This window comes from Geothrix limicola, assembly GCF_030268085.1.
GTDB lineage: Bacteria > Acidobacteriota > Holophagae > Holophagales > Holophagaceae > Geothrix > Geothrix limicola.
In genome coordinates, this window is the sequence record NZ_BSDE01000007.1 from 1 (window position 1) to 57,671 (window position 57,671).

At 65.4% G+C, this 57,671-nt stretch carries 46 protein-coding genes and 1 rRNA gene (1 of these 47 running past the window's edge); 26 read left to right on the forward strand and 21 right to left on the reverse strand.

All coding sequences use genetic code 11. The features are described 5' to 3' along the window. Positions 1-8 precede the first annotated feature (8 nt). The 6 genes from rrf (at position 9) to QSJ34_RS15455 (ending at position 7,052) form a co-directional block, all read left to right on the forward strand. A 5S ribosomal RNA gene (gene rrf / locus QSJ34_RS15430) occupies positions 9-124 on the forward strand. Positions 125-242: 118 nt separating this feature from the next. Continuing rightward, a complete protein-coding gene (gene ppdK, locus QSJ34_RS15435) occupies positions 243-2,960 on the forward strand; it encodes a pyruvate, phosphate dikinase (RefSeq protein ID WP_285576915.1) in 2,718 nt (905 codons plus the stop codon). 62 nt (positions 2,961-3,022) lie between these two features. Continuing rightward, complete coding sequence (gene ettA / locus QSJ34_RS15440) at positions 3,023-4,708, forward strand: energy-dependent translational throttle protein EttA (protein ID WP_285576917.1); 1,686 nt, start codon at positions 3,023-3,025, stop codon at positions 4,706-4,708. Then, positions 4,705-5,325: a hypothetical protein gene (locus tag QSJ34_RS15445; RefSeq protein ID WP_285576919.1), complete on the forward strand. Its 621-nt coding sequence runs from the start codon at positions 4,705-4,707 to the stop codon at positions 5,323-5,325. Before ettA ends, QSJ34_RS15445 begins: the two co-directional genes overlap by 4 nt. After that, complete coding sequence (locus QSJ34_RS15450) at positions 5,325-6,191, forward strand: DNA cytosine methyltransferase (RefSeq protein ID WP_285576921.1); 867 nt, start codon at positions 5,325-5,327, stop codon at positions 6,189-6,191. Before QSJ34_RS15445 ends, QSJ34_RS15450 begins: the two co-directional genes overlap by 1 nt. A gap of 279 nt (positions 6,192-6,470) precedes the next feature. Next, positions 6,471-7,052 (forward strand): phosphorylase family protein, encoded by a 582-nt coding sequence (locus QSJ34_RS15455; protein WP_285576923.1) that lies wholly within the window; start codon positions 6,471-6,473, stop codon positions 7,050-7,052. Here QSJ34_RS15455 and QSJ34_RS15460 read toward each other — a convergent pair. Then, positions 7,021-9,348, reverse strand: a complete 2,328-nt coding sequence (locus tag QSJ34_RS15460; RefSeq protein WP_285576925.1) for a ComEC/Rec2 family competence protein — start codon at positions 9,346-9,348, stop codon at positions 7,021-7,023. The genes QSJ34_RS15455 and QSJ34_RS15460 overlap by 32 nt on opposite strands. Before the next feature lie 71 nt (positions 9,349-9,419). Here QSJ34_RS15460 and QSJ34_RS15465 point away from each other — a divergent pair, with 71 nt between their 5' ends. The 3 genes from QSJ34_RS15465 (at position 9,420) to QSJ34_RS15475 (ending at position 13,396) form a co-directional block, all read left to right on the forward strand. After that, on the forward strand, positions 9,420-10,832 hold the full coding sequence (locus QSJ34_RS15465) for a sigma-54-dependent transcriptional regulator (RefSeq protein WP_285576927.1): 1,413 nt from the start codon (positions 9,420-9,422) through the stop codon (positions 10,830-10,832). Continuing rightward, entirely contained in the window at positions 10,829-11,500 is a 672-nt protein-coding gene (locus QSJ34_RS15470; protein WP_285576929.1) for a hypothetical protein, read from the forward strand. The genes QSJ34_RS15465 and QSJ34_RS15470 overlap by 4 nt, the downstream gene beginning before the upstream one ends. A gap of 87 nt (positions 11,501-11,587) precedes the next feature. After that, positions 11,588-13,396, forward strand: a complete 1,809-nt coding sequence (locus QSJ34_RS15475) for an energy transducer TonB (RefSeq protein WP_285576931.1) — start codon at positions 11,588-11,590, stop codon at positions 13,394-13,396. A gap of 41 nt (positions 13,397-13,437) precedes the next feature. Here the strand turns inward: QSJ34_RS15475 and rnhA are convergent, their stop codons facing one another. Then, the gene (gene rnhA, locus QSJ34_RS15480; RefSeq protein ID WP_285576933.1) at positions 13,438-13,878 is read right to left on the reverse strand and encodes a ribonuclease HI; all 441 of its coding nucleotides are present in this window, start codon (positions 13,876-13,878) and stop codon (positions 13,438-13,440) included. Further along, a complete protein-coding gene (gene lat / locus QSJ34_RS15485) occupies positions 13,875-15,215 on the reverse strand; it encodes an L-lysine 6-transaminase (RefSeq protein ID WP_285576935.1) in 1,341 nt (446 codons plus the stop codon). The genes rnhA and lat overlap by 4 nt, the downstream gene beginning before the upstream one ends. Between lat and QSJ34_RS15490 the strand changes: the two genes are divergently transcribed. The 3 genes from QSJ34_RS15490 (at position 15,214) to QSJ34_RS15500 (ending at position 19,952) form a co-directional block, all read left to right on the forward strand. Continuing rightward, a complete protein-coding gene (locus QSJ34_RS15490) occupies positions 15,214-15,705 on the forward strand; it encodes a molybdenum cofactor biosynthesis protein MoaE (protein ID WP_285576937.1) in 492 nt (163 codons plus the stop codon). The two genes, lat and QSJ34_RS15490, sit on opposite strands and share 2 nt — an antisense overlap. 143 nt (positions 15,706-15,848) lie before the next feature. Next, positions 15,849-16,970, forward strand: a complete 1,122-nt coding sequence (locus QSJ34_RS15495) for a Y-family DNA polymerase (protein ID WP_338001181.1) — start codon at positions 15,849-15,851, stop codon at positions 16,968-16,970. A 6-nt stretch (positions 16,971-16,976) separates the two neighbouring features. Beyond that, entirely contained in the window at positions 16,977-19,952 is a 2,976-nt protein-coding gene (locus QSJ34_RS15500; protein ID WP_285576941.1) for a helix-hairpin-helix domain-containing protein, read from the forward strand. A gap of 13 nt (positions 19,953-19,965) precedes the next feature. Here QSJ34_RS15500 and QSJ34_RS15505 read toward each other — a convergent pair whose 3' ends face one another. From QSJ34_RS15505 to QSJ34_RS15515, 3 genes are all read right to left on the reverse strand, one after another. Next, complete coding sequence (locus QSJ34_RS15505) at positions 19,966-21,948, reverse strand: TonB-dependent receptor plug domain-containing protein (protein WP_285576943.1); 1,983 nt, start codon at positions 21,946-21,948, stop codon at positions 19,966-19,968. Positions 21,949-22,059: 111 nt separating this feature from the next. Further along, positions 22,060-22,812 carry a hypothetical protein gene (locus tag QSJ34_RS15510; protein ID WP_285576945.1) on the reverse strand — a complete coding sequence of 251 codons (753 nt, stop codon included), beginning with the start codon at positions 22,810-22,812 and terminating at the stop codon, positions 22,060-22,062. Then, positions 22,809-23,429, reverse strand: coding sequence for a hypothetical protein (locus QSJ34_RS15515; protein ID WP_285576947.1), 621 nt, complete (start codon positions 23,427-23,429; stop codon positions 22,809-22,811). Before QSJ34_RS15515 ends, QSJ34_RS15510 begins: the two co-directional genes overlap by 4 nt. A 249-nt stretch (positions 23,430-23,678) precedes the next feature. Between QSJ34_RS15515 and QSJ34_RS15520 the strand changes: the two genes are divergently transcribed. Continuing rightward, entirely contained in the window at positions 23,679-24,710 is a 1,032-nt protein-coding gene (locus tag QSJ34_RS15520) for a DUF2911 domain-containing protein (RefSeq protein WP_285576948.1), read from the forward strand. Between the two features lie 10 nt (positions 24,711-24,720). On the opposite strand, the gene QSJ34_RS15525 is transcribed toward QSJ34_RS15520, so the two are convergent. The 13 genes from QSJ34_RS15525 to QSJ34_RS15585 form a co-directional block, all read right to left on the reverse strand. Then, positions 24,721-25,107 (reverse strand): hypothetical protein, encoded by a 387-nt coding sequence (locus QSJ34_RS15525; RefSeq protein ID WP_285576950.1) that lies wholly within the window; start codon positions 25,105-25,107, stop codon positions 24,721-24,723. 88 nt (positions 25,108-25,195) lie between these two features. Then, on the reverse strand, positions 25,196-25,351 hold the full coding sequence (locus tag QSJ34_RS15530) for a hypothetical protein (protein WP_285576952.1): 156 nt from the start codon (positions 25,349-25,351) through the stop codon (positions 25,196-25,198). 46 nt (positions 25,352-25,397) lie between these two features. Continuing rightward, positions 25,398-25,955, reverse strand: coding sequence for a nitrogen regulation protein NR(II) (locus QSJ34_RS15535; RefSeq protein WP_285576954.1), 558 nt, complete (start codon positions 25,953-25,955; stop codon positions 25,398-25,400). A 93-nt stretch (positions 25,956-26,048) separates the two neighbouring features. Then, the gene (locus QSJ34_RS15540) at positions 26,049-29,324 is read right to left on the reverse strand and encodes an immunoglobulin domain-containing protein (RefSeq protein WP_285576956.1); all 3,276 of its coding nucleotides are present in this window, start codon (positions 29,322-29,324) and stop codon (positions 26,049-26,051) included. Between the two features lie 259 nt (positions 29,325-29,583). Then, entirely contained in the window at positions 29,584-30,273 is a 690-nt protein-coding gene (locus QSJ34_RS15545) for a hypothetical protein (protein WP_285576958.1), read from the reverse strand. A 9-nt stretch (positions 30,274-30,282) separates the two neighbouring features. Continuing rightward, the gene (locus QSJ34_RS15550) at positions 30,283-32,961 is read right to left on the reverse strand and encodes a M4 family metallopeptidase (RefSeq protein ID WP_285577292.1); all 2,679 of its coding nucleotides are present in this window, start codon (positions 32,959-32,961) and stop codon (positions 30,283-30,285) included. Positions 32,962-33,012: 51 nt separating this feature from the next. Continuing rightward, positions 33,013-33,690 (reverse strand): hypothetical protein, encoded by a 678-nt coding sequence (locus tag QSJ34_RS15555; protein WP_285576961.1) that lies wholly within the window; start codon positions 33,688-33,690, stop codon positions 33,013-33,015. A 9-nt stretch (positions 33,691-33,699) separates the two neighbouring features. Beyond that, positions 33,700-36,441 carry a M4 family metallopeptidase gene (locus QSJ34_RS15560; RefSeq protein ID WP_285576963.1) on the reverse strand — a complete coding sequence of 914 codons (2,742 nt, stop codon included), beginning with the start codon at positions 36,439-36,441 and terminating at the stop codon, positions 33,700-33,702. 30 nt (positions 36,442-36,471) lie between these two features. Beyond that, entirely contained in the window at positions 36,472-37,053 is a 582-nt protein-coding gene (locus tag QSJ34_RS15565; protein ID WP_285576965.1) for a hypothetical protein, read from the reverse strand. Positions 37,054-37,074: 21 nt separating this feature from the next. Further along, positions 37,075-40,224: a TonB-dependent receptor gene (locus QSJ34_RS15570; protein ID WP_285576966.1), complete on the reverse strand. Its 3,150-nt coding sequence runs from the start codon at positions 40,222-40,224 to the stop codon at positions 37,075-37,077. 48 nt (positions 40,225-40,272) lie between these two features. Next, on the reverse strand, positions 40,273-41,007 hold the full coding sequence (locus QSJ34_RS15575; protein WP_285576969.1) for an outer membrane beta-barrel protein: 735 nt from the start codon (positions 41,005-41,007) through the stop codon (positions 40,273-40,275). Positions 41,008-41,101: 94 nt separating this feature from the next. After that, positions 41,102-41,446 (reverse strand): putative quinol monooxygenase, encoded by a 345-nt coding sequence (locus QSJ34_RS15580; RefSeq protein ID WP_285576971.1) that lies wholly within the window; start codon positions 41,444-41,446, stop codon positions 41,102-41,104. A gap of 280 nt (positions 41,447-41,726) precedes the next feature. After that, positions 41,727-44,300: an ABC transporter substrate binding protein gene (locus QSJ34_RS15585; RefSeq protein WP_285576974.1), complete on the reverse strand. Its 2,574-nt coding sequence runs from the start codon at positions 44,298-44,300 to the stop codon at positions 41,727-41,729. A 213-nt stretch (positions 44,301-44,513) separates the two neighbouring features. Here QSJ34_RS15585 and QSJ34_RS15590 point away from each other — a divergent pair, with 213 nt between their 5' ends. The 11 genes from QSJ34_RS15590 (at position 44,514) to QSJ34_RS15640 (ending at position 54,667) form a co-directional block, all read left to right on the forward strand. Further along, positions 44,514-45,185 carry a C40 family peptidase gene (locus QSJ34_RS15590; RefSeq protein WP_285576976.1) on the forward strand — a complete coding sequence of 224 codons (672 nt, stop codon included), beginning with the start codon at positions 44,514-44,516 and terminating at the stop codon, positions 45,183-45,185. 118 nt (positions 45,186-45,303) lie between these two features. Beyond that, entirely contained in the window at positions 45,304-46,230 is a 927-nt protein-coding gene (locus QSJ34_RS15595; protein ID WP_285576977.1) for a diiron oxygenase, read from the forward strand. Positions 46,231-46,413: 183 nt separating this feature from the next. Further along, complete coding sequence (locus QSJ34_RS15600) at positions 46,414-46,617, forward strand: cold-shock protein (protein ID WP_285576980.1); 204 nt, start codon at positions 46,414-46,416, stop codon at positions 46,615-46,617. Between the two features lie 186 nt (positions 46,618-46,803). Beyond that, positions 46,804-47,547, forward strand: a complete 744-nt coding sequence (locus QSJ34_RS15605) for a flagellar hook-basal body protein (RefSeq protein ID WP_285576982.1) — start codon at positions 46,804-46,806, stop codon at positions 47,545-47,547. Between the two features lie 36 nt (positions 47,548-47,583). Continuing rightward, the gene (gene flgG / locus QSJ34_RS15610; RefSeq protein ID WP_285576985.1) at positions 47,584-48,372 is read left to right on the forward strand and encodes a flagellar basal-body rod protein FlgG; all 789 of its coding nucleotides are present in this window, start codon (positions 47,584-47,586) and stop codon (positions 48,370-48,372) included. A gap of 4 nt (positions 48,373-48,376) precedes the next feature. Continuing rightward, the gene (gene flgA / locus QSJ34_RS15615; RefSeq protein WP_285576987.1) at positions 48,377-49,054 is read left to right on the forward strand and encodes a flagellar basal body P-ring formation chaperone FlgA; all 678 of its coding nucleotides are present in this window, start codon (positions 48,377-48,379) and stop codon (positions 49,052-49,054) included. Positions 49,055-49,128: 74 nt separating this feature from the next. Continuing rightward, the gene (locus QSJ34_RS15620; protein WP_285576989.1) at positions 49,129-49,476 is read left to right on the forward strand and encodes a DUF1292 domain-containing protein; all 348 of its coding nucleotides are present in this window, start codon (positions 49,129-49,131) and stop codon (positions 49,474-49,476) included. A gap of 196 nt (positions 49,477-49,672) precedes the next feature. Then, the gene (locus QSJ34_RS15625) at positions 49,673-50,737 is read left to right on the forward strand and encodes an aspartyl protease family protein (RefSeq protein ID WP_285576991.1); all 1,065 of its coding nucleotides are present in this window, start codon (positions 49,673-49,675) and stop codon (positions 50,735-50,737) included. 30 nt (positions 50,738-50,767) lie between these two features. After that, positions 50,768-51,673 carry an energy transducer TonB gene (locus QSJ34_RS15630; RefSeq protein ID WP_285576993.1) on the forward strand — a complete coding sequence of 302 codons (906 nt, stop codon included), beginning with the start codon at positions 50,768-50,770 and terminating at the stop codon, positions 51,671-51,673. A gap of 45 nt (positions 51,674-51,718) precedes the next feature. Then, positions 51,719-53,665 carry an aconitase family protein gene (locus QSJ34_RS15635; RefSeq protein ID WP_285576994.1) on the forward strand — a complete coding sequence of 649 codons (1,947 nt, stop codon included), beginning with the start codon at positions 51,719-51,721 and terminating at the stop codon, positions 53,663-53,665. A gap of 96 nt (positions 53,666-53,761) precedes the next feature. Further along, entirely contained in the window at positions 53,762-54,667 is a 906-nt protein-coding gene (locus QSJ34_RS15640) for a phosphatase PAP2 family protein (RefSeq protein WP_285576995.1), read from the forward strand. Here QSJ34_RS15640 and QSJ34_RS15645 read toward each other — a convergent pair. Both QSJ34_RS15645 and QSJ34_RS15650 read right to left on the reverse strand, forming a co-directional pair. Continuing rightward, the gene (locus tag QSJ34_RS15645) at positions 54,645-55,016 is read right to left on the reverse strand and encodes a diacylglycerol kinase (RefSeq protein ID WP_285576997.1); all 372 of its coding nucleotides are present in this window, start codon (positions 55,014-55,016) and stop codon (positions 54,645-54,647) included. The two genes, QSJ34_RS15640 and QSJ34_RS15645, sit on opposite strands and share 23 nt — an antisense overlap. 53 nt (positions 55,017-55,069) lie before the next feature. Continuing rightward, the gene (locus tag QSJ34_RS15650) at positions 55,070-55,561 is read right to left on the reverse strand and encodes a GAF domain-containing protein (RefSeq protein WP_285576999.1); all 492 of its coding nucleotides are present in this window, start codon (positions 55,559-55,561) and stop codon (positions 55,070-55,072) included. Positions 55,562-55,673: 112 nt separating this feature from the next. On the opposite strand from QSJ34_RS15650, the gene QSJ34_RS15655 reads away from it, so the two are divergent. Beyond that, positions 55,674-57,608, forward strand: a complete 1,935-nt coding sequence (locus tag QSJ34_RS15655; protein WP_285577001.1) for a L,D-transpeptidase family protein — start codon at positions 55,674-55,676, stop codon at positions 57,606-57,608. 31 nt (positions 57,609-57,639) lie between these two features. Further along, on the forward strand, positions 57,640-57,671 hold the start of the coding sequence (mazG, locus tag QSJ34_RS15660) for a nucleoside triphosphate pyrophosphohydrolase (protein ID WP_285577003.1). The gene runs 760 nt beyond the window's last position; only the first 32 of its 792 coding nucleotides appear in the window; it begins with the start codon at positions 57,640-57,642; its stop codon lies beyond the right edge, outside the window.

Here is a 57,671-nt window from a genome sequence, read left to right on the forward strand (position 1 = left end):
TAAGCCTTCGTCGTGGCTTTTCCCCAAGTGTCACACCCGTTCCCATCCCGAACACGGCAGTTAAGACTTGGAGGGCCGATGATACTGCGCATCACATGCGTGGAAAAGTAGGTCGCTGCGACGTTAAATCAAACGGGTCACCCCAGACAGGTGGCCCGTTTTTTTACGTACCAAAACCTGTATCAATGCGGGTTTTTACGCTTCGCGCCGGATACACTGATTGTTCCGCGTGGAGGATAGCAATGGGTAAAGGTGTTTACACCTTTGGTGGCAACCGCAATGAAGGTAGCGCATCGATGCGCAACCTGCTCGGAGGAAAGGGCTGCAACCTGGCCGAAATGGCAGGTCTCGGCATCCCAGTGCCACCGGGATTCACGCTCACGACCGAGCAATGCGGCGCGTACTACACGAATGGCCGCCAGCTCGCCGAGGAGCTGAAAGCGGAGGTTCTCGCCGCGCTGAAGTGGCTCGAAGGCGTGCGGGGCTGCGGCTTTGGCGCTACTGAAAACCCGCTGTTGCTCTCCGTGCGTTCGGGCGCGCGCGTTTCCATGCCCGGCATGATGGATACGGTTCTCAATCTCGGTTTGAACGATCAGACCGTCCAGGCGCTTGAGCGCGCCAGCGGAAACCCGCGATTCGCGTGGGATTCCTACCGCCGCTTCATCACGATGTACAGCAACGTCGTGCTCAACGTCGAGCATGCGTTGTTCGAAGCCGAACTCGAACGCGCCAAGGAGCGCCTCGGCAAGCATCAGGACACCGACCTCAGCGCCGAGGATTGGAAGAAGCTCGTGTCCGCCTTCAAAGAGATCGTGCTGGAAGAAACCGGGAAGGCATTTCCCCAGGAACCCATGGAGCAGCTCTGGGGCGCCATCCGCGCCGTATTTGAAAGCTGGAACACCGCACGGGCGATCACGTACCGGCGATTGAATCGCATTCCCGATGACTGGGGCACCGGCGTCAACGTGCAGAGCATGGTCTTCGGCAACATGGGCGATGACTGCGGCACGGGCGTGGCCTTCACGCGCGATCCGGCCACGGGCGAGCGGCTCTTCTACGGCGAGTACCTCATCAACGCCCAGGGCGAAGACGTGGTCGCGGGCATCCGCACGCCCCAGCCCATCACGCGCTCGCAGGCGGAAGGCACGGGCCTGAAGAGCCTGGAGGAGGCGATGCCTGATTCCTTCAAGGAGCTGGATGCGACTTGCCAGCGGCTGGAACAGCACTTCAAGGACATGCAGGACATCGAATTCACCATCGAGCGCGGGAAGCTGTTCCTGCTGCAGACCCGCAACGGCAAGCGCACGGCGATGGCCGGCATTCGCATCGCCATCGATCTGGTGGATGAGGGCCTCATCGACAGCAAGACCGCCCTCAAGCGCATCGACGCCGACAGCCTCTCCCAGCTGCTGGCGCCCGTCTTCGATCCCAAGGAGAAGGACCGCCTCCGCAAGGAAGGCCACCTGCTGACGAAGGGCCTGAACGCCGGGCCTGGCGCCGCGACGGGTCGCATCGCCCTGACCGCCGAGCAGGCCGAGAAGATGGCCCCGGAAGGTCCCGTGGTGCTGGTGCGCGTCGAGACGAGCCCCGAAGACATCTCGGGCATGGTGGCCTCCCAGGGCATCCTCACGGCCCGCGGTGGCATGACCAGTCACGCGGCCGTGGTGGCCCGCGGCATGGGCAAGCCCTGCGTGTGCGGCGCCTCCGCCATCCAGATCGATCTGACCCGCGGCATCGTGAAAGTGGGCGACCATGAGCTGAAGGGCGGCCAGGACTGGATCTCCATCGACGGGTCCACAGGCGAAGTGTTCGCCGGCAAGCTCAGCGCCCATCCCTCCGAGGTCAACCAGGTGCTGGTGGACGGCCGCCTGAAGGTCGAAGACAGCGAGCTCTACCAGCGCTTCGCCAAGATCATGCGCTGGAGCCACGAAGCCAAGCGCATGAAGGTCCGCACCAATGCGGACACGCCGCATGATGCGGCCGTCGCCCGCGCCTTCGGCGCCGAAGGCATCGGCCTCTGCCGCACCGAGCACATGTTCTTCGAAGGGGATCGGATCATCGCCGTGCGCGAGATGATCCTCGCCAGCGACACCGAGGGTCGGAAGAAGGCCCTGGCCAAGCTCCTGCCCATGCAGCGCGAGGATTTCGAAGGCATCTTCACTGCCATGAATGGGCTGCCCGTCAACATCCGCCTGCTGGATCCGCCCCTTCACGAGTTCCTGCCCCAGGACGAGGCGGGCCAGAAGGAGATGGCCGAAGTCATAGGTGTCGATCTCGGCACCGTCGAGCGCCGCGTGGCGCAGCTGCACGAGTTCAACCCGATGATGGGCCACCGCGGCTGCCGCCTCGGCATCACCTTCCCCGAGATCATCCGCATGCAGGTGCGCGCCATCGCGGAAGCCGCGCTGAACGTGGCCGCCAAGGGCATCAAGGCGGTACCGGAGATCATGGTGCCCCTCATCGGCACCGTGCGCGAGCTGGCCTACACGAAGACCGAAATGCTCGACGAGATCGCACAGGTGAACAAAGAGCGCGGCACCCAGTTCGCCTGCCCCATGGGCACCATGATCGAGATCCCCCGCGCGGCGATCACCTCGGACAAGATCGCGGCCGAGGCCGAATTCTTCAGCTTCGGCACCAATGACCTCACCCAGATGGGCTTCGGCTTCAGCCGGGACGACGCGGGCACCTTCCTGCCGGAATACGTCGGGAAGAAGATCCTGGAGGACGATCCCTTCCAGAGCCTCGACCAGGAGGGCATCGGCGAGCTGGTGCGCATCTCCTGTGAAAAGGGACGGTCGGCGCGCCCCGGCATCAAGCTGGGCGTGTGTGGCGAGCACGGCGGCGACCCCCGCAGCGTCGTGTTCTTCCACAAGGTGGGCTTGGATTACGTGAGCTGCAGCCCCTACCGCGTGCCCATCGCCACCCTGGCGGCGGCCCAGGCGGCGCTGGAGCAGTAGTCGTCCAGATCAGGTATCCTGGAAAGGCCGCGCCCAGCGCGGCCTTTTTGTCGGATACCCCCATGGCCAAGACTGTTAGCGACCAACCCGAGATCATCTATTCGATGATGCGGGTCAGTAAGATCTACAACAACAAGCCCGTCATCAAGGACATTTCGCTCAGCTACTTCTACGGCGCGAAGATCGGCGTGCTAGGGCTCAACGGATCCGGCAAGAGCACGGTGCTGCGCATCATGGCGGGCGTCGACCACGACTTCAACGGCGAGGCCGTGCTCAGCAAGGGTTACACCACGGGCATCCTGGATCAGGAACCCCAGCTGGATCCCAACAAGACCGTGCGTGAGATCGTCGAAGAAGGCGCCGCCGAGCAGGTGGGCTGGCTGAAGGATTACAACGCCATCAGCGATCAGTTCGCCGATCCGGACGTGGACATGGACGTGCTGCTGGCCAAGCAGGGCGAACTGCAGGAGAAGATCGACGCTCACGACTGCTGGGACCTCGATTCCCGGCTCGAGCAGGCCATGGACGCCCTGCGTTGCCCCGATCCCGACACCAAGATCAGCGTGCTGTCCGGTGGTGAGCGGCGCCGCGTGGCCCTGTGCCGCCTGCTGCTCCAGAAGCCCGACATCCTCCTGCTGGACGAGCCCACCAACCACCTCGATGCCGAGACTGTGGCCTGGCTGGAAAAGCACCTGCAGGACTACCAGGGCACGGTCATCGCGGTTACCCACGACCGCTACTTCCTCGATCACGTGGCGGAATGGATCCTCGAGCTGGATCGCGGCGAAGGCATCCCCTGGAAGGGCAACTACTCCAGCTGGCTCGAGCAGAAGCAGGCCCGCCTGGCGAAGGAGGAGAAGTCCGACCAGAAGCGCCAGAAGACGCTTGAGCGCGAACTGGAGTGGATCCGCATGTCGCCCAAGGGCCAGCACACCAAGAGCAAGGCCCGCATCGCCAACTTCGAAAGGCTGGCGGGCGAAGAAGGCCGCCAGAAGGAGCAGGAGCTGGAGATCTACATCCCCAGCGGCCCGCGCCTGGGCGACTTGGTGGCCGAACTGGATGGCGTCACGAAGGCCTACGGTGATCGCGTGCTCTTCGAGAACCTGACCTTCGCCATTCCGCGCGGAGGCATCCTCGGCGTCATCGGCCCCAACGGCGCCGGCAAGTCGACCCTGCTGCGCCTGCTGACGGGCCAGGAGACGCCGGATGCGGGCGGCATCCGCATCGGTGAGACCGTCCGCATGGCCTACGTGGATCAGCTCCGCGCCTCGCTGAATCCCGAAAAGACGGTCTTCGAGGCGGTGTCGGGCGGATACGAGCAGATCGAACTGGGCGGCAAGCTCATCAACGCCCGGGCCTGGCTGAGCCGCTTCGGGTTCTCCGGCGATTCCCAGCAGAAGAAGGTCTCCGAACTGAGCGGCGGCCAGCAGAACCGGCTGAACCTGGCGCTGACGCTGAAGAGCGAATCCAACCTGCTCTTCTTCGACGAACCCACCAACGATCTCGACGTGAACACCATGCGGGCGCTGGAAGAGGCCATCGAGTCCTTCGCGGGCAGCGCCGTGGTCGTGAGTCACGACCGCTGGTTCCTGGATCGCCTGGCCACCCACATCCTGGCCTTCGAAGGTGATTCCCAGGTGCAGTTCTTCGACGGGAACTACACCGAGTACGAGCAGTACCGGAAGGACGTGCTGGGCCTCAAGCCCTTCGATCCGCACCGCATCAAGTACCGAAAGCTGACGCGATGAACGCGGCCTTCCCCCGCGCAAAGCAGCTGGCCCTGGCCACGGCGTTGTTCGGCCTGTTGGTTGGAAGCTCGGCCCTGTGGATGGGGCTGAGCGAAGGGGCCCTTGCATTCTGGGGCTTTGGTGCGGCCTGTCTCCTGCAGGTGCCGCCATCCCTGGTGTTGCACGGCCGCATCCGCGAGGGCCTGGGCAACAGTGGGTTGGAACGCGAGCGCCTCACGTTGCGGACCGTGAGCTTCCTGCTGCGCCTCCTGGCCCTGGGGCTCGCCATGGCGGCGGTCTCGGCGCTGCTGGGAGAGCGGGCGCCCCATCTGGAATTCACGGCGCAAGGCTTGGCAGTCGCGGCGTTAGGGCTGCTCGCGGTGCTCTGGTACGGCAAGCAGGGCGTGAAGGGCGCCCATCCCACGTTGGAGCTGGACGCGTCGCGCAGCCTCATTCTGCTGGAACTGGCTGTGCTGCTCCTGGCGGGCAGCCTGCTGAGCCGCTGGTTTGCCTGGGCGGACGCCGTCTCGGGCCTGGCCATGGCCCTCTGGCTGTTCGTGGCGGGGAACAGCCTGGCCAAGGCCAGTTCCCTGCCACCGGCCCGCGGCGGTTGCGGGGGCAGCTGCAGCTGCGGTTGATGCGCGTCCTGGAGCTGTTCTCGGGCCTGGGGGGCTGGCGCATGGCCCTCGAGGATCGGGGCCGTGTCGTCGCCGCCTACGATGTGAACGAGGCCGCCAACGCCACCTACGCGCTCAACCATGGTGACCTTCCCAAGGCGCGGGAACTGGCCACTCTGCCACTCTCAGAATTGGAGGCTCACGCAGCCGAGACGTGGCTGATGAGTCCGCCCTGCCAGCCCTTCTGCCGAATGGGGAACCACCAGGGGCTGGAGGATCGGCGCTCCCGCGCCTTCCTGCACCTCATGGACCTGTTTCGACAGTCGCCGCCGGAGCATCTGGTGCTGGAGAACGTGGTCGGGTTCCTGGGCTCGGATGCCCACGCCCTCTTGGCAGAGCGGCTTCGAGCTCACGGCATGCATCAGGTGGACCTTCAGGCCTGTCCCAGCGGATTTGGCCTGCCCAACCAGCGACCCCGCGTGTTCATCGTGGCCTCCCGCCGCCCCGCGATCTCGCGCCCGCTGCCTGAGCTTCCGCCGCGTCCGCTGGCGGGTTTTCTGGATGAGACCGAAGACGAGAGCCTGTATCTGCGTCCCGAGGTGCTCGCGCGCCACCACTTCGGCCTCGACCTAGTGATGGCCGAGGATCGTCGCAGCACCTGCTTCATCGGCGGCTACGGGCGACGCCTCGTGGGCAGTGGCTCCTTTCTGAAGACCGGGCGCGGCATCCGCCGCTTCTCGCCCGGCGAGGTGGCCCGGCTTCACGGGCTGCCCGAAGGATTCCGCTTTCCTGAAGCGCTTTCCCTCGAAGCGCGGTACAAGCTGCTGGGCAACGGCCTGTCCATTCCCGTCGCGGCCTGGGCGCTGGATCACCTCTTCGACCGCTAGAATCTAGGAGCGTATCCAAGTAATCGATAGGGGCTGCATTGATGGCAAAGGGTGTTCAGGCAAGGAAGCGGGCGCAGGGCGGTGCGGGTTCACCGTTCAAGCCCGGTGACGCGGCATGGACGCCCTTTGCCATCAACCCTCCGGGCTGGTGCGGCAGCCGTCGGGATGCCGCGTCAGGCTCCTCGACCTTGGACTTGCCAGGGCCTTCGTCGCCTTCCTTGCCTCCCTCGGCTGGCACACCAGTGCAGCCCCCACCCATGACTTGGATACGCTCCTAGCATGCGTCTCCTGCTTTCCGCCTTCGCGCCCGAACTCGGCCCCCTCGCCGGGGCCCCGCCCGCGGGCTGGGAGACGGCCACGGTGGGCGTCGGTGCCGTCACCGCCGCGGCGGCCACGGCTCGCCTGCTGGCGGAACACAGGCCCGAGGCCGTGCTGTTCCTCGGCACCTGCGGGCGCTACGACGAGCGCCTCGCGCTGTTCGAGTGCCTGTGGGCCTCTGAAGCCATCGCCACCTCACTGGAGGAGGTTCGCGGAGGCGCCTACCGGCCTGGCATCGAAAAGGTCGGCTGGGCCTCGACGCTGGCGGGACCTCTGCCAGCACAGGCCGTGGCCGTGCCGCCCGCCATCACCTGCACGGTGGAGGGCGCCTCCCTGCTGGCTTCGGTGGCCCCGGTGGAGCACCTGGAACTGACGGGCGTGTTCGCGGCCTGCCACCAGGCGGGCGTGCCCTGCGGCGGCGCGCTGGTGGTGGTCAACGACGTGGGGCCCGACGCGCAGGCCCAGTGGAAGGCCAACCACGCCGAGGGCAGCCGCCGGCTGGTGGAATCACTCAGGGCCGCGGGCTGTTTCGAAGGGGCGTGAAGGCCGCGCCTCCGTCCCCGGTTTCGATCCGCCACCCTCCCTCCACAGAAGAGACGCGCACGCCGCCGGAGGACCCCGTGATCCAGGGCCTCACACCCTGGCGCAGGAAGGTCTCCTGTGTTTCAGGGTGGGGATGGTCGAAGCGGTTCCGGAAACCCGCTGGGATGATCACGACTTCGGGGTCGAGGGCCGCGACCCAGCCGGGATCCGACGCATTCCGGCTGCCGTGATGGCCCGCCTTCAGCAGCCGGTGCTGGAAGGGCCCCGGATCGCCGAGGGCCATCAGATCCCGCTCCTGGATGCCCAGGGCATCACCCATGAGCCACAGCTCCCGATCGCGCCAGGCCACGCGAAGCACCAGCGAAACCATGTTGGCATCGGGCAGGGCGAAGGGGTTGGGAGGCCAGCGCACGCTGAAGGCGGCGCCACCACGAGCCCAGGCGTCGCCCCGCAGCAGGCCGTTGGGATCCACCTCCGCAGGGCGGTAGAGGGCCCAGGGATCTTCCTCGTCGGCGGTGGTGGGCACGGCGGTGCTGGCGAGCGGCCAGAGCCGGGAAAGCGTGGCCCAGCCGCCGGCGTGATCGCCGTGGGGGTGCGTGAGGATGAGGTGGACGGGCTCACGCACGCCACGCCGGCTCAGCACCCGCGCGAGGCGGCGGCCCGTCCAGGGGCTCGGCCCCGTGTCGATCAGAGTGGCGTCGCCGCCGGGCACGCGCAGCAGAAGGGCGTCGCCCTGGCCGACGTCCACGGCTTCGAGCGAAAGCGTCGTCGGCGCGCGGCCCGTGCCGTGGAAGACGAGGAGACCCAGCGACAGGGCGACCATTCCCACCACCAGCGCGCGGGTCCGCTTCTGTCTTCCCTGCCGGTGGGCCAGGGCCAGCCATCCGAGGGTCAACAGCAGCCAGGGCCAGAGCAGGCCGGTGGCCAGGGGCGCCATGCCCGTCAGGGCCGGCACGAGGCGGTCGCCCATCCAGGTCAGCACCAGGCCCGCGCCCTGGGTGAGACCCGGAAGGGGCAGCAGGATCAGGGCCAGGCAAAGCGGGGTGAGGAAGGCCACGAGGGGCAGCACGAGCAGGTTGGCGAGGATGCCCCACCAAGGCGCGCCACCGTGGAGCAGCGCGAGCAGGGGCAGGGTCGAGAGCCAGGGCGCGGCCAGGCGCGCGAAGGGAAGGGCCAGGCGGCCCAGCAGGGGCGACAGGAGGCCCGCGAGCGGCTCGGCGCCCCAGAGCAGGCCCAGCAGGGCCCACCAGGCCAGCAGGAAGCCCGGTTCCACGCCCGCGGCCGGGTGTCCCAGCCACCAGAGCAGCAGGGCTCCGTGGAGGCCCGCCACCGGCGGCAGCTTCCAGCCCGTGGCGCGCCCCAGCGCCCAGGCGATACCCATGAAGAGGCCCCGCCACACGGGTGCGGAAAAGCCCACGAGGGCCGAGTAGAGCAGGCCCGCAGTGATCGACCCGGCAGCGGTGCCGCGCAGCCGCAGGCGGCGCAGCAGGGCCTCCACGGCCGCCATGATCAGGGTGACCTGCAGACCGGAGACCACGAGGATGTGGATGGTGCCGCTTTCGGCGAAGACGCTGAAGTGGGCTTCATCCACCGGCGGGATGCCCAGGGCGAGGGCGCCCCACAGATCCTTGGCGGTGGGGCCGAGGGGCAGGGCCTCGAAGCGGCGCCGGGCGAAGGTCTGCAGGCGAAGCAGCCAGGAAGGCCGGGCGGGGCCCAGGACCTCCAGCAATTGGGAGGAGGCCACCTGGATGCGCCGCGGTGATTCGTTGCTGCGGGCCCGCCAGAGGGGGCGCTCCACGAGGAAGATGGGCGCGGGTTGGATGGGCCGCAATTCGGCGCGCAGGCGGACCGGCGTGCCGGGCGCGGGTGGTGCCTGTTCGCCCTCGGCGGGCAGGCTCAGGGGCAGGCTGAGGCCCTTCATGGATTCGGGGGAGACCAGGTCGATCTGGCTGCATAGCCTTTCACCCTGAAGGGTCCAGGGCGCGGCGATCCGGCCTTCCACGGTCTGGAAGCCCATGGGCAGAGCGCTCTCCCACCGGGCTCTGCGAGCCAGGCCCAGGGCGGTCAAGGCCGCCATGCCGAGCGCCAGGGGCACGAGGAACCAGCGGCGGAACCGCAGCAGGGGCAGGGAGGCCAGGAAGAGAGGTCCGCCGATGAGCAGCCAGCGGGCGGGGATCTGGCCCTCCCACCGCTCGGGCAGAAGCCAGGGCACGGCGCAGGCGGCGGCCAAGCCCCAGGCCAGGGGCCAGAGCGAAGCCCCGGACAGACGTTGCCACAGGCTGGATCTGGAAAGCATCCGAAGAGTCTAGCGGATCCACACCCTGTCCAAACCTTGACAGGGGCCCCCGGGCTGGGGACCCTTGGGGTATGAACCCAGCAAGGGCCCTCCTGGTGGACGACGACCCCACCATCCTCGAGGTGGTTGGTTCGCTGCTGTCACGCCACGGGCACGAGGTGGTGGGGACGGGCTCGGGCCTGCGCGGGGCCCAGTGCCTCCGGGGCGAGCATTTCGACCTGGCCGTGGTGGACCTCATGCTGCCGGATCTGAGCGGCCTCGAACTGGCTCGCCAGGCCGTGGCCAAGCCCGATACGGTGGTGGTGGTGCTGTCGGGGTCGACCTCGGTGGAGACGGCCCTCCAGGCCATGAAGATGGGCATCTACGACTACGTGCCCAAGCCCTTCCGCGCCGAGGAGCTGGAACACACGCTGCTGCGCGCCATCGAGAAGTCCCAACTGAACCAGGAGAACAAGCGCCTGCGGGAACAGATCCAGGGCCAGACGCCGGGGCCCCAGATGGTGGGCCGTTCGGAGATCTGGCAGAACCTCCAGGCCCTTCTTCGCCGGGTGGCGCCTTCGCCGTCCACGGTGCTCATCACGGGGCCTTCGGGCACGGGCAAGGAACTGGCCGCCAAGGCCATCCACCAGTGGAGTCCGCGAGCCCAGGGGCCCTTCGTGCCCATCCACTGCGGCGCCATTCCGGAAAACCTGCTGGAGGACGAGTTGTTCGGCCACGTGCGCGGGGCCTACACGGATGCCCGCACGGACCGCCCCGGCCGTTTCCAGCAGGCCGAAGGTGGCACGCTCTTCCTCGACGAAATCGGCACCATGCCCCTGAACCTCCAAGTGAAGCTGCTGCGCGTCATCCAGGAGCGGGAATTCACGCCCCTCGGGTCCTCCCGCACGCTGAAGGCCGATTTCCGGCTGCTGGCGGCCACGAATGAAGATCTTGAAAGCCTCGTGGAGCAGAAGCGCTTCCGCGAGGACCTGTTCTACCGCCTGAACGTGATCCCCATCCAGTTGCATCCCCTGCGGGATCACCCACAGGACATCCCCGTCCTGGTCGCCCACTTCGCGCGGAAATTCTCGCGGGAGCTGGGGCTTCCCCTCAAGCAGGTCGAACCGGCCGCCCTGCAGGCGTTGGAAGCCTATGGGTGGCCCGGCAACGTGCGAGAGCTGGAAAACGCCGTGGAAAGGGCCATGGCGCTGGGATCGGATCCCGAACGGTTGCTGCTCCAGGACCTGCCCGCGACCATCGCCGGCGTGCTGCCTTCCGTGGTCTTCCCGAGGTTGCCACAGCATCAGGATCTGGGCCGCTTCCTGGAAGACCTGGAACGCCATCTGATTCTGGAAGCGCTGCAGGCGACGGGCTGGAACAAGAGCGAATCGGCGCGCCGCCTCGGCATGCGCCGGACCACGCTGCTGCACCGGCTCCGGGCCCTGGACATTCCCATGGACCCCATGGGTGAAGCCGAATCCGCCCTGGCCCGGGAGGCTCCTTGAATCTGGTTTCCACGCGTTCGATGTTGATGCTCCTGCTGGCCTGCGGCTCGGCCCAGGCCTGGTCGCCCAAGGTCCACGAGGCCCAGACGGCCAAGGCCATCCGGTTGTTGCCGCGCCGCATGGCGGCCCTTCTGCGGGCCCATCCCCAGGAGCTTCTGGAAGGCGCCCGCGGCGTGGCCAATGATCAGCCCCCCACGGTGGAGCAGGTGGAGGCGCAGTTCCGCACCGTCCTGCGCCTCAGCGATGAACGCCGTCGCCCCGAAGAGATCGTCCGCGACCTCGGCGTGCTGGCCCACCAGGTTCAGATGCTGACGGATCCATCGGCCATGGAGGGGGTGAGCCCCCTGCGGGAGAGCTTCGAGGCCTACGCCGATGATCACCTGCCCCACCTGCTGGTGACCCAGGAACCCTACTGGGCCATCAAGGGCAGCTTGGATCCGGGACCGCCCCTGCGGGGGTTCATGGCGGCCAAGCAGGAGCGCAACCGGCGCTTGAGGGAGTGTTTCGACGAGGGGACCGGACGGCGGATCGGCCCCTGGGATGACCTCTCGATTCCCTTCGCCCAGATGCAACTGGCCTTTTCCAGCGGCGTCCACGCCACGGCCAACGTATGGATCCTGATCTGGCGGGCCGCTGGCGATCAGTGGGAACTTCCGGCTGGGCCCTGATCAAGCTTTCATCTGGTGGTTTGAGCGGCTACTAGGCGAAACACGACTTTCAAGCTATCTTTCCAAGCATTCCCTTTGGAGATGGACATGGGCACCTATACCCGCCTCGGGTCCTACCTGCTGGCTTCTGAGCTGGCCAGCGACCCCTTTGGGTCTGTGCATCGCGCGGTCATCATCGCCGGCAACGGCTTTGATCGCCATGTGCTGGTCCGGACCTTTTCGGAAGAGTGCTTCCAGGCCGGCATGAATACCCGCCTGGCCGAGGCCGGTCGAGTGGTTCCCCTGCTCGGGGGCGCGCGGATCTTCGGCGTGGGCTACCGCATTGAAAGCGGCAAGACCCCCCACGTCGCATGGGATTACGTGCCGGGCCGCAGCCTCGCCCAGCTCATCGAGAAGGCCAAGCAGGAACAGATCCCCTTCGGTGTGGATCATGCCCTCACGGTGATCCAGGGCGTGGCCCAGGGCATCGTGCAGATGCAGGCGAAGGGTGTGAGCCATGGCGTGCTCAGCCCGCACAGCGTGTGGGTCAGTTTCGAAGGCGCCACCCAGATCGTGGATGCGCCCTACGCCGCGCTTCTCAAGAGCCTGCTCTCGAAGGCGCCCGCCGCGAACCAGAAGCTGACGCCCTACCTCCAGAGCCCCGAAGGCAATGCGCTCCAGCAGGATCTCTTCGCCCTGGGCGCCATGCTTTACGAACTGCTCACCTTCGAACGCCTGCCTGCGGGTGGGGACCTCCAGTCCGTGCTGGAGCAGGCCACCCTCAAGGCCGCTCAGGAGGAAGCGCCGCTGCCGGCGGAAATCCGCGCCTTCCTCGGCCGCCTGCTGCTGGGACGTCAACCCTTCGCCACGGTGGAGGCCTTCAGCACCGAGCTCGAGCGCGTGCTTTACGACGGGGAATACAGCCCCACGACCTTCAACATGGCCTTCTTCATGCACACGCTGTTCCGGGAAGAGAACGACCGGGACGCCACCGCGATGAAGGCCGAACAGGCCGACAACTACATGGCCTACACCGCCGCAGGCGAAACGCTGCGCAGCGGCGCCACGCGGGTCGAGCATATCGATGGCCACGCCGAGGCGCAGGTCAGCCAGAAGAATTCCACCCTGCTCATCGGCGGCGGACTCGCGGCCGTCGTGGTCCTGGGGCTCGGCTACATGTTCTTCGGCCGATCCAAGGTCGATCCCGCCATGCAGAAGCAGCTTGCGGAACTGCAGCTGCTGAAGGTGCAGATCGAGCAGCAGAAATCGGACCTGGATGCCCGCGCCAAGGCCGAAGCCGACAAGACGGCCCAACTCCAGAAGCAGCTCTCCGAGACCAAGTCCGCCGAAGAGAAGGCGAGGATCCAGAAGCAGCTGGAAGAAGCGCAGCAGCGCAAGCTGGAGCTGGAGAAGCAGCAGAAGGCGACCGAGCAGAGGCTGGCCGAACAGAAACAGAACGAACAGAAACTGGCCGAGCAGAAGAAGGCTGCAGAAACCAAGGTCGCCGCCGCGCTGCCTCCGCCGCCGGCTCCCGAGATCCCCAAGCCCCAGCCCATGCAGGAAGCGCCCAAGCCCGTCGTTCCGACGCCCAGTGCGCCGCAGGCGGCCACGAGCTCGGTGGCGCTGCCCAACGAGCCCGCCCGGATCGTGACCCAGAGCCCCCTGACTTATCCCATCCGCGCCATCCAGATGGGCCGGGCCAAGACGGATCAGGTCGTGAAGCTGAAGGTCTTCGTGGGCGAGCAGGGACAGCCTCTGAAGGTCTCCGTGGTCGAAGGCGTGCCCGGCCCTTTCGGGTTCGACGAGGCCGCCATCGAGGCCGCGAACAAGTCCACCTACAGCCCCGCCATTCGGGATGGCAAGCCGGTGCGGGGATGGACCGCCGAGATCTCGTACAAGTTCCAAAAGCGGCACTGAGTCCCACCGCTTCAGGGGCCCCTACGGGGGCCCTTTTCGTTTCAGGCCCGCTGCGCCGCCTCGTTGGCGAGGCGGTCCACGCGCTCGTTTTCCGGATGTCCCGCGTGCCCCTTCACCCAGCGGGCCTCCACATGGTGGCGCGCGAGCTGGGCGTCCAGCGCCTGCCACAGCTCAGCGTTCAGTACGGGCTTGCCGTCGGCCTTCTTCCAGCCGCGCCGCTTCCAGTCCTTCAGCCAGGAGGTGATCCCCTTCACCACGTACTGGCTGTCGCTCTGGAGCAGCACCTGGCAGGGCTTCGTGAGGGCCTCCAGCCCGCGGATGGCGGCCATGAGCTCCATGCGGTTGTTGGTGGTGTCGGCTTCCGGTCCCGAGCCTTCCTTTTCCTGGATGCCCGTAGCCAGGTGCACCCGGAGCAGGTACCCCCAGCCACCCGGGCCGGGGTTCCCTAGACACGCGCCATCGCAGTAGAGTTCGATCTTCATTCCACCAGGGTAGGCGAAGTGGCCGCGACTTCGGCCATGGCCTTGCGGAGCAGCTCCACGCCCAGGTCCAGATCCTCCGTGCGGAGGTTCATGGCGGGGCGGAAGCGCAGGCCGTTCACGCCCGAAGAAAGGATCATCATGCCCAGCTCGTGGCCCTTGGCGACCACGGCGTTGCGCAGCTCCGGCGTGGCGAGGTCCATGGCGCAGAAGAGGCCGCGGCCGCGGGGGTTCGCGGTGAACTCGGGGAAGTCGCGATGGATCTCCTGCAGGCCCTTGAGCAGGCGCTCGCCCTGTTTTACGCCGTGATCCAGCAGGTTCTCCTCGCGGATGACGTCGATGATGCGCGTGCCGCGCACCATGTCGACGAGGTTGCCGCCCCAGGTGCTGTTGATGCGGCTAGGCACCTTGAAGACGCCCTCCACCTCGTCCAGGCGCCGGCCCGCGGCGATGCCGCAGGTCTGGCTCTTCTTGCCAAAGGCGATGATGTCGGGCTGCACATCGAACCACTGATGACCCCACCACTTGCCCGTGGCGCCAAAGCCCGTCTGCACCTCGTCGAAGATGAGCAGGAATTCGTGACGATCCGCCAGTTCCCGCAGCTTGCGCAGGAACTCGCCGCGGAAGTGGTTGTCGCCGCCCTCGCCCTGGATGGGTTCGATGATGAGGCAGGCGATGTCATCGGGATTCTGGGCCACAGCGGCTTCGATGGCGGCGATGGATTCGGCTTCCGCCGCCTCGATCTTGGCGAGGTCCACGGGGAAGCTGAGCTTGGGGTTCGGCACGCGGGGCCAGGGGAACTTGGGGAAGTACTGATGCTTGCGGGGATCCGCGGTGTTCGTGAGGCTCAGGGTGTAGCCGCTGCGGCCGTGGAAGGCTTCGCGGAAGTGGATCACCTGAGTTCCCTTCTCGCCCTTGCCCGCCGCCAGGTTCTTGCGCACCTTCCAGTCGAAGGCCGCTTTCAGGGCGTTTTCCACCGCCAGGGTGCCGCCGTCGATCCAGAAAAGGTGGGGCAGGTAGTCCGGTGCCGCGTGGGTGCCGAAGGCCTCCACCCACTCCGCGAAGGCCGTGGTGTAGATGTCCGAGTTGGCGGGCTTGTTGACGGCGATCTCGCCGAGCTGGCGCACGAAATCGGGTTCCCGCAGACGGGGATGATTGTGCCCCAGGGGCGCGGTGGCGAAGAAGGTGTAGAAATCGAGGTATTTCCGGCCGTCCCGGGCATCCACGATCCAGGATCCGTGGGACTTCTCCAGATCCATGACCAGGTGGAACCCGTCTACCAGCATGTGGCGGCCGAGGGTGTCGAAAACGGCGTTCGGATCGATGTGCGGAGTAGCCATGTTGGACCTCTGGATTGCCGATCAGTGTATGGTTGGGGCTGATGTGGAGACAGGCATGATTCCCTGGATAGCCGTTCAGGAAGCGCCTCTGGATGCGATGGCTTTACGAACTGTCATGGAAGACCCCCATGCTGGAGCCCTCGTCCTGTTTGAAGGTCGAGCCCGGGATCATCACGAAGGCCGGCCAGTGCTGCAATTGGCCTACGAAGCTTACGTCCCCATGGCGGAGAAGGAATTGGGCCTTTTGCGGGAAAAAGCCATCGAGCGCTACGGCCTGACCCGTTGTGCGGTCCATCACCGCATTGGCGTGGTGCCCCTCACCGAAGCCGCCGTCATTGTCGCCACCAGCAGCGCCCACCGCGCCGAAAGCTTCCAGGCCGCCGCCTGGATCATGGACGAGATCAAGCAGCGGGTGCCCATCTGGAAGCGCGAGAAGTACCGAGATGGCTCCGAGAGCTGGGTGGAGTGCACGCACCGGTTCCAGATGTAGGTAATTCCTAACGCGAATCGCTTTCACGATTCGCGTTAACGCGCGAGCGGAGCTCGCGCGCCCCGGGAGTTGGAACCTCGAAGGTTGATTTTCGCTAAAATTTCGTTACATTGGGATCCCCTCTGGAGGTTCTGGTGCTGGCGATGTGGGTTCCCGAACTGCCCTTCCAGCTGGCCTGCGGCCGGGACGGGGCGCTGCGGGACCGGCCTCTGGCCTTCCTTAATCCCGAAAGTCCGCGGTCGCCCAGCCTCTGGTTCGTGAATCGCCTGGGCCGGGCCGAGGGGCTGGTGCCGGGGCTGCCCATGGACCAGGCCCTGCGGATGGCACCGGGCCTGCGGGTGCTGGATCCGGCCCCCCAGATCTGGTGGGAGGCCCAGGGCAGCCTGGGGGACTTCCTGCAGCACTGGACGCCCCAGGGGCAGCTGCTGCGCCTGGGCGAGGCCCTGGTGGAGCTGCAGGGCACCCAGCGGATCTTCGGGCCCCTGGTGGACACTGCCGAGCGTATGCGCCGGGAACTGGCCGTCCGGCATGGCTGGGCCAGCCACGGGGGGCTCTCCCAGAGCGCCACCGCCGCCCAGATCGCCGCCCACGTCGAGCACTGCCTGGAAACGGTGGAAGAGGGCGCCGAGGCCACCTTCCTGGCCCCTCAACCCCTGCGGCGGCTGCCGGACCTGGCGCCGCGTCTGCGCGAGCGCTTCCACCGCCTGGGACTGCGCGCCTTCGGCGATCTCCAGCCCGTGCCCCTGCCCATGCTGGTGGAGCTCACCAACCCCAAGCTGGCGCCGGATCTGCGGGCCCGGGTGCGGGGCGAGGACCGGCCGAAACTGCCCCTGCTGGCCGAGCGCCCCGGCCACGCGCGCCACGGCTGGCGCCTCCAGCCGCCCCGCTTGCCGGAAGAGGTGGCCCTGGCGGCCCGCTGCCTGGACTGGCTCTGGTCCGATCCCCGCCATCCGCGTCGACTGGCGCTGCACTGGTGGGATGTGGATGGCGAGCCCCACGGCTGGCGGGCCACGCCGGAGGATCTGACGGCCCCGCCCCTGGTCCTGGCGCGGCGCATCCAACAGGCCTTCCTGGCGGGTGCCACGCGCCGCCTCCTCGTGCGCGAAGTGGAGCTGCGCCTGGCCTGGGGCCTGGGCCGTGAACGGGCCCTCTTCGAGGATCCCCGCAACCAGAAGCTGGAGCGCCTCGAACCCACCCTGGCCCGGCTGCGTCGCCGTTTCCCCGATCGCTCCGTCCTGCCGGGGTGGATGGGGCAGGGGGCGTGAACCCCCATGTTCGCCCTCGGCATTTCCGATTTCTCAGTGGGTGAAGGCGTCTACCCGGCGGCCCAGCTGCTGCGGGTGGCCCGGGGCCTCGGCTACCGCGATCTGGTCTGCTGGGACCGGGGCGTGGCGGGCTATCCGAAGCTGCGCGACACCCTGGAATGGATCCACAAGGCGCGGGAACTGGAAGGCCTGCCGCCGGATCCGCAATGGACGGATTTCCGCATCCACCTGGGCTGCCGCTTCAGCTGGCGGGGTCACGGCTATGGTGCGCTGCCCTTCAGCGACGCGGGGTATGCCGCCCTGAACCGCCTGCTCTCGGCCCAGGCCCATGATGCGGCGCCGGGTCCCGACATTCCGGGCCTGGGGGCACCCGAGCCGCCACAGAACTGCGTGCTGCTGGCCGAGGATCTCTCCGGCCTGGATGTCCTGCTGCGTGAGGGTTTCTACGCCGCGCTGCTGGCCCATCCCAGGCGTGTGCAGGAGGCCCGGAAGGCGCTGGCGGCGGGGCTTCCCGTGGTGGCGCCCCAGGTGCTGCGCTTCCGCACGGCCGAGGGGCTGGAGATGCACCGGCTCAAGCGGGCCATCGCACAACAGTCCACGCTGATCCGCACGGAGGCCCTGTGGGATGTGGCCGAAGCTTCCGTGCCCCGCGCCGAATGGGAGGTGCGCTTCCCCTTCGCCGAACCCGCCGTCCAGAAGGCCACAGCCGCCGTGTTGGAGCGCATCGGTGACTGGCGGATCCACTGGGGCGGGTGGGTGCTGCCCAGGCCCCTGGGCCAGGAAGAGGCCGATCTCGACGCCCTCCTGCGAGAGCGGGTGCGGGCGGGCGTGGCGGCGAAGTTCGAGCACCCGGAGGGCGAGGTGCTGGCGCGCATGGAGCGGGAGCTGGAACTCATCTCGCAGATGAACTTCGCCCGCTACTTTCTGCTGGTGCAGGACATCGTTCAGGCACTGACGCACAAGGGGCTGCCGAATCGCATCTGCGGTCGGGGCAGCGGCGCGGCGTCCCTCGTGAGCTATGCGCTGGATCTCAGCAACGTCGATCCCGTGGACACGAACCTGATGTTCGAGCGTTTTCTCACGAAGGAACGCAAGGATCCGCCGGACATGGATATCGATTTCGCGTGGGACGAACGCGATGCGGTCATCCAGGCCGTCTTCGAACGCTACGGCCGACATCGCGTGGCCATGGTGGCCAACCACGCCTTCTTCAAGCCCAAGGGCGCCCTGCGGGCCGTGGCCCAGGCCCACGGGCGGCCCGACAGCGAGCTGAAGCAGCTGGCCCGCTACGTGCGCGGCTGGGAAGGGGGTCTGGCGCGTGCCTCGGAGAACCCCGCCTGGGACGTGATCCTGCGCCAGGCGGCAGCCCTGGAGGGCCACTTCCACCAGTTCTCCGTGCATCCCGGAGGCACCATCGTCACGCCCGGGCCCATGTGGGAGCACGCCGCCTTCCAGCCCGCGCCCGCCAAAGAAAAGGTGTCCACCACCACCTGGGACAAGGACGGCGTGGAGAACTATGGGCTCGTGAAGATCGACCTGCTCGGCAACCGCAGCCTCGCCGTCATCCGCGACGCCTACGCCGTGCTGGGGGACCGTGTGGCGACCGATCCAGGCACCCACTCGCGCAAGGACCCCGACACCCAGGCTCTGCTGGCGCGGGGCGACAGCATCGGCGTCTTCTACGTGGAAAGCCCCGCCACACGCCAGCTTCAGCAGCGGGTGAAGAAGGGCGACTTCGAAACCCTGGTGATCCATAGCAGCCTCATCCGCCCCGCCGCCTACCGCTGGGTGGACCGCTATGTGAAGCGCAGCCGTGGCGAGGAGGTCTGGGAGCCCAGTGATCCGGTGTTCAACGAACTGCTGTCCGAGAGCTACGGCGTGCTCGTCTACCAGGAGGATGTCATCAAGGTCTGCGTGGCGCTGGCGGGCTGGAGCCACTACGAGGCCGACCTGCTCCGCAAACTGCTGGGCAAGCCCGATTGCGAAAAGAAGCTGCCCTACTTCGAGGCGCGCTTCCGGCGCGGCTGCGCGGCCCGCGGCGTGCGCCAGGCCACGGTGGATGAATCCTGGGACATGATCCGCACCTTCCAGGGCTACTCCTTCTGCAAGCCGCATTCGGCGAGCTACGCCCAGGTGAGCTTCGAAAGCGCCTGGATCAAGGCGCATCACCCGGCCGTCTTCTTCGCATCGGTCATTACCAACCAGGGCGGCTACTACCCCGCCATCGCCTACCTGGGCGACGCGCGGCGCCACCGCCTGGTGGTGCGCGGCCCCGATGCCAACGCCTCCGCCTGGGCCTTCACGGCCGAGGGCGAACAGGCTCTGCGCGTGGGCCTCATGCAGGTGCAGGGTGCGATTCAAAAGGAGATCCACGAGCTTCTGGAGGAGCGGGAGCGCCATGGACCCTTCGACACGCTGGACGAGCTGCTGGGCCGGGCGAAGCTGTCCGTCACGACGGCGGAGGCCCTTTGCGCGGCGGGCGCCTTCGACCGCTGGGCGCCGGACGGCGATCGCACGCGCCTGATGTGGGCTCGCCTGGGCGGCGTGCCTCCGGGCGTGCGCCCGCGCCCCACGGACCCCTTCGACCGCGCCGATCTGGAGATGGAGACGATGGATCTCACGCTGGAGATGCACCCTGCCGCCCTCGCCCGCGTGCGCAAGGGCGGCGGCCCCGATCGCGTGGCGGATGCGGGGTACAGCACAAACCTCGACGCAGCTCCGCGCAGCGAAGCGAAGCGCGGAACCTCCGGACGAAACCATCTGCGCTTCTGGGCCCTCGTGGTGGCCGACAAGGAGGTGGCCACCGAAAAGGGCGAGCGCATGCAGTTCGTCACCTTCGAAGATGAGACCGGCCTATGCGAGGCCGTGGCCTTCCCCGACGCCATCCGGCGGCGTCAGCGGCCCTTCCGCGTGGGCGAGATCGTGTCCATCAGCGGCAAGACCACCCTTCAGGATGGCCTCGCCGTGTTCGAAGTTGCTTGAAAGGAGGGACCGTTCAGAACCGGTAGCGCGCGTTGACGAACCAGGTGCGGCCCGGCATGGGGAATCCGGTCTGCAGCGCGTAGTTGCGATCCAGCACGTTGTTGAAGCCCCCGTCGAAGGAGAGATGAGGGTTCATCTGCCAGCCGGCTGTGAGACTGGTGGTCGTGAACCCGGGCACGCGCATGGAATTGGTGTCCCACAGCGTGTCCTGGTTCGAGACGCTGGCGATGAGGTAATAGCTCGTTCCCGGCTGAACCCGCAGGTAGCCGAAGAGGCGGTTGCGGGGTGTGCCCGTGAGCTTGATGGTCGGGTCGCTGAGGTTGGTGCGGTCCAGGTACATGTAGGTCAGGCCTCCCTGGACGGGGCCCGCAGGCTTGAAGGTGGCGGCCATTTCGAAGCCCGAGTTGCGGACCCGGCCCACGTTCTGGTTCTGGCTCTGGGCCTTGTTCCCCGTTCCGAGGGTCACCTGCTGGATGAGGTCGCGGACCTCGCTCTGGAACACGGCCGATTCGAGATCCAGCCAGGAGGTGAGGCTGGCCTTGGCGCCGACTTCGTTGTTGAGTGCGCGCTCGGGCTTCAGGTTCGGATTCTGGATGAAGTTCTGGCCCAGCGAGTAGCGGTCCTTCAGGGAGGCGAAACGGTCCTTCTGGGCGATGCTGGCGTACAGCTGGACCGTGGGCGCCACGCGCCAGAACACGCCCACCTGGCCATTCGTGAAATGCTTCGACTCGGGCAGCTTGAAGACATCCGACGTCTTGGGATTCAGCCGGTCGTAGCCCACACCCAGCGCCATGGACCAGCGTTCGCCCAACGTGATGCTGTCTTCCACGCCGATGGACTGCAGGTCGTCCTCGAAGGACTTCCAGTAGTTGCTGCCGTCATCTTCGCGGTGCACGTCGGTGCGGGTCTGGATCGAGGCCCGCAGGCTGTTCAAGGGCAGGGCCAGCGTACCGAACTCCAGGATGCCGCCCTGGGCGAAGTCGTCGTAGTACCGCCTTCCCGTGGCGCTCAGGTTCTTCGGCGTGGTGTCCAGCTTGATGAAGGTGGTGTCCGTGTAGGCCAGGGTCGCGCTGGTGTAGCCCGTGTGGTAGGCGCGGAAACGCACGTAGCTCTTGGCTCCCAGCATCGTGTTCGAGGTGAAGTAGAGGCTCTTCTTGTCGGTCTCGGGCCATTTCCAATAGCGCGCGGGCAGGCTGAGATCCGTGGCGATGGGCTGCCCCTTCTCGATGGACTGATCGAGGAAGCCCAGCGCGTATTCGTCCTGGGCGTTGGGGGTGAAGCCCACCTTCACGCCGCCGACCTTGTTCGTGAAATCCGAGTAGTCGCGCGCGCCGCCATTTTCACGCGAGGTGGGAACGAAGTCGGAGGACATCCTGAAATCGCCGGCATGCACGTAGCTGGCATCGGCCTGCACGTAGCCGTGGGCCCAGCGGGCCCCCGCGTCGGCCGTGGCCTTGCGGCCCTGGCCGTCCCAGGCGCCGAGGGAGGCGTCGCCATCGAAGGCGTTCTCGGGCCTGCGCGAGACGAGGTTGACGGCGCCGCCCAGCGTGTTGGCCCCGTAGGCCACAGAGCTGAAGCCCTTGGCCACCTGCACCTCCGCGAGGTTGAAGGTGGTGAGCCGGCCGAAGTCGCCCTGGCCTTCGAAGGGCAGGGAGAAGGGGATGCCATCCAGGAAGAGCGGCACGCTGCGCGCGTCCTGGCCGCGCACGAACATGATCTGTTCGTTGCGCTGGTTGGTGGAGAGGTTGACGCCGGGCAGCAGGTCCAGGCTGCCGCCGAGGGTGTCCCGGTTGAAGGTCAGCATCTGCAGCTTGTCGATGCGCGTGGAAGCGAGATCCATCGCATCCTTGTGATCGGTGACGGGCACGGTCACTTCGCCGAGCTTGAAGGTGTCCTGAGTGGGCCTGGCCTGGTCGGGCTTGGCCTCCTGGGCGCCCAGGGCGCCGCTGGCGAGGATCAGGGCGAGCAGCGTGACTTCAATGGGCGCATGGCGCATGGGTGCATCCTCCTGGCGCCGGGGGTCCGCCGACACGCTCGATGGTTTCAAGCGTATACAGCGATTGCCAGTCTGCGAAGAATTTTGGCCCTTGAGGTCGCTAATTGTTACTTAGGTCACTTTCAGGGCCCGCCACAGCGGCGAGGGCGTGGCGTCTGACTCAGCGGCCTCGACGAAGAGCACCACGCGGCCCTGTACCATGTTGGGCCTCAGCTTCTTCCGAAGCTCCACCCAGCCCGTGGTTACGGCGAGTCCCGTGGCCCGCTCGCGCACTTCATCCACGCCCTCGGCCAGGATCTGCGGCAGCGCCACGAGGCCTCTGAGGGGATCTTCGAGCTTCCAGCCATCGAGGTGGATGACGCGCCCGTCATTGCCCCCGGAGGCATGCCCCACGGCTGCCAGAGCCCCGATGACGCCGTCTTCCGTGCCGCCCAGGCCTTCGAGGAAGAGCCCTTCGCGAGCGGCGAGTTCCCGCGCCTCCGTTTGTTTGATCACTTCGTGCTGGCAACGGAGGGCGTAGGCGTGGATGGAGTCGGGAACGGGAAGGCTGGTCACGCACAGACCGGGATCGCTGCCGGGCACGAACCAGTCCCGCATCTCCCGGCGGAAGCAGGCGACGATTTGGTCGAAGGCCCTCGCCTGGACATCGGCCTGGTCATCGGCCCAGCCATCGGTTTCGATGCGGAGGGAGGCCGAGCCGTTGTGGCTCGTGTAGGGCACCCGCGGATCGAAGAAGAGCTGGTGGCGGAGGATGGACCGGCAGCGGAAGCCCTCGGGCAGCCGCGAGGCGATGAGCCGTGCGAGGTGGTTGGTGCCGGGCGTGTCCAGCGTATCCGTGTCGTCGATGCCAACGAGAAAGGTCATGACTCGGCTTCTTCGTTCCGTTCGCGCGAGTGGAACCAGATGACGGCGCAGAGCAGGCCCGCCAGCAGGCCGCAGGTGGGATAGGAGAAGGCGGCCTGCTGCCACCACTCGTGCAGCCCCCGCCCGCCGCCCATGCCGCCGAGCCCGAAGAGTTTGCCCAGTGCCCGCGCGGCCATGGCGCCCGCGTTGGCACCCAGGCCTGCCAGCGCGAAACCGAGGTAGAGGTGCCAGGGCCTGCGGGCCTTCAGCAGCGCCAGATCCAGGGCGGGGCCCGTGAGCAGCAGGCCCGTCCAGGCTCCGAGACCCATGGTTCCGAATCCCTGGAAAGCCAGGGCGCCGAGGGCGCCCGCGCCCATCAGGGTGCCGGCCGCCTTCCGTGGGACCAGGCTGAGCCCCACGGCCATGGGGAACATGCTGAAGATGATGTGGTGTCCCGGCAGGCGGAGGGAGAGGTTGACCGAGGCCACGGCCACGGCAGAGACGATCCCCATGAGCAGGAGCAGGCCCACTTCCAGGAGGCGGGGCCGCGAATCGGGTTTGGCCAGGCCGGGCAACCGGCCCGCGCCGGCCAGGGCGGAGTGGACGCTGAAGGGGCGGATCAGAACCGTGGTTGACATGGATCCTCCGGGAACGATCCATGTATTGTCGCGTGCATAACGCCGTTCTGCCGCATCGGATGCAGCGACGTACGACACAAGTGGGCGGGTGGACAGGTGTCATCCAGGTCCCCAGAGCCGTCGAAGCCTCCGAGGCAAACGCCACTTTGCCCGGCGGGAATCGCGGCTTACCCCGGAATTCGCACCGGTCGCCCCCGATTCCTTCAGGTTTCCGGCCGTTCCGGCGCAGGATGCCTGCGGAGGTGTTCCATGCGTTCTGTTGCCATCCTCGGTCTGCTCGCGGCGTCGCCCCTGCTCTTCGCGCAGGCGCCCGCCCTCGTCCTTCCCGACGCCAGCCCCCTGGCCGAAGTCAGCCAGAAGGTGGGGGTGACGGATATTGCGGTGACCTACCACCGCCCGGCGGTGAACGGGCGGAAGGTCTGGGGCGGCCTGGTGCCCTACGACAAGGTCTGGCGCGCCGGGGCCAACGAAAACACCGTCGTCACCTTCTCGACCCCCGTCCAGGTCGGCGGAACCACGCTGCCCGCGGGCCGCTACGGGATCCACATGCTGCCCACGGCCGCGGAATGGACCGTGATCTTCAGCAGCCAGTCGCACGCCTGGGGCAGTTTCAGTTACGACCCCAAGGAGGATGTGGCCCGCGTGAAGACGACGCCCGTGGCCACCGAACCCACCGAGCGGCTCGCCTACACCTTCGATGATCCCAGCGATCATGACGTCGTCCTCTCCCTGCGTTGGGAGAAGCTGCGGGTGCCCATCAAGGTCGAGGTGGACACCAAGCCCCTGGTGGTCGCCAGCCTGCGGGATCAGCTCCGTGGCCTGCCGCGCTTCTTCGCGGAAGGCTGGAGCGGCGCGGCCGGGTGGTGCGTCCGCAACAACGTGAACCTGGACGAGGCCCAGACCTGGGTCGACCGCTCCCTGGGCATGCATGAATCCTATGCGGGCCTGCGCATCAAGGCCGCGCTGATCGAGAAGAAGGGGGATGCCAAGACGGCTGAGGCGCTGCGGGCAAAGGCCCTGACGATCGCCACAGAAGCCGAGATCAACCAGCAGGGCTACATGCTGCTGGGCCAGAACAAGGTGGACGAGGCCATCGCACTCTTCCAGCGGAACGTGAGGGAGCATCCCGATTCCTGGAACGTCTACGACAGCCTTGCCGAGGCCTATGGCATCAAGGGCGACAAGGCCCAGGCCCTCGCGAACTACCGCAAAGCCTTCGACAAGGTGAAGCAGGAGGATCAGCGCGCCCGCATCCAGGGAGAGCTGGACCGGCTCAAGTAGGGCGGACCACTCAGGATGATTCGGAGGCGGACTTACGCTTGAGTGATGGCTTGAGTGATGGATGGGTAGGCCCTTGCCGCTTGTCGGGATCCAGACCTTCGACGATCCAGGCCAGGGCCATCTTTTCAAAATCGGTGGTGGTCGCGCTGAGGTAACGCTCCCATTCATAGATTCCGGTTTCCTTGGCGATGGCCTTGAATTGCAGGGTGAGGAGCATGGAATCCAGGATCACGGCGGAACGCAGCATGCCTGCGGCCTTGTAGTGTCTCTGGCCTTCACTCATGAGGGCCCGGCTCTCGTCGGACAGGAGTTTCAGACCGCGCATGTCCACCAGGACACCGAAGGCTTTGGGAGCCTGGGCGAGGGCCGCTTGAGACGCGCTTACCCAGGCGGCCATTTCCTCCTTCGAGATCAGACCTGACAAGGTGATTCGAAAACCATGGGGCTGCCGCGCGATCTGATACACGGGAACTCCAAGCTCCTGTTCAGCCTTCGGCCAGGCCGGACTCCGTCTGTGGGGAGCGCAGACCCGGCTCGGGTGAGGACTGCGTGAAGGGTGCGGCGACGACGTCTTCGGTGAACACCTGCCACAGGTTATATCCAATGATCAGGCATGTGAGAGGGATGAGGTAGAGGGCCATGGATGCTCGATGAGGAGAGATGAGGCGACACATTCGGAGTCTTCCATCAGGGCCAAGTGGAAGCTCGTCCGTCCATGTGTGGGGAGGATACGATGGTTGTGTGGTGCACGGGATCGATGCGCAGAGCCACCAGGTCACCCACCCTGAGGGAGATGGCCCGATGGGTTGTGACGGGGAGAGCGTGGGGACTTCGCGTCTCCAACCTCGTCATGGACACCGATCCGCTCTTGCCGCTCTGGAGGGTGTGCATCACAAGGCGTTGCAGGCCGCACTTGGAGCAGGGGCGAAGGTCGGGGCTTTCGTCCGGTTCGTGGACGCGCTCACAGTCGATGACGTCGTCGAGGCGGCGACCCAGAAGCCACGCCCACTCGGCATGGAGGAGGTCGCAGGCCAACTGGTTCGCGGCCCTGATCCGCAGATCCTGATCAATGGCCAGCAGCACGTGCGGCAGTTCTTCCACCAGGGCCAGAAGTTCCATTCCCTGGCCGCGCTCGAGATCGCGAAGGCAGGTGAGGCAGATGCCGTGGCTGGTCGAATCCTGCGGGTGCCGCAGGGTGGAAAGCTCACCCAGCTCCGCATTGCACCATGCGCAGATGTGTTTCACAGAAGCCCTTTCTATGTCGAAACCGGGTGTGAAGGACTGGGAAAAGGCACCCTCGAAATGGGCTGAGGGTGCCTTTTCACGCCTTGATTCCTGCTATTGCAGCGTTCCGGTGAAGACGCCGTGGACGGGCGTCGTTCCCGTGGTCCTGGGGGTTTCACCACCGAACATCGTTCCCATGTAGGTCTGGTTGCCGGAAGCGTCTGACCCGTAGGAGAAGATCATGTTGTCCCAGTTGAAGGTGACCGCGAAGACCTTGCCACTCCGGTCTCGCACGATGCTGGACCCACCACTGGTGAACATCATCTGGCTCATGACGGATCGAGGCTCAGCCTGCCAATCGGCATCCGCGAAGTACCCGGTGAGCTTTCCGTAGGTCGAGGCGTTGGCCGGGTTTGTGTCCACGGTCCACGCGCTCCAGAACGTCATCCACAACATCTGGTCATTCGCATAGGTGTTGTAGAGGTGGTCCACGCCAGGCAGGGCCGAGAAGGCCAGGCTGTGGTAGCCATCCACCTGCCCAGGAACCAGATAGGCACCGTAGGCATCGGGCACGGATTCATTGACGCTCTTGTGAGTCAGGTCGCCGGTGGAGGGATCGACGAGGTAGATGTCGATGGCCGCGTTGGTGGAGGTCATCGGGTCTGAACCCGGCCAGTTGAAGTCGGTGCTCCGGGTGAAAAGCATGGTTCCGGCACGGTCGAACACCAGGCTGGTGGGGTTGTAGATCGTCGTGGGGCCGAGGTTGTTGTTGACGCCCGTGGCGTATTTCGGGGAGGCGTCGGTTCCGGCGGCCGTGAGGGCGCCCGTGGTGGCGTCGATTGCATAGGGCTTGATGACGCTGTGTACGGAGTCCGTGGCATAGAGGAACTTGCCGGAGGGATGAATGACGATATCCCCCTGTCCGCGACCGCCCGCGACAACCTGCTGGATCTGGGCCGCCGCAGCCGTGAGAGCCCCGGTGCTGCCGTCGATGTTGAGGACGGCGATGCCTTCGGCGCAGCCCACGTAGAGGCGCGTGCCATCCGGTGTGCTCGCGGAGCAGTAGGGCGCGGTGAAGCCTGCGGGGAGCGCAAAGGGAGAGCCGGTGATGGCAGTCAGGACACCCGTGGTGGCGTTGGCCGTATAGGCGCTGATGGTGCCATCGGTGTTGTTGGCCACGTAGAAGTATTTCTCGTCGAGGGTGGTGGCGATGTGGATGGCGCCATTTCCAGCGGCGATGGGGCTCCCCACCGCTTCGCCGATCAGGGCGTTGGCGGGGGTGGTGCTGCCGTCGTCGTACATGTAGCCCGTCATGGCATTGCCCGAGAGCGGAGACGCGGCATTCACCGGGTACTGGTAGATGTCGTTGCTGCCGTTGTTCACCACGTAGTACCACTTGGGCGTATAGGTCTTGACCGTCACGGGAATGGAGGTAGGCGTGGTCACGCCGCCCACCGTCACGTTGAGGGTGTAGGTGATGTGGCCCGTGGGATAGGTGGTGAGGTCGGGGAAGACGGTCGAGCTGGTCGTACCCAGGACGTTGACGGGCGTGGTGCCATCCGTGATCACGGCCGCAGTGGCGCCGGCGCTGAAGGTGTAGGTGAAGGTGACGCCCTCACCATTGGTGATGGCCGTCCGGCTGGCGTTGAAGGTCGGAACGAGGGGCGTGACCGTCAGAGTTGCAGCGGCGCTGGTGGCATTGGGCTGGGTGCCGTTGCTGACCACGCAGGTGTAGCTGGAGCCGTCATCGGCGAGCGCGACCGCGGGCGTGGTGTAGCTGGCGCTGTTCCCCCCCACGGGAGCGTTGCCCTTGTACCACTGATAGCTCAGGGTTCCGGGTCCCTTGGCCGTGACATTGAAGGTGGCCGTCTGGCCTTCCATGACCGATCGGTTGACCGGCTGAGCCGTGATGCCAGGAGAGAGCTGCACCACGACCGTCGCCACGCTGGTCGTCACGGTCGCGGGGACCGAGGTCAGGGTGTTGGTCACGTCGCAGGTGTAGTCGCCGGCATCGCCGGCGGCGAGGCTCAGGACCGTGTAGGTCTTCAGTGTGGCCCCGGGAATGGCGGTGCCGTTCTTCTTCCACTGGTAGCTTTCGCTGCCCGTGAAGGTCGCGGTGACACCCAGATTCAACTGGTCGCCGGGGAAGAAGGTTCCGCCCACGGGCTGGGCGGTGATGATGGGGAGTCCCACCACGGTGATCTCGGCAGGGTTGCTGGTGGTGGTGGCCGTGGTCCCGTTGAGCGAACTGGTGATGGTGCAGGTGTAGCTGCCGGCATCCGTCGTTGCGAGTGAGGGAAGGGTGAAGGTGGGGGCGTTGGTTCCGACTGCGGTAGCACCCTTGTTCCACTGGTAGCTGAGGGTGCTGCCGGTGGCGTGCGTGGGGGTTCCCACGGAAAGGTTCAGGGGCTGCGTAGCCGCGATGGTGGCGTTCGCCGGCTGTGAAGCAGGCGCGATGGCCACGTAGTTCACGTGGAGGGTGGCCACGCTGCTGGAGGTGGTGCCGCCCACATTGGTCACATCCACATGGATGGCCGTTCCGTCATTGGAGGCGATGGTCGGATCGGTGGTGTAGGTGGCGCTGGTGGCAGAGGCCTCCTGGGCGGGCGTGTTCCCCTTGAACCACTGGTACGAGGCCGCATTGCTGGCGACGACGCTGAAGGTGGCCGCATTTCCTGCGACGACGGTTCGATCGGCAGGTTGCGTGGTGATGGCTGGAGCCGGGGTGATCACGGTCAGCGTTTTGGGGGTGGTGGTGGCGGAGGTGGTGGTCGTGCCCAGGGTGCTGGTCACCACGCAGGTGTAGCTGCCGCTGTCCGAGGCGCTGGCGCTGGTGAGCGGGAAGGTGGCGTTGGTGGCCCCGTTGATGGCGGAGCCGGCCTTTTGCCACTGGTAGGTCAGGGTGCCGCTGCCGGAGGCGGCCACCGTGAAGGAGGCCGGTTGCCCCACCGTCACGGAGGCGTCCACCGGCTGGGTGGTGATGCTCACGTAATTCACATGCAGCGTGGCATTGGTGCTGGTGACAGCCCCGCCCGCATTGGTCACCGTTACGGCGAACACGGCATTGTTGTCGGTCACCGCGGTGGCGGCGGTGGTGTAGGTGGCGGAAGTGCCATTGGAGGAAATGGCCGTTCCGCCCTTGGTCCACTGGTAGGTGGGCGAGCCCGTGGCAACCACCGAGAAGGTTGCAGGGTTGCCGACGACGACGGTGGCGTCCGCGGGCTGGGAGGTGATGGTCGGAGCCGGGGGGGGCGGGGCGGGCTTGCTTCCGCCGCCACCGCATGCCGCCAGGGCGGCCAGGACCAGGCCTGTTCCCGTACCCGTGAGCAGCCGCGTGGTGAGGGGTCTCCAGCCTATGTCATAGAGCATGGAAGGTGGTTTGGGGGTCATGAGCTCTCCTGTTATGTGAAGACCGGGCAAGGCCCGGAGGGAGGGGGAAGAACAAATTCGACGAAAACGTCAATGTCTAAAAAAATTCATTTAATTTTAAATATTGTTAAAATATAAATAAATATTTTCAAAAATCGACATTTTGATAATGAATTTGAAGTAGTTCTTACCCAGCTCTGCCGGTGACAAAGTGATCGGGTGCTGTTTTTTGCTGGTTACTGAGAAGGGGGAATGGGTTCGAGTCTAAGTGATTGAGCCGCTATTGGGCTTTAAGCGTTCCAACCGAGATCTGGATATCCTCCAGGCGGAATTTGTTGAGAACATCTGTCCAATCCACATTAGGTATGGTGGGGATGACGCCAATGTCCTCGGGAATGATTCGGGCCCGGACCAGGTTCAGGGGAATGGTCGTACCTGAGGGAAGGGCTGCGGTGGCGGCGCCGAAATCAATGCCGATCTGGCATAGGGGCGCGGTGAGGGGCTGGGCAGGCTGGGCCCGGTCCTTCTGGAAGATGCCCACCGTGAGCAGCTTTCCGGCGTTCTTGGTGCCGCCGATCAGGATCACCGGCTCATAGAAATTGGGGTATTTGGTGCTATAGAGGTTGGGGGTCGCCAGCTTGAGCTGAAAGACGCCCGTGTCCTTCAGGTAGGTGCCGTCGGCATATTTGTGGAACTGGACGGATCCGTCGGAAGCCAGGTTGAAACCCACACCCCGGGCCTTGAGGCCGGCCGGGCCCACGAGGTTGAGCACCAGGTGGGTGGGGCTGCTGGAGGCGTCCTTCACCAGGGCCCATCCGGAGGTGGAGGGGTTCGTGTAGGCCAGGCCGATCGCGGCTGCGGCGGTGGCAGCCGGCGCCTCGGGAGGGGGTGTGTAGGCGCCGCCGCAGCCCGTGAAGGATCCGACAAACACCAGAAGCATCAATGGCGTGAGAATGGAATAAATGCGCATGGATGCTCCTTAATTGCCGAAGGCCGACTTGAAGGCCGCGAGGTTCCACTGGAGCTCGCCCTCGCCGATGCCCGGGAAGCCAACCATGAGGTGGGCGTTGACGCTCAGATAGACGTCGAAAGGGACCTCGTAGGCCAGGGCCAACATGCCGTAGTCCAGCGCGTCGTTGCTGCCGTCCCCGTCGAAATCGCAGGAGAACACCAGGACCATGCCCTGGGCCCACTGCTTGGGATCCGCCTTGCTCTTGGCCTGCACGCTGTAGACGTTGAGTGTGGAATCGCGGAGCGGCGACAGGAAGACGCCCTCAGGGGAGATCTGCCCTTGAACGCCACCGCCCAAATCCCAGTAGCCGGAGCCGTTGAAGGGGGCCGGGTTGTTGGTCCAGACGACGCCCGTATCCGAGGTGCCGGAGATGTTCACTTTCAATTGGCTGGGTTCCCCGAGGGGGACGATGGGGTATCGGCTGCCTCGAGGATTGGGCTCGAAGGGACCGTTAATGCCCAGATCGCTGTTGTCCGGGAAGTTCTTCATGTCGAACCAGACCCGCACGGGATCGGGCTTCCCATAGGCGCCGCCAATGTTGGCGGCAGCAAAGGCGTTGGTGGTGGCGATCACTTCCGCGCTGCCGGTTCCGTAGAGATCCGTCGCGGCCTTGATGCAGGCCACGCGCATGCCGAGGCAGCTGATTTCGGCGCTGGTGATGTCTTCCGTGAGGGCCTTGAACAGAACCTTGGCCGTCTTTTCAAGCCCGATGCCCGTCATACCCTGGGGCAGGTACTCGCTGTAGGCGGAACTGCTGGAATCGGAGGACGCGAATTCGGACATGAAGAAGAAGGCGCGATCCATGGGGCCCTCCCCATAATCAGGCCACTCATTGCCCAGAAAGCTGAGGCCGTCATGCCATCCATCGGGGGAGATGCCATCCAGGCTGGGCTGGAACATCGATGTCGCATAGCCACCATTGGCGTAGTTCTGCCCGATGGTGTAGGTGGGCATGATGACCCGCCGCTGGATCCCATGGAGGCTGCCCAGGCTCATGAAGGCCTGGCTCATGAGGTTGGCGAATCCACGCTGGACGATCTTTCCTTCAGAGATGCTGGAACTGCTCTGCCCCTGCAGGGTCCACTCCCAAAGCATGTCGCCCAGGGCCTGACCGATGAGGGTGGGTTCGGCGGCGGAGAGGACGCCATAATCCGGCAGGCCCGAGCCACAGGTGAAGCGGAACGAGGGTAGGGTTATTTGAAGGTGGGTGACTGGGTCGACACGCCATTGATCGAAGGTTTCGTGAATGACTTGGCCAAGGTAGTACCGGTCATTGACGACAGCGGTCATGGCCGTGTCCTGGCCATCCAGTCCCTTGCGGTTGAAGGCGTACTTCATGAACTCATAGGCGTTGGTCATGCCGTTCATGGCTTCGGCCGCCGCGGTCTGGCCGGATACCGAGTAGGCGCCGTGGGCTTTGGTCGCATCCGCGCTGGCCACGAAGTCGGTGCCATCGCCCCAGATGTTGTCCGTGAACGGTACGCCAGTGGTGGCGGGAACACCCGTCACGAGGTTCGCAGCGACGCCGGCGGCCGGGGTTTCGGAGCCGGAGATGGCATCCATGGTGTAGGGTGTGAAGACATCCGCCTGGTCCGTGACCACCAGGTTGCCGGAAGGGCGCTGGGTGTTGAGCTGGTAGTGGCCGAACTGGTCGTAGTACCCCATCCGGTCCTGGACGAAGTAGTTGGCGTGGCTGCCTCGGGTGGTGTCCAGTAGGCCGTAGCCTTTCAAGGCCGGGTCGTAGGTGGTGGGAATGGCCATCTGACCGCTGTACATCGTCCGGCCATACCCGATCGCCGGGATCAGGGTGGTGGATGGCGATCCGGGGACCACGGAAGTCTGTGCGGCTTCTGGCGAGATGACGCTGGCCGAAGCGTGCGTGATCGGCGCGGCTGAACCCGTGATGCCGTGAAAGCCCTTGGCGTAGCTGAAGGGATTCTTGATGCCGGGGCCCGTGGCTTTTCGATCCAGGATGGCGCCCGTATCGGCATCCATCATCACGGTGAGGGTGGTGTTGGGAGCACCGTCGCTGCCCAGCAGATCGCAGACGATGCGGTAGCCCCGCACGTGGGCCGTGAGGGGCTGATAGGCCTCGGCGCTGCGTAGGGGATCCACCGCGAAGAAACCGCTGGCGGGATCCTTGGCCAGGACCATCTCTCCCATGAGTCGCGTGGGGAAGATGATGGGTTCCACGGTGGGTGCATGTCCGAACCCGACGGTGGGAGACAGCTTGGCACCGAGGATGTCCAGGGCCTGGGCGGGGCTCAGCTGGGCTTGGCCGGAAGGGAGGCTGATGCCCTTGGACAACGCGGAGACGGAGATGGACATGGTCCCCTCCGGGCTGACCTTCACCACGACCGAGGATCCCTGGACCCGCGTTCCCTGATGAATCTGGTCGAAGCGCGCCACGCACTCGCCCTGGGTGTTGGTGAGGGAATGCCGCAGGACGAATTCATCGTCGCCGCCGAGCCCCAGGCTGGACGCCTGGCTCTTCAGATAGGCCGCGGCCTGGGCGGCCCGGGCGGTTTCCTGCTGGTTGAGGACTTCGAGCTGGGCCGCCGGCAGTTCGGGGAGGGCCTGGGCGCAAAGCGTCGCCCCGGCCAGCATCATGGCCAACGCAGTGGCTGGATAGCGCATGCGAAACATCACGGAAACTCCTGCAGTGGATCGGAGAAAAGGGAACGGGATTCGGGCGGCCTACTTGGTCGTCAGGGTTCCCACCGAGATCTGGACGGGGACGAGGGATGCGCTGTAGTAGTACGCCACGCTGTTCCAGTCGGCGTTGGGGTCCGTGGGGTCCGCGGGCATGTCGCCGATGAAGGCGGGGATGGCCTTGGCCTTGGTGATGGTCAGCGGAATCACGGTGCCCGGAGGAAGGGCGGCGGTCTTGGCGGGATCGAAATCGATGGCGATCTGGCACACCGCCTGGCCCAGATCCTGGGCCGGCCAGTACCGATCCTTCTGGAAGATGCCCACCGTGAGGAGGGTGCCGTTCTTCTTCACGCCACCTGCCAGAAGCGTGGGTTCCACGGGGTAGTTGGCGAAGGTGCTCTGCAGCTTGAAGACGCCGGTGTCACGGACATAGCCCGCCGCGCTCAGTTTGGCGAAGGCGACGGTGCCATCGGACTGGAGGTTGAATCCAATGCCCCGTCCCTTGGTGCCCACGGGTCCGATCACATCCAGGATGAGATGGGTATCCGAGGAGGCGAGGTTCTTCTGGAGGATCCATCCGGATCCGCTGGGATCCTGGTAGGTGAAGCCGGACGAAGCCGGTGCGGCTTGGGGCCCGGGGGCCGTGGCGGCTCCGCCGCAGGCCAGGAGCAGGACGAGGGACGCCGCCGGAAGGAAGGACTGACAGATCGTTCTCATGCGCATGGAATGTCCTTACTGGGCGAAGGCGTTCTGGAAGGCTTCGTTGAAGGCCTGGAGCGTGTAGTCGTCGAAGGAATACCCGACGTAGTCGCCGGTGTTGTAGTCGGCCCAGAGCAGCCCCACGGGCTCGCCGCCAGGGTTCAGGTAGTACGAGACGTTGCCGGGCAGGCCGTAGCTGAGGGCGAAGGCCCCCATGTCCACGGCATCCTGCTCGCCATCACCATCGGCATCTAGGTGGGCGACGAGGGTGGGGAGGAAACCGAATTCGAGGGGGTCGGCCTTGCTGGTGGCCTGCACCATGCAGAATTTCGGCCCCTGAAGCGGCGCACGGTAGGTTCCATCGGCATCGAAGGATCCATTGGAGGCAGAGGGCCCCACGGGCTCAGAGCTGCCGTAGATGCCATCGTTGGGATAAGGGAAGGCCAGCATGGGCCACCCGGTGGACCAGGTCACGGAGGTGTCCGCCGCATGGCTCACGTTCACGCGAAGCTTGGTGCGCTCGCCCATGGGAACGATGGGCACGTAGTAGTAGGTGGGATCGAATCCATAGGGAGAGCCGCTGTACGAGCCCGTCGGCAGGCCGATGTTTCCCAGAGGAGAGGAAGGGTCCACGAGGTCCCTGGGGAACGTCACGAGAGGGCGCCCCTGACCGTTTGCGGCGGCCCCCACGTTGACGGCGGCCAGCGCGTTCTGCACGGCCGCGAGCTGGGGCGAGGTGGCGCCGTAGAGATCGGTGGCGGCGGCGATCAGCGGATCGCGCATGGTGAGGATCCCCGTGGAGGGAGTCATGTATTCGGACACAGCCTTGTACCAGATGCGGGCGGCGGCATCGATGCCGATGCCACTCATGCCCTGCGGCAGGTAGGGGCTGTAGTCGTTCTTGGTGCTGTCTGCGCCGGCGCCCATGCTCAGGAAGTAGAAGCAGCGGTTGGGCACGCCCATGCTGTAGTGGCCGTCCAGCTGGTTGATGCCGGAATACCAGGAATTGGGGCTGTAGCCATCCAGCGAAGGCTTGACCATGGAGCGCAGACCCTGGCCTGAAGCCGAGATTTCAGGGGCGATCACCCAGTCCGCCTTGCCCTCGGGAATCTTGTCCAGGGGGTCGGTGGCCGCGCGCTTGGAGTAGGCTTCCACGCACATGCCCATGATGTCGGAGTTGGCTTCGTTGAGCCCCATGCCTTCGCCGTAGTAGTGGACCGCGGCGGTGAAGTGCATCTCGCCGTGGCTCATCTCGTGGCCGCCGATGGTGATGGAGGTGAACTCCTTGAAGGCGTTTGGGTCCGTGCTCCCCTGGTACCAGTTGCCGTCACCGTAGTGCATCATCAGGTCCACGTAGGAGAAGTGGGCGTTGACGATGGAACCCAGGTTGTCGTGGACCACGGAGATCATGGACGTGTTCTGGCCATCCAGCCCCAGGCGGCCCAGGACGTTCTTGTACATGTCATAGGTGACCTGCATGGCGGAGTGGGCGCCCACGGCGGCCGTCTGCCCGTTGGCGTCCCCGTAATGGAATTCGGCTTCCGTCTTGGGGTAGCGGCTCGGGGAGTAGTTGATGAACGGCGCGTACGGCGAGTTGTAGTTCAATCCGTCGCCCCACTCGTTGGTGGGAGATCCGGCGCCGGTGGTGCCGTTGGCGCTCCAACTCGTGTCGCTCATCGAATAGGTGTTGTAGTTCGAGGCCCAGAAATAGGGGAAGACGTAGTCGTCGAGGGGAGGCTGGAAGCCGTGGTACTCGGAGGCATCCCAGAACCAGGTCTGGTTGCCCACGGTTTGGAACACGGGGTGGGGCTGGGTGGCGCGGGTGATGTCCACCAGGTCATAGCCCGTGCCCAGGGGGGACTGGATGGTGTCGAGGCTCACGAGTCCGCGGTACTGGTCGTGTCCCCAACCCTTGGCAGCCACGGGTGTCGCGCTGGCGACGAGGGGGCTCGTGATCATGGTCGCCGCACGGGGAGCCTGGAAGGAGGCCTGGGTGCTGACATGGGGCACGCTGGACCGGAGGCGTGCCATGGCCGCGTAGTCCATGGGTTTGCGAGAGATGGGGCGCTGGGCGGTGAGGCCGGCCATGTCATCCCACTTGCGCAGCACCTGGCCGGAATTCGCATCCACGATGAAGTGCATCTCCCGGTAGCCGTCCTTGTCATTGCGGAGGACGGCGTCGACCTGGTAGGCCCAGACATAGGCGCTGGTGGGCTTGGGGCCCACGAGGCTGCCCTCGCGATCAAGGCGCGGGGCGCCGGTCTTGGCATCGGCGGCCAGTTTGAACCCATGGGCGAAGACGGTGGGGAAGATGACGCGCTCGGCCTTGGGCTGACCGGCGTAGTCGCCCTGGGGGGCCAGGTTGCGATGGGCGGCGAGGATGGCGTCCTGGTCGGTGAGTTTCACCTGATCGGCGAAACCCAGGCCGGGAGCCACGTCGTGGGCCATGAGCGTCACCGTGCCTTCGGGATCGACCCGCACGGTCAGAGAGGTGCCGTAGACTCGGTATCCCAGGTGGGTCTGTTCGTAACGGCAGATGGTCTGCCCCTGCGCGTTGGTGATGACATTCACTTCCCGGAGCTGGTCCTGTGGCCCCAGGCCCAGGTTCTGGCTGTTCAGGAAGGCCGAGGCTTGCGCGACGCGCTGCGGCTGCAGCGCTCGATTCGCCTCTACCTGCTGAGCGGAGAGAACGGGGTGGACGATCTGGGCTTCGCCCGAGGCCTGCGCAAGGAAGAGGGCCAGGGCTGGAACGAGGGGTCTGACCTTGAAACGCATTGTTACTCCCAAGGAATGGAATGCCATGAGCTAGAAGCGATACCTGGCGCCGACCTGGATCCAGGACGGGTTGTAGCCCTGAATGGCCTGGTTGTCGGTGCCCAGCTCGGTCATCTGCAGCATCAGGCTGGTGGAGACCCGATCACTGACCCGGAAATCGAACCCAAAGCGGGCGCCGAATTTCGCACCCTTCATGGTGCTTTTCGTGTGGTTGCTCGCATCCTGGAAGTCCCAGCGCCAGGCATTCAGCGAGAGTCCCGCGACCATGGACACCCGATTGATTCCCGTGGGGGCGAAGACATCCGCCGCGCCTTGGAATCCCAAGAGGGAGTTCTTCTGGTAGTCCACTTCCTTGCCGGGCAGATGGTTGACGGACACAGAAAGCCGAAAGGGAACGGTGGTGTTCCGGATCTGCGAGCTGTAGCCGAATTCGGCGGTGACGCCACCCAATCCCGAGGCATGGGTGATGGTCTTCAAGGTGTCGAGGGGCATGACCACGTTGAGCCCAGCGTCGAAGGCTGAAGACGCGGGCGAAGGTGCCTGGGCGCTGAGGCAGGTGCCTCCGGCCAAGGTGAGCGCGGCCAACCTCATGAGGTGATTTCTGCTGAACATGATTTCTCCCGATGAGGACGACTAGAACCGCATGCCCAGGCTGGCGCCCACGGATCGGCCTGCGATCCAGTAGTTGGCCTCCTTGGGATTCGCTCCGCCAAAGGTTCCGGAGGACGTGGTGTTCAAGAAGAGATGGTTCGCGCCGTAGGGCAACGAGGCTGTGGCGGTGGAGTAGGTGCCCTGTTCCATCTGGTTGAAGACGTTGTTGATTTGAAGATCGCCGATGAGCTGGAGGGTCTTGAAGCCCAGGGGAATCCGGAAGGAGACCTTCACATCCACCTGGTACTGATCGTTGTAGGTGTACTGCCCCCGGCCGCCGTAGTACTGGGTGTAGGTGGCCGGGGCCGGCGGCGCGTTGGAGATGTTGGGCATCGGCCCGCCGGCGTTCTCGCCCAGGGGAGCGGCATAGGCCGCGGACCAGTTGTTGCCGCTGTCGTAGCGCACCAGCGCGGAATAGGAGATCCTGCCCTTGTCCAGGGGCCGTTCCAGCGAGAAGTTCAGGCGGACATGATGCGTCTGATCGGAATTGAGAGGGCCGGTGGGCGCGATGTCTTCGTTGGTCTTCCCCAGGTTCTGGATGAGGAAGGTGCGATTGCCGTAGTAGCCGGGAATGCTGTTGTCGCGGAAGGTGGAATAGGGATTGTCGCCGCCGTTGCTGTTCCCCGTGAGCCGGCCGTAGGTGTAGGTTCCGTTCAGGGTCAGGGCGGAGGTGATCCTTTGGAAGATCTCCACTTCGAGGGCCTGGTAGCGACGGATGAGATCGTCGGAGTTGAAGACGTGGACCGTCGAAGCCAGCTTGTCGGCGAGGCCAGAATGGCTGGGATCCGAAATCGTCACCAGCTGGCTCGGGGTGTAGTCGGAACTGAAGGCCCAGTCCTTCTTCCAGGCCCGGCTCACGTAGGTGAAGCGCATGTAGTTGCCGCTCGCGAAGCTGGCGCGGTAGGTCAGGGTGGCTTCGTCCAGGTAGGGGGACTTCAGGTGTGGATCGAGGATGTAGCTCTTGGAATTGTCGGAGAAGCCGTAGGCTGTCGTGGGGCCGAGGCCGTAGTTGCTCAGGTAGGTGTTGGAGGCGGTGTAATTCCTCGGATCGATGAGCTGGGCGTAGGTGAGCCAACGCACGGCGTGGGCGGGATCGGAGTAGGGGTCGGGTTGGCCCGGGATGCCGGAGAACCCGTAGCTGACTTCCTTGCTGGTGGCTTCGGTGATGAAGGCCGCCGTGAACCCGGAGGTGAAGTCGCCCTGGAACCGGGCGGCCGTGAGGGTGAACACGTGATGGCTGTCGCCCTTGACGTCCCAGCGCAGCTGGAAACGCGGGGAGAGATCGGAGGCCTTGGCCAGGGTCTTTCCCGTGGTGTCGATGACGTTGATGGCATCGAAGCGAAGCCCGACCATCATGCCCCAGTGGTTGTTGATGGTCAGGCTGTCGTTGGCATACAGGGAGGAGGTGGTGTTCTTGGTGATGCCGTCCTGGCCGAAGTACTGGAACATCGTCGGGGCCAGGCCGGTGTTGCCCGAGGAGCTCTGGCCGAGCTGGTTGTAATAGGGCCAGATGATGGCGGGGAACAGCCAATCCCGGCTGGCGGCGTTGTAGTAGGCGCCCCCCACGCGGAAGGCGCGGTTATCGGCGCCGATCTGACTCTGCGTGGTGCGGTCGGCCTGGTAGTACTCCGCGCCGAAATCGATCTCGTGCTGTCCGCCAGGAAGATCCCGGAAGAGCTTCAAGTTGAGATTTCCGCTCGTGTTGTTCCGCTTGTCGGGCCGGGGCGTGGTGCCCATGCCGAAGGGCAGGCCCACGGAGTACCAGTAGTGGTCGTTGGGGGCGATATCATCCAGCCACAGGTTCACGGGGTTGCTGCTGAACTTCGGATCGCCCGTGGGGAAGATGGCCTGCGATCGGTAGCGGTTGACGCGGCCCCCCAGGAAGGTGGCTTCGCCCAGAATGCCGCGGTAGTTGAGCCCCCAGGCGGAGCGCTTCTCTTCTTGAGTGCCCAGTGCTTCCACCCGGATCACGCCGACGCCGGGATCCACGTTGGTGATCTTGTTGCCCGAGCCGACGTAGCTGAGATCCACCGAGTGGTTCGCGTTCAGCGCGCCGGTGACCTTGGCTTCGAAGTAGTTGGAGGAATACCCCTGGGTGTAGGGCTTGGCGTCGGTGAGGAAACTTGCGAAGGCGTAACCGGACGGGACGCCATTGGCCACGGCCGCGTCGATCTGGGGATCGCCCGTCCGCATGGGGCCGCGGGCGAGGGGATAGGCCGCGCCGATCTCATTGCTGCTGGTGGCCGAAGGCGTGAGGATGGTGCCGATGGAGAACCAGATCCGATCCTTGACGATGGGGCCCGAGGCCGTGACATCGAAGGTGCGGCTGAGGTTGTCGCTGATCTGATGGGGCGTGTCCTTGGTGTAGGGATTCCTGGAATTCCAGGTGGGGCGGCTCAGATGGGCGCGGATGCTCCCTTCGAAATCATTGCCTCCGGACTTGGTCACCACGTTCACCTGGCCGCCCAGGGCCCGGCCATTGCGGGCATTCAGGGGGGAGAGCACCACCTGGACGTCGGCGATGTTGTCTTCGATGACCCAAGTGCCTACCTGTGCGCCCTGGAGGTCATCCTTGATGTCGGTGCCGTTGATGCGGTACAGCGTGTTCTGGGTGGCACCGCCCCGCACGCTGTAGCCGCCGCCGGAAGTGCCGGCCACGCCTGCGGAGAGGTCGGCGGCGCCTTCGAAGCCGCGGTCGAGCCCCGAGAGGGTATCCAGCACTTCGGCGGAGAAGTTCATGGAGGTCTTGGTGCTGGCCTTGTCGGCCTCGGCGCCTTCAGCCACCACTTCGACCACCATGCCGGCCTTCGAGATGGGCTTGAGCACCAGGTCCTGGCGCACGGCCGTGCCGATACCTACGCGAACATCGTGGGCCTCGCTGCCCACGAACTCATCCTTAAAAACCTGAACCTTGTAGTTGCCTACGGGCAGCAGGGGGGCACGCCACTCTCCGTTCGCATCCGAAAGAACGGTGCGGGGTGTGAACAACGCGGGTGAACTCAGGATCACCTTCGCTCCGGGGATCGGTTTTCCGCTGGAATCCTTCACCTGGCCAGCCAGGGCTCCTGTCGTCGTCTGGCCCACCAGGGCGCAGCCCGCAGCAAGCGTCAGGCCCAGGGAGGACAACCGCATCGCAGATCTCATTCGCATTTCCGTGTCTCCAATTGGGTGCGGCCAGGGTTAGAAGCGGAGGGTGTAGCCGAACTCGAGGTGGGGGACGGAACGCTTGCGGACGATCACGCTGTCTTTCGCCGTGTGGCCACCCAGCTCGGGGGATGAAGCGGTTCCGAGCACGGTGCCGGCCACGTGCTGGTAGTTGGCGGAGGAGTACCCCAGGGAGATGACGTTCAGTTCGATGGATTGCCTGGCGTCGATGGCATAGCCCACCCCGACGAAGGGGCTGAGGGGCACGGTGGTCTTGGTGACGATGCCGTTGTAGGTGTCTTCGTAGCGGACGCCATCGGTGACATCGCCGATGTACTCCTGCCTGAACTTGGCCCCTCCTACCTGGACGCCCAGGCGCCAGGACCATTCACTGCCGGTGAGGCGGCGCTCGAAACTGGCCCTCAGGGTCAGACCACCCACCTGCGACTTGCGACTGTCCACGGATTGGGAGGGATCCAGGGTGGCCCCCACGGCCACCGGCATGGCAGAAAGGTCCGTATTGGTCTGATTGCCGGGCTTGTATTGATAACCAAGCTCCAGCCCGAAGCGCCCGGCGGGGCTGACGTACCCGAAATCGAAGCCCAATCCCAGGGTTCTCCGATCGAGATGATCCTCCTGGTTGTTGCTGAGTCCGTAACCGGTCCTGAGCTTGAAAGCCCCATCGAACCCGGCATCCTGGGCAGCGGCAGAAGTCGCCGTAAGGGCCATGATGGCCAGCCACCTTCCCAAATCGTTACGCATGTATGCCATGAAGAGGGTCCTTATAGAGGGGGGGATCGTGCCTGAGGGAGGGGGATGATTGGATGGCCGTGCCCATCCCGGCCTGGGCCGGGGGGGCGAACCCTCAGAACTGGGAGGCCCGTCGGCCCAGCCTCAGCGAATGGAGGCGGTCCAACCCCCCCGGCAGCGTGGCGGCCGAATCGGCGGCGATGAAGCGGAACCCGGAGGGGGAGGTAAGAACGCTGGTGGCACCCAGGAGAATCCGAAAAGCCTCGGAATCCATATGGGCTTCCAGGTGGGCCAGGTCCTTCCAGACCATGAAGATGAGGAACCGCGAATCCTCACCGATGTCCTGGCCGATGGTGCATTCCTGGCACCCGGCCTGAAGAAGGATCTCCTCCCGCAGGCTTTGAAGGGTCTGAAGGAATTCCCCCTGCTTGCCGGGTTGGGCAGTGAGAAGGGCACTCATGACCTTCACGCGACTATTGGATATGACGCTCATGGGCGGGGTTTTCCTCTCGAGGTGCTAGCCTCTAAGCGCAAACCCGGTGCCAGGAAATCAGTCGACCAATCCGTGAATCTAAGTGTTTATTTAGATTGGGTTAAGATTATAGAAATCTGCGTGAAACCCCAAAAAGGCGTGCGTTTCATCCACGACAGATCGTGGGCCACGGCATTTCGTGGGTAATGTCACCCGCGAAAAACCGTGACCTGCCCCCTTCCTGGGATGAGCTGGGGGCATCTATGGATTAGCCATCCCGGCGCTCGATTCCGAGCTTCTGCATCCGGGATCTCAGGGTGCTGGGGGCCAGGCCCAGGATGTCGGCGGCCCCTTGAGCACCCTCGATCTTCCAATTGGAGGCCTCCAGAACCTTCATGATGTGATCCCGTTCCACCTCGACCAGGGAGGGGAGCAGGCCGGTCATGGTCGGCCCGACCTGCATAGCCACCAGGCGGTCGGGCAGGCGGAGCATGGGCCCTTCGGAGACCAGAACCGCCTGTTCGATGAGGTTCTGCAGTTCGCGGACGTTGCCAGGCCACGCATAGGCGTGGAGAGCCTGGATGACCGACCGGGGGATTTCCAGCTGCTTGCGCCCCAATTTCTGGCAGAAGCGGTCGAGGAAGAACTGGGCCAGCATGGGGATGTCTTCCTTCCGGTGGCGCAGGGCCGGCACCGAAATGGGGAAGACATTGAGTCGGTACCAGAGGTCCTCACGGAATCTGCCCCGGGCCACCTCCTTGGCGAGGTCGCGATTGGTGGCGGCCACCACCCGCACATCGGCCTTCAGGGTCTTCGTGCCGCCCACCCGCTGGAATTGGCCGTCCTGGAGGACCCGCAGTAGCTTGGCCTGCACGTCCTGGGACAGTTCGCCCACCTCGTCCAGAAAGAGGGTCGCCCCATCGGCCAGTTCGAATCGACCTTTCCGGAGCGCCTGAGCCCCGGTGAATGCGCCTTTCTCATGGCCGAACAATTCGCTTTCGGCCAATCCCTGGGGCAGGGCCGCGCAGTTGACTTTGACGAGCGCACGATCCTTTCGCGGACCCAGTGAGTGGATGGCCTCGGCCACGAGCTCCTTGCCCGTGCCGGTTTCACCCTGGATCAGCACTGTGGTTTCCGACGGCGCCACCTGGCGGATGCGGAACAACAGATACTTGATGGGATCGCTTTGGCCCACAAGCTCGCTGGAGCCTTCCACCGCCTGGATCTGTTCGCGGTAGTAGGTGTTCTCCGCTTCGAGCTGATCCTTGAGCGTTCGGATCTCCAGATAGGCCCGGTTCAGATCGATCTCACTTTGTTTCCGGGGGGTGATGTCGCGGATGCTGCCCCGGGTTCCGGCGGACCTCCCCTCTTCGAGTCGGACTGGGTTGTTGGTCTGCTCCACCCAGCGGACTTCTTCGTTCCGGGTGTGGATTCGATACTCGATGGAGGCGGGCTCATTCGCGGTCAGCGCCTCGGTCTGGTGCTTCTCCCAGGCTGATCGATCCTCCTCGATCACCAGGTCGGACAACAACTCCGGATGGGAACGGAACGATTCCGGGGGATGCCCACTCACCCGTTCGCAGGCAGGGGACAGATAGTCGAACCCACCGTCCGGCCGCTGCCAGAATTCCCAGTCATGGGTGAAATCGGCCACGGTCCGGTAGCGCATTTCCGCATCCGCCAGTTCCCGCTCGATCAGCTTCCTCCGGCGGAGCTGAATGACCAGTCCTGTCACCAGGAAGGTCTCCACCAGAATGACACCCACACCAAGGCTGATTTCTTTCCAATAGGCATCCCAGAGGTTCGCCCTCCTGAATTTCATGATGGTGTTGGGCGGAAGGTGGCTTTCCCGTACGCCCCATCGCTTGACCTGACGCCAATCGAAGATGGGAGCTGCTCCCGTATCCACAGCCAGGGGAATGGAGGAGGCCGTCTCCCCCTGGAGGATGCGCCTTCCCAGCTGGGCGGCGGCTTTACCTGAGAGTTCTTGACTGATAAGGACGCCCCCGAGGATGCCGTCGCCCAGATCCTCGGACAGGACGCCGAAGATCGGGCGCCGACTCGCGTTGGAGATATGGGTCAGGGCTTCATTCGTGTAGAAGTGCCGGCCAGAGGCATCCTGCATGAGGCTCCCGTACAGCACCAGGTCCTCATCGGGAAGGGTTTTGACCTTGGCTTCGATCTGTTCGACGGTGAGGTCATTCAGGTAATCGATTTCTACCCGGCCCGCAAAGGGGCTGAAAATGACCTGGCCCATCCGCGCCTGGTTGCGTTCGTATTCGGTAGCGCCCAGCACCACGTGGATGCGCCTCGTGCGGGGGTACATGGAGATCATCAGCTCGATGGTCTTCGGAGCGTTCTTCGCAGACAGGGCCCCCGTGAGATTGGGGCGCCGCAACCGGGCGGGTTCCACGAATCGATCGGCGGTGTAGCAGGTCACCACCGGAACGTCGGGAAGGAACATGCGAGTGATCACGAATTCGAGAGCCGTAGGGCCCACCACCATCAAGAGGTCCACCTTCCGGGCGGCATATTTCTCGTTGTAGAGCGCCAGCAGGTTGGCCTCGTAAGTCGGACCTGTGAACTGGTCCAGTCCCGTGTACTCGCTGTAGATATCGATGGCCCCAGGAAGGTTCTTTTGCAGTTCTTCCGTAATGCCCGTGCTCAGTTCCCGCAACCCAGGCTTGTCCAGGGGAAAGGAATACAGCACCACCACGGTTTGCCTGGGACCTTTGGATGGGTTCTCCCGCTCGGGAGCGGCAACTGCAGGAAAGCAGAGCAGCACCACGACGACGGTACGCACCCAGCCCATCAGGTTGGAAAAGCGATAGTAGGAAGGCATGGTTCCGATGTTAGCCGAGGTCGATGCAGCGGGCGGCAGCGCTGTTTTCGATCCGCCGTAGAGGACTTCATTCGCTAAGCTGCCAGCATGGATTTCCTCACCATGGCCTGGAGACCGAGACCTTCTGTTGCGGTGGCGGGAGCGCTGCTGCTGGCATCGGCCTGCTCGCGGGCTCCGCGGTCGCTGCCCCTGCGGCCACCCGTGCATGCGGGTGTGGCGAAGCCGCTCCCCCGCCTGGGCTACACGCTGCAGGCGGGCGCCTTTGCGAAGGTTGAGAACGCCGCGCGATTTGCAGAGTCGCTGCAGGCCCAAGGCCTGGAGGCTGCGTACTACGGCTCGGAGGATGGTCTCTACCGTGTGCGCTTCGGGGATTTCGCCACCAAGGAAAAGGCGCGGACCAAGGGCGAAGCCCTGAAGGCCGCAGGGATCATCGAAGCATTCTGGGTGGTGGCTCCAGATGGATCCGCGCCGGCGGCCCCGGGGCCCATCCGGATTCGTCCCACAGAGGAACGTGGCCTGAGGGCCAGTCTGGTGGAATCGGCCCGGGGCTACCTGGGCCTGCCCTATCTCTTCGGCGGCACCACCGAGCAGGGCTTCGATTGCAGCGGCCTCACGGGGGCCGTGTACCGGTTGAACGGCTTGCGTCTTCCGCGTTCTTCGCAGGCCCAATTCGACGCAGGCAGCCCCGTGGATGTGGAAGGGGCCCGGGCCGGCGATCTCGTCTTCTTCGCTACCTCGGGCCACGGGAAAGTCAGCCACGTGGGCCTGTACCTGGGGCAGGGCGCCTTCATCCACGCACCCCGATCCGGGCAGGGCATCCGGCAGGATGATCTTTCGGATCGTTACTACCGGAAGGCCTTCGTGGGGGCACGGAGCTACTTCTAGATCGGAGCCTCACATCGCTTGTGTGGGCTCCCGCCGTTGACGACCATGGGAACGAGACTCATATTCGGCTTCTTGCTCTGCGAGGCACGGCAGGAATCGGGCATGAGGAGGTGTTCGCATGGCCACCTATTCCTATGTGGATTGCCTTGAACGGTCGTACAAGGTGAACTGGAAGATCAAGGATGTGCTGGGGAATCAGGATTTCGACCTCAGCCGTCCCTGGCTGCCCGCCGGATTGTCGGGCGGAAGTTCCCTGTCCTTCCTGGATGAGGAGGAGAAGCGGAAGCTGACGCACGTCGAGATGGGGGCCTACGCCCACCTGTTCGGATTCGTCGAGGCCTTCATCGCCCCGGAGATGGTGGCCCTGGCGCGGGATTCCAGCCACGAGACCGCTGGGGCCTTCGAGGCGCTCACGAACTTCGCGTCGGAAGAAATCAAGCACATGCACCTCTTCCAGGAAATCCGGCGGCGGGTCGACAACAAACTTGGCTTCGAGCTGGAGCTGCTGGCGGGTCAGCAGGAGGTGGCCCAGACCGTTCTGAGCCGGCACAGGGGGGCTGTGTTGCTGCTGACGGCTGCCATCGAGTGGCTCACCCAGCACCATTACCTCAGTGCCATGCGGCATTCGGATGAGCTGGATCCCCTCACCAAGGAGATCTTCCGCTTCCACTGGATGGAGGAGGCCCAGCACGCCCAGCTGGATCACCTGGAGGCCATGGCGCACTTCAAGTCCATGGGCGCCTCGGATCGGGATGCGGCCGTGGAGGATTTGATCTGGCTGCTCGTCGCGGTGGACGGGCTGCTTCAGCAGCAGGTCGGCCACGATGTGGTCAACGCCTCGAGATACCTGGGCCGGGTCTTCACGGCGGTGGAACGCCAGGAGGTACGGCAGGGACTGTTGAAGGCCAAGCGCCACTGCTTCATCGAGAGCGGCGTCTCCCATCCCAATTTCCAGGAACTCTTCCTGTCGGTGACGACGCCGGATCAGCAGGCGCGGGTGCAGGATGCCCTCACCTTGATCCTGCACCGGGGTCCGGGCCACTGAATCGCCATGACTTGCGCCCTCAATGGACGGATTTACGGTGAAACGTCGATTTTTTGAAAATAAATATGAGAAAGGCTCTACACTGTGAGTTGCCCGTCTGTTGTGCGGGCAGAAAAAAGCGCTGCTGCCTCGCCTGGAAGGGACATCGCATTCATATCCAGGACGAAGAAAGCAGGAAAAATCATGGCTCAAGGCACCGTCAAGTGGTTCAACGCCGAAAAGGGTTTCGGATTCATCACCCCCGACGAGGGTGGTGCGGACCTGTTCGTGCATCACTCCGCGATCGAAACCACGGGTTTCCGTACCCTGGATGAGAATCAGCGCGTCAGCTTCAACGTGGGACAGGGCCAGAAGGGCCCCCAGGCGACTAACGTCACCAAGATCTGACCTTCTCCGGGGGTTCCGCGCTTCGCGCACACCCCCGGACCCCCGCGCTCGGGCCCGGCTTTGCCGGGCCCGAGCTTTTTCCGGGTACAGGCATCCGTTCTTCTTTCCAGGGTGCTCCATTTCTGTTTTGGCATCCCTTTGGCGATGGTCCTCTGTCCCGGTCGCTGGCTGGGCGAGAGGTGCCCAATGGATCCTGGATACTATGTCGCTGCAGGCAGCTTGAAGGCGCGAGCCTTCCAGCTCGATGTGGTGGCCAACAACCTGGCGAATGCGGCCACGGTGGGCTACAAGCCCGACCAGCCCTTCTTCGCCGTGTTCAACAAGGCCGAGGGTAGCGGGAGGAAGCTGCCTCTGACCGGCCACCTCAACGATGGGGTGGTCTTCGCGGAAACCGGCGTGGTCACCGAGCAGGGTAATCTGCGCGCCACGGGCCGGCCCCTCGACGTGGCCATCGAAGGCAATGCCTTCCTGACCGTTCAGACCCCGGCCGGGCTCCGCGTCACGCGCGATGGCCGCCTGCAGATGGGGCTGGGCGGGCAGCTCCAGGCCATGGATGGCAGTCCGGTGGTCGGCAAAAATGGCCAGCCGATCGTGCTGGATCCGAAGAACGGAACCATTTCGATCGCGAGCGATGGCACCGTCCAGCAGAAAGAGCAGACCGTGGGCCAGCTGGATCTGAAGGCCTTCGAAAAGCCCGGCGCCTTGAAACGCACGGGCGCCCTGCGCTTCGATCCCACGGGGGCGGCGGAGGCACCGGTGAAGAGCACCGTCACCCAGGGGCACCTGGAGCAGAGCGCCGTCGATAGTGCTTCGACCATGGTCGAGATGATCCGGCTCAACCGGCTTTACGAGATGAGCCTGAAGGTGGCCTCCACCCTCACGAACGACCTGGATTCCCGTTCCATCAACGATGTGGCCATCAGCCGCTGATTCCTACGTCTTCACTGAAATGATCAGGAGGTTCCCATGATGCGTGCGATGTGGTCGGCCGCGGCGGGCATGAATGTCCAGCAGTTCAACATGGACACGATTTCCAACAACCTGGCCAACGTGAACACCACGGGCTACAAGAAGGCCCGCGCCGAGTTCCAGGATCTGCTCTATCAGACCGTCAACCTGGCGGGCACGAGCTCCAGCAATAACAGTACGATCCCCTCGGGCATCCAGATGGGCCACGGCGCCAAGCTGCAGAGCCTCCAGCGGCAGTACACGACGGGCAACCTGAGGCAGACGGGCAACCGTTTCGACATGGCCATCGAAGGCGATGGCTTCTTCAAGGTCACCACGCCCGATGGCACCCTGGCCTACACCCGCGATGGCAGCTTCACCACGGATCAGAATGGGGCGCTCGTGAATTCCTCGGGCTACTTGATGGATCCCCAGATCACCATCCCCCAGGACACCCTCAGCGTGACCGTCGCGCCGGACGGCACCGTGAGCGTCACCCAGACGGGCCAGACCCAGCCCCAGGTCGTGGGCCAGATCACCATCACCCATTTTGTGAATCCCACGGGATTGAACCAGCTGGGCCGGAACCTGATGCAGCCCACCCTGGCCAGCGGCGACGCCATCGATGGGGTTCCAGGCACCGATGGTCTGGGCACCATCAACCAGGGCTCCCTCGAAGTCTCCAACGTGGATGTGGCCGAGGAGATGGTGAACATGATCATCGGCCAGCGAGCCTACGAGGCAAACTCGAAGACCATCCAGACCGTGGACAACATGCTCAGCCTCGTGAACAACCTCAAGCGGTAGTCCGATGCGCACCGCTGCCCTGTTCCTCCTCCCGGCTCTGCTCCAGGCCCAGTCGCCAGAAGCTCCCGCCGAACGTCTGGCCGAAGCGGCCCTGGCCTTCGCCAAGGCCGAGGCCAAGAAATTCGGAGGCGAGCACACCTTCAAGGTCGCCCAGCCTCCGCGCGTTCCCACGACCAGGCCCGGAAACCTCGTCTTCGAGCCCACCCACCTGAGCAAGCGGGAGCCCATCGGACGCTTCTTCGTGGTGGTGGCCCTGAAGGTGGATGGCGAGCGGGTGGGCATGACCCGGGTCGATCTGGAGGGCAGCTGGGTGGGCATGGTGCTGCGCGCCAAGGGCGACCTGGCCCGCCAGACCGAACTCAGCGCCGAGCAGGTGGAGGCGGTGCCCTTCGAGGGCGTGCCCCCGGATGGTGCGCTCACCGAGGTGCCCGAAGGTCTGCGGCTCATGCGCGCCGTCGTTTCAGGCAAGATCCTCACCCGCGCGGATCTGGAGGCCATCCCCCTGATCCAGTCCGGCGACAAGGTGCGCCTGACGGGCAGCCACGAGGCCCTGACCGTGACCATCGACACCACGGCCCGCAGCCGGGCGGGCCTGGGCGACCGGGTGCGGCTGGAGGCACCGGGTGCCCGCCGGCAGATCACCGCCATCGTCACGGGGCCCGGAGAGGCGCGGCTGCAGTAGCGGCTGATTGCAGATCTTTCCTTGGCTGAAAAGGCTTTCGGCCGTATTCTGGTCCTTCGCGCAAGGAGGAGCCCATGGCTCACGAAGGTCACGAACACGGACCGAACTGCAACCACGATCACGACGATTCCTTCGAAATCGAAGTCGTTGAACTCGAAGACGAGAACGGCGAGAAGGAAGAGTTCGCGATCCTGGAAGAGCTCGAGTTCGAAGGCCGCAACTTCGCCATCCTGGCGCCCCTGGCCGAGCTGCAGGCCCAGGAAGAAGGCACCGCGGATCCCGAAGAGGGCCTGAGCCTGGAGATCTTCGAGGTGAAGGACGACATGTTCACCCCCCTGGAAGACGAAGAACTGGCCGAGCGCCTCATGAAGCACCTCGACGAGCAGGAAGCCAAGCTCAAGGCCGAGGAAGAGAAGGACTGACGGACACGCTCCATCTGGTTCGCAGGGAGGCCCCCGGATCCGGGGGCCTTCCTCGTTGATGGGGTGAATCGGCCTTCTCCCTGGCCATTCGATGGGACAGGGGCGTGCAAGGCCAGCATGCCCGCTGGTCTGAAGGGAAGTTCCGCTCGCCGCTCGGGTGCCGAGACTTCATCATGGCTCTGTGCGAAACCCCCGTGTGAGCTGGATCCTGAGTGTCCTGATCGCCGCGGCTGCCTGCCGCGGGATTCAGGCGCAGGGTGATTTAGAGGCGCGCATCGCATCCGCCGAACAGGTCATGAACCGCTTCTACCGCGGCGAACGGATCGAGGCGACCATCGAGCGATCGAACGCCGGCATCAAGGCCTACAACGCCCACGTCCTGAGCGTTCAGGCGGAGACCGAAAGAGAGCGCGCCAAGCTCGACAAGCTGCTGGCGGCCATCGAGGACCTGCGCGGGAAACTCAGGGCCATGGATCTGGAAATCAAGCAGCAGCCCGCGGGCGTGGGTTACGAAGCCACCAAGCGAAAGGTGGATGCGAGGAACGCTCTCGTCCGGCAGATCAATGAAGAGACCACGGCGGCAAGACCCTTCATCGATGCCTACAACGATCTGGTGAGACGAACGCAGCTGGCGCTCGATCAGGAACGCAAGAAAGCCATGGGCACCCAGGATGCCGTGAACGCCCGGTTGGCAGCCTATTCGGCCTTCACCAAGTCGGGTGAGGATGTGGCCTTCTTTCTCGACTTGAACCGGGTGCTGGCCGAGGCCCGGCAGGGGCTGCGTGAGCACCCGGGGGATTCCAGCCTTCAGGCGCTGGTGGATCGAGCCCGTGCATTCAGGCGGGAACTGGCGACCTGGGTGATGGAGGGCCAGGCTCTGAAACCCAACGGCCTCGTGATCGTGGAGGCTCTGGCGGGGGACGAGCCTTGCTGGTTCATCGTGGATACCGGCGCCATGGATACCATCGTGAGCGAGGAGATCCTGAAGGCCATCGGGCAGGGGCAGCAGCTTGGCAAGGAGACCTCCCTATCCGTGGTGGGCGGGATGAGGGTCACGGGCCTGGCCTGTCGCATTCCGCGCCTGTCCGTGGCGGGTCAGGCTCTCAGCGACGTGGTGGCGTCGGCGGTGCGTCCCTCAGACGTGGGCATCGACGGGCTTCTGGGGCAGAGCTTCCTCAAGCTCTTCGTCTACACCATCGACGAAAGACTTCCAGCCAAGCTGATCCTCACGCGAAGGTCGCCTGAAAGCGGTACCCACTGACTCGAGACACCGGCAGCTCGACGTGCTACAGTGCTGCATCACACCCAGATTCAAGGCTTAACAATGACTACTCGTTGGAATGCCCGTTTACCACATGTCGTGGTCGAAGAGACGCGTGGTGAGCTTCCGCCTGGACTGCAGGTCCATCCCATCCTGAAGGCGGCCGCTCCACCGAATCGCCCCCTGTCTTTGTCGCTGTCTTGTGCGGCCATACTCCTGCTGTCAGCGGGTTCCGTTTATCTCTCTGTGCTGAGCCAGGAATATCAACTTCGGGCTTTGCAAGACCACTCGAAAACCATTGAACTCCTCTTGGATGAGGGGGGGGATGGGCTACCGGCAGGCCCTCTCTCCAGCGGTGGAGGAATGCCCCTGGATCAGCCCAAATCCCACGCCGTGAATGTCCCGGTCGATCTGGCCGCCCTGTCCACGCACATTGATCCTCGAGAAGACATTCCCGAGCCCATGATTCCCCTCGAGCCTTCTTCGGAGCGGCCGCTGGAACTTCTGCACCTCCAGCCCGGCCTGCTGCCCTCCATCAATCCCGGACATGGGAATGGAATCGGGAGTGGTTTGGGGAACGAGACCGGAAACGGCCTGGGCGCGGGGCTTGGCCAAGGCCGGGGGTCCACCTGGATCCACTCCGCGCGCGGCGACGAAGAACTCAAGGTCGCCGTGAACTTCCGCGATGTGCATGACTACATTCCTCCCGAATATCCCGCGGAGGCCGTGTCTGAGCACATTTCAGGCGTGGTGATCCTTAGGGTCACCATCGATACGAAGGGCACTCCGGTCAAGTGGACCGTGATCGAGGGGCATCCCCTCCTGGTCGCGGCCACCCTGAAGGTATTCCCCCGCTGGCATTTCGTTCCGCCCGTCTACCAAGGTGAAAAGGTCGGGGCTACCTTCGAGGTCGGCATCCGCTTCACGTTGAAGTGACCCTGGGGCCGGTGCCGGAGCCCGCTCGTGCCTTAAGCTGGAAGGATGCTGCCAGACTCACTCCGCTTCGAAGGCCGAATCCTCTTCCTGTCAGAGGATCCGGCGCAGGTCCGGCGCCAGCTCGGGGGTGAGGATCTGGATTTGGAGGCGGCGCTGCCCCTGCGCGATCAGATCAGCACGGACGAGATCACACCGGCCTTCATCTGCTACCACTACGACGAGAAGCTGGGCGACTTCCCCTACCTGGGTCTGAAGTGTGGCGAGGCGTTTCCGCTAAAGGAAGGCTCGGTGCGCGCCGGGGGATTCGCCATCAGCGTGGCGGGCAAGCGCCGGGGCAAGGGGAGCAGCCGCGAAGCCAGCCCCTACGCGGAGCAGTGCGCGGGCATCCGCCTGGTGATCGCGGAAAGCTTCGAGCGCATCTACCGCCAGAACTGCCAGAACCTGGGGCTCCTCACGAGCACGGATTTCGGATTGATCCGGCAGATCCGACGGGGCGACGCCATTCCACTGGCCGAATTCCTCGACGGGCTGGATTCCGTCACGGCCGAGATCGTGCGCCGCGGCGGGCTCTTCGCCTACAACGCCGCGCGGATGAAGGGCGAGGTGGTGCCGCCCGTGCCATCTCGCGCGTCGCGCCCCATGACCTACGCCGAGAAGTTGCTGGCACGCCACGCGGTGGTGGACGCGGCGGCAGGGCAGGTGGGCCTGTCGTCGGTGCGGCCCGGGGACGGCCTGTTCGTGAAAGCAGACTGGCGCTTCAGCCACGAATACGTGACGCCCATGGCCGCCCGCTTCCTGGAAAAGGCGCTGGGTCCCGAGGCCGTTCTGCACGATCCCGGCAGCATCCTCGCCTTCCGGGATCACCTCACGTTCCTGTCGCACAGCATGCGTTCCGAGCATCGCGACATGGGCCTGCTGACGGTGGCCGAGCGCCTCAAGCCCGCGCAGGAGGCCTTCTGCGCGAGGCATGGCATCCGGCTCCACGGCGAACTGGACGACGCCTCGGGCAGCGAAGGCATCTGCCACGCGCTCATGGCCGAGCGCTATGCCTGTCCGGGCCAGGTTGTGGTGGGCACGGATTCCCACACGCCACACGCCGGGGCCTTGGGTTGCCTCGCCTTTGGTGTCGGCACCACGGACATCGCCTGCGCCTGGGTGACGGGGGACGTGCGCGTCACGGCCCCGCCCACCCTGCGTGTGCGCCTGCGCGGACGGCTGAGGGCTGGTGTGTCCGCCAAGGACGTTGTCCTCCACCTGCTGGCCCAGCCCCTCCTCCGCGAGGGGGGCGCCCTCGGCCACGTCGTCGAATACCAGGGCGAAGGTCTTCTGGATCTCGATACGGATGAGCGCGCGACGCTGACCAATATGGCCGCGGAAATCGGCGGCTTCACGGGCCTCATCGCGCCGGATGCCGAGACTCTGCGGTTCATCCGGGAACGCCGCGGGGTGGACCTTGCGCTGGAACCCTGGATGCGCGGAGACGAGGGGGCGGAGTACGCACAGACCCTGGACCTGGACTGCGGAACCCTGGGGCCCATGCTGGCGCGTCCGGGCGACCCCGGAAACGGCGTGGCGCTGTCGGATCTTCGCGAGGCCGTGCCCATCCACATCGCCTACCTGGGCAGCTGCACGGGGGGAAAGCGCGAAGACCTGCGCCGGGCCTTCGAGGTGATCCGACCCGCCGCGGCCGAGGGGCGCCGGGTGCCCGATGGCGTGCAGTTCTTCGTGCAGTGCGGCAGCGAGGATGTGCGACGCCATGCGGTGGCCGAGGGCTGGATCGCCGCCTTCGAGGCCGTGGGTGCCATCGTGCTGGGCAGCTCCTGCGGGGCCTGTATCAACGCGGGGCCCGGCGTGTCCACCCGGCCCGACCAGGTGACCATCAGCGCCATCAACCGGAACTTCCCGGGCCGCAGCGGCCCCGGCCAGATGTGGCTGGCCAGCCCCGCCACCGTGGCCGCCAGCGCCCTGGCGGGACGGATCGTGTCCGCCTAGACCCCGGAAAGGTTGGGTGCCGTTGGACCCGGACCCGCTAAGGTAAAGGGATTGGGTCGATCACGACTGGTCGGTTCCCCAGCTTTCGTGGAGACCATGCCCGACATGCGACGCCTCAGCATCTGCACCCTGGCCCTGTCATCGGTTTGGATGTTCGCGGAAGATGCCGCGCCCGCCCCGGCAAACCCGGAGCCTCGGCCCGTCGAATCGGTGTCGAAGTCTCTGGTGATAGGGCCGCTGGTGATGGACAGCCCCTCCGATCCGGATCGTTTCTCGAACCTGCCCCGCCTGGTGCTGGATGACGCGGGGCACCTCATCACGGCCCCCGCGCGCTGGGATCGGTCCGACTGGCTGATGGCCGGCGCCGGTGTGGCGCTGGTGGCGGGCACGGCCGTGACCCTCGATCGCTCGACGGCGACCTATGTGACCAATCATGCCAACGCCTCGTCGGACCGCGTGGCCAAGGCCGTGCAGAACCTCGGCGGCGCGCCCAGCGTGCTGATCGCGGGCGGAACCTATCTCGCCGGCGTCGTCTTCAAGGATCCGGAGATCCGCGCCACGGGCATCGACACCATGGCGACGATGGGGCTCGCGCAGATCCTGATCGCCATCCCGCTGAAGGTCGCCACGGGGCGGTCCCGGCCCTCGGCGGGCCTGGGCGCCCATGACTTCCATCCCTTCAAGGGCAGCCAATCCTTTCCATCCGGACATACCACCCAGGCCTTCGCGTTGGCTTCGGTGATTTCCGAACATGCCGACCGACCCTGGGTCTCCTGCCTCTCCTACGGGCTCGCGGGCCTGGTGGGCCTGGCCCGGGTGGAGCAGCGCCAGCACTTCATGTCCGACGTGGTGGCCGGCGGGTTGATCGGCACCTTCGTCGGCAAGTCCGTGGTCTCGTACAACCAGTCCCTGCGCGCGAAGGCGAACTCGAAAGTGTCCTTCAGCTTCTCGCCCGTGGTCCAGCCCGGCGGCTACGGCTTCAGCCTGGCGATGAAGTTCTGACGACCATCGACCAGAGGAACGCGAGGAAGGTGCCCACGGCGCTGAAGCTGAAGACCAGCACGGCTCCGGCGGCGCAGTCCTTCGCAACCTTGATGGCGGGATGGATCTCGGGATGCAGGTGGTCGAGGGTCTGCTCCAGGGCCGTGTTGAACAGCTCCGCGGCGAGCACCAGGCCGCAGTTCATCAGGAGCAGCGCCCACCAGATGGCCGGGGGGCGCAGGGCGATGAGCACGGCAACCACACCCAGCGCCATCCAGGCCTGGGTGCGGAAACTGGCCTCCTGCTTCCAGGCGCTGCGGATGCCCTGCAGGCTGTAGGAGAGACGCTTGTGGAACGGCTGGTTCTTCATGCAGACCTTGGCGGGAAGCCCCATTGTGCCATCGGAGCTTTCTCCCGCCGCCATCAGAGCCGGGCCGAGCCCACCAGGATGGTGGCCATGCGGACCGTCAGGAGGTCCGAGGGCGACCAGGGCCGAGACTGGCCGACCTGCTCGCAGCGCAGCAGGCCCTCGACCGCGCCTTTGCGCAGGATGGCCGAATCCAGCAGGCTGTGGATGTCCCCGGGTGCGAGGTAGTCCTCATGTAGGCAGCTCGTCCCAGGGTGGGTGCGCGCCTCAGGGGCCACGATGACCCGGGATTCCTCCAGGCACCAGAAGTAGTTCGGGAACCGGGATCTGGCCAGGGCCTCGCCCTGCCGGTGCAGCCGCGGGCCCGCCAGGTAGAGGTTCTCGCAGACCAGCTGGTCACGGGATGGGGAGAGCCTCCACACGCTGACGCGGTCACAGGTCAGTTCCCGGGCGAGCAGTTCCGTGAGGCGGGCCAGGAATTGGGGCCAATCGAGCTTGTGGCCTTGGAAATCGCTGAGATGGCTTTGGAGAGACGCGCGGACGGACATGGTTCTCCCATCGGCTGCCGGAGCTTTTGAATCAAATCCGGGGCGCCAGATTCGAGTGCGGGAGGTCCGCCGGGGCCCTCAGAATGGAGGGATGGTCAGTCCCGAGGTCCGCATGTCCGATCCCGTCCACGCCGCGCGTTACAGGGCCCTGATCCTGGCGGCCTCGACCCGCCCCGGCGCGCCGGGATCAGCCCCCCGGGTCCTCGTGGTGGACGTGGCCCGTCAGCGGCTGGGCCTCATGGAAAAGGGCCGCCTGACCTTCGAGGCGGTGGTCTCCACGGCGAAGAACGGCCTGGGTTGCGAGGAGGGTTCGTACCGCACGCCCACGGGCTGGCACCGCATCCACGCGCGCATCGGCGCGGGGGCCGAGACGGGGAGCGTCTTCCGCAACCGTGTGGCCACCGGGGACGTCTGGCGGGGCGAGACGCGCGACGAGGACCTGATCCTTACCCGCGTGCTCACCCTCGACGGCCTTGAAGAGGGCTGGAACCGGGGCCCGGGGCGGGATTCGCTGGAGCGGTTCATCTACCTGCACGGCACCAACCAGGAGGCCCGGCTGGGATCGCCGGTATCCCATGGCTGCGTGCGGCTGTCCAACGCGGATGTGCTCGACCTGTTCGACCGCCTCGCCGAGGGCGATCCCCTGCTCATCGCCGAAGGGACGGAGGGCGATGGCTTGGGGCTGGGCCGTCTCCATTTCGCCGGTGTGGGCGGCAGCGGCATGAGCGCCCTGGCCCAGTTCGTCGCGATGAAAGGAGGCCGGGCCAGCGGCAGCGACCGCAGCTTCGATCGCGGCCAGCGGACCGGCTCCAGGGCCCAGCTGGAGGCCCTGGGCGTGCGGCTGTTCCCGCAGGATGGCTCGGGACTGGAGGGCGATTGCGCCGCGCTGGTGGTGTCTACGGCGGTGGAAGAGGATGTGCCGGACGTGGTGGCGGCGCGGCGCCTGGGGATGCCCGTCCTCCATCGTTCCGAGCTGCTGGCTCACCTGGTGGCGCGGTACCGCACCGTGGCGGTGACTGGCACCAGCGGCAAATCCACGACGGTGGCCATGATCTTCGAGATCCTCCGCGGCGCGGGCCGCGATCCCTCCGTGATCACGGGCGGCGACCTGGCGGCGCTGCAGGGGGAGGGGCTCTGGGGCAATGCCTGGGCGGGAGCCTCCGACCTGCTGGTCATCGAGGCCGACGAAAGCGACGGCTCCGTGGTGCGCTACCACCCCGCGGTGGGCGTGCTGCTGAACCTGCAGCGGGACCACAAGGAAATGGACGTGGTGGCGGACATGTTCCGTCGCTTCCAACCCCAGGTGCGGGAAGCCCTCGTGGTGGGCGACGCGGAAAACATGCGTGAATTCGCGACGGGCGCCACGGTCTTCGGATTTGGGCCCGAGGCCGACCTGCGGGCCGAAGAGGTGGTGCTGGATGCCGACGGTTCCACCTTCCGCGTGGGCAGCACCTCCTTCCGGCTGCCCGTGCCCGGGCGGCACAACGTGGAAAACGCCCTGGCCGCCCTGGCGGCCTGCCGGGCCCTGGGGGTGCAGCTAGAAGCCATGGCGGGGCCGCTCTCCGCGTTCCAGGGCGTGGCGCGGCGCTTCCAGGTGCTGGGCACGTGCGGGGGCGTCACCGTGGTGGACGATTTCGGCCACAACCCCGCCAAGGTGGCGGCCTCCATCCGCACCGCCCACCTGCGGGTGCGGGCCTCGGGAGGGCGCGTGCTGGCGGTCTTCCAGCCCCATGGCTTCGGCCCCCTGAAGTTCCTCCGGAGCGATTTCGTGGCGGCCTTTTCGGACGAGCTCGACCCACGGGATCGCCTGTGGTTCCTCGATGTCTTCTATGCCGGCGGCACGGCTGCCAGGGACATCAGCAGCGCGGAGGTGGTGGGCGATCTCGTGGCCCGTGGAGTGGCCGCTGAGCATGCGCCGTCACGGGGATGGCTCGTGCAGCGGCTGGCGGCCGAAGCGAAAGCGGGAGACCTCATCCTGCTCATGGGCGCGCGCGACCCTTCGCTCACGGAGCTGGCGAAAGCCATCCTCGAGGCGCTTCCGGTCTGAACCAGGCCCCGGTTCGCGGTACCCTCGAAGGATGGAACCGACGACCCTCCGCGCTGTCATGGC

Coding starts and splice junctions, on each gene's coding strand:
- QSJ34_RS15460 (WP_285576925.1), bottom strand. CDS start 9,348: ATGCTTTCCAGATCCAGCCTGTGGCAACGTCTGTCCGGGGCTTCGCTC.
- QSJ34_RS15465 (WP_285576927.1), top strand. CDS start 9,420: ATGAACCCAGCAAGGGCCCTCCTGGTGGACGACGACCCCACCATCCTC.
- QSJ34_RS15475 (WP_285576931.1), top strand. CDS start 11,588: ATGGGCACCTATACCCGCCTCGGGTCCTACCTGCTGGCTTCTGAGCTG.
- QSJ34_RS15570 (WP_285576966.1), bottom strand. CDS start 40,224: ATGCGGTTGTCCTCCCTGGGCCTGACGCTTGCTGCGGGCTGCGCCCTG.
- flgA (WP_285576987.1), top strand. CDS start 48,377: ATGCGCACCGCTGCCCTGTTCCTCCTCCCGGCTCTGCTCCAGGCCCAG.
- QSJ34_RS15545 (WP_285576958.1), bottom strand. CDS start 30,273: ATGCGCATTTATTCCATTCTCACGCCATTGATGCTTCTGGTGTTTGTC.
- QSJ34_RS15565 (WP_285576965.1), bottom strand. CDS start 37,053: ATGTTCAGCAGAAATCACCTCATGAGGTTGGCCGCGCTCACCTTGGCC.
- QSJ34_RS15500 (WP_285576941.1), top strand. CDS start 16,977: ATGTTCGCCCTCGGCATTTCCGATTTCTCAGTGGGTGAAGGCGTCTAC.
- QSJ34_RS15525 (WP_285576950.1), bottom strand. CDS start 25,107: ATGGCCGCCTGGGTAAGCGCGTCTCAAGCGGCCCTCGCCCAGGCTCCC.
- QSJ34_RS15540 (WP_285576956.1), bottom strand. CDS start 29,324: ATGACCCCCAAACCACCTTCCATGCTCTATGACATAGGCTGGAGACCC.
- QSJ34_RS15635 (WP_285576994.1), top strand. CDS start 51,719: ATGCTGCCAGACTCACTCCGCTTCGAAGGCCGAATCCTCTTCCTGTCA.
- QSJ34_RS15580 (WP_285576971.1), bottom strand. CDS start 41,446: ATGAGTGCCCTTCTCACTGCCCAACCCGGCAAGCAGGGGGAATTCCTT.
- rnhA (WP_285576933.1), bottom strand. CDS start 13,878: ATGAAGATCGAACTCTACTGCGATGGCGCGTGTCTAGGGAACCCCGGC.
- QSJ34_RS15595 (WP_285576977.1), top strand. CDS start 45,304: ATGGCCACCTATTCCTATGTGGATTGCCTTGAACGGTCGTACAAGGTG.
- QSJ34_RS15655 (WP_285577001.1), top strand. CDS start 55,674: ATGTCCGATCCCGTCCACGCCGCGCGTTACAGGGCCCTGATCCTGGCG.
- QSJ34_RS15495 (WP_338001181.1), top strand. CDS start 15,849: ATGTGGGTTCCCGAACTGCCCTTCCAGCTGGCCTGCGGCCGGGACGGG.
- QSJ34_RS15645 (WP_285576997.1), bottom strand. CDS start 55,016: ATGAAGAACCAGCCGTTCCACAAGCGTCTCTCCTACAGCCTGCAGGGC.
- ppdK (WP_285576915.1), top strand. CDS start 243: ATGGGTAAAGGTGTTTACACCTTTGGTGGCAACCGCAATGAAGGTAGC.
- flgG (WP_285576985.1), top strand. CDS start 47,584: ATGATGCGTGCGATGTGGTCGGCCGCGGCGGGCATGAATGTCCAGCAG.
- QSJ34_RS15555 (WP_285576961.1), bottom strand. CDS start 33,690: ATGCGCATGAGAACGATCTGTCAGTCCTTCCTTCCGGCGGCGTCCCTC.
- QSJ34_RS15650 (WP_285576999.1), bottom strand. CDS start 55,561: ATGTCCGTCCGCGCGTCTCTCCAAAGCCATCTCAGCGATTTCCAAGGC.
- QSJ34_RS15640 (WP_285576995.1), top strand. CDS start 53,762: ATGCCCGACATGCGACGCCTCAGCATCTGCACCCTGGCCCTGTCATCG.
- QSJ34_RS15575 (WP_285576969.1), bottom strand. CDS start 41,007: ATGGCATACATGCGTAACGATTTGGGAAGGTGGCTGGCCATCATGGCC.
- QSJ34_RS15585 (WP_285576974.1), bottom strand. CDS start 44,300: ATGCCTTCCTACTATCGCTTTTCCAACCTGATGGGCTGGGTGCGTACC.
- QSJ34_RS15550 (WP_285577292.1), bottom strand. CDS start 32,961: ATGTTTCGCATGCGCTATCCAGCCACTGCGTTGGCCATGATGCTGGCC.
- QSJ34_RS15605 (WP_285576982.1), top strand. CDS start 46,804: ATGGATCCTGGATACTATGTCGCTGCAGGCAGCTTGAAGGCGCGAGCC.
- QSJ34_RS15530 (WP_285576952.1), bottom strand. CDS start 25,351: ATGGCCCTCTACCTCATCCCTCTCACATGCCTGATCATTGGATATAAC.
- QSJ34_RS15490 (WP_285576937.1), top strand. CDS start 15,214: ATGTTGGACCTCTGGATTGCCGATCAGTGTATGGTTGGGGCTGATGTG.
- lat (WP_285576935.1), bottom strand. CDS start 15,215: ATGGCTACTCCGCACATCGATCCGAACGCCGTTTTCGACACCCTCGGC.
- ettA (WP_285576917.1), top strand. CDS start 3,023: ATGGCCAAGACTGTTAGCGACCAACCCGAGATCATCTATTCGATGATG.
- QSJ34_RS15445 (WP_285576919.1), top strand. CDS start 4,705: ATGAACGCGGCCTTCCCCCGCGCAAAGCAGCTGGCCCTGGCCACGGCG.
- QSJ34_RS15455 (WP_285576923.1), top strand. CDS start 6,471: ATGCGTCTCCTGCTTTCCGCCTTCGCGCCCGAACTCGGCCCCCTCGCC.
- QSJ34_RS15600 (WP_285576980.1), top strand. CDS start 46,414: ATGGCTCAAGGCACCGTCAAGTGGTTCAACGCCGAAAAGGGTTTCGGA.
- QSJ34_RS15450 (WP_285576921.1), top strand. CDS start 5,325: ATGCGCGTCCTGGAGCTGTTCTCGGGCCTGGGGGGCTGGCGCATGGCC.
- QSJ34_RS15510 (WP_285576945.1), bottom strand. CDS start 22,812: ATGACCTTTCTCGTTGGCATCGACGACACGGATACGCTGGACACGCCC.
- QSJ34_RS15560 (WP_285576963.1), bottom strand. CDS start 36,441: ATGCGTTTCAAGGTCAGACCCCTCGTTCCAGCCCTGGCCCTCTTCCTT.
- QSJ34_RS15620 (WP_285576989.1), top strand. CDS start 49,129: ATGGCTCACGAAGGTCACGAACACGGACCGAACTGCAACCACGATCAC.
- QSJ34_RS15515 (WP_285576947.1), bottom strand. CDS start 23,429: ATGTCAACCACGGTTCTGATCCGCCCCTTCAGCGTCCACTCCGCCCTG.
- QSJ34_RS15505 (WP_285576943.1), bottom strand. CDS start 21,948: ATGCGCCATGCGCCCATTGAAGTCACGCTGCTCGCCCTGATCCTCGCC.
- QSJ34_RS15520 (WP_285576948.1), top strand. CDS start 23,679: ATGCGTTCTGTTGCCATCCTCGGTCTGCTCGCGGCGTCGCCCCTGCTC.